This window comes from Candidatus Methylomirabilota bacterium, from assembly GCA_028870115.1.
In the GTDB taxonomy this organism is placed as follows: Bacteria; Methylomirabilota; Methylomirabilia; order Methylomirabilales; family Methylomirabilaceae; genus Methylomirabilis.
The window spans coordinates 1-57671 of record JAGWQH010000107.1 but is presented as its reverse complement, the minus strand read 5'-3'; the positions used below and the strand labels follow the sequence as shown (position 1 = coordinate 57671).

Sequence of the window (57671 nt, the reverse complement as noted above, 5' to 3'; positions counted from 1 at the left end):
GCCTCGATCGGTCCGAGAAACAGATACGATCTGACCAGCGAAGGGACATTCAAAAGACGCTCGTCTCTGGACCTCGGCGGGCGATTCATCGTATTCGCATCCGGCGGCTCGGCCCCGAGACCCAGAGCCGGGAGCAGATCGGTCCCCAGATCAACCCCGAGGATCTGGATCACCGTAAGCAGGAGCGGGAGCCGGAAGACCACCGAGGCCAGATACGGGACCAACTCGGGCAGCGTGTGGGCCAGAATGTAATTGAGAAACTTGCGGATATTCTCGTAGACCGCCCGACCCTCTTCGACCGCGTTGACGATGGTGGCGAAGTTGTCATCGAGCAGGATGATGTCGGCCGCCTCCTTGGCGACGTCGGTCCCGGTGATCCCCATAGCAATGCCGATGTCGGCCTTCTTCAAGGCCGGCGCGTCATTCACCCCGTCACCTGTGACAGCCACTACCTCGCCCATCTCCTTCAGGAGCATCACGACGCGCATCTTCTGTGTGGGGGTCATCCTGGCAAAGAGGATCTCCGGACCGGCAAGGGCGGCCTTCAGTTCCTCGTCCTGCATCCGTTCGATCCGGTTCCCCTCCAGAACCGACACCTGCTCGTTCCGGACCATCCCGATGGCTCGCGCGATCGCCAGGGCAGTGCGGCTGTTGTCCCCGGTGATCATGATCGGCTTAATCCCGGCCCGCTCGCATCTCGCCACCGCCTCGGGAACCTCCGGCCTTGGCGGATCGAACATGGCCACCAGGCCGACGAAGGTCAAATCCCGCTCCGCCTCTTCCATCAACGGCAGCCGATCGGCCTCCGGCAACTCCCGGTACGCCAAGGCCAATACGCGCAGGGCCGATCCGGCAAACACGTTCAGCCGCTCCATGATCGCTTTACGATCGACCTCTTCCAGAGGAACCGCGCGTCCATCGTGCAGGAGCGAGCGACAGATGGGCAGCACCGTCTCCGGAGCGCCTTTTACGTAGGCCACCTTGCTCGCCGACGACGCCGCGTGAATCGTAGTCATCCGCTTCCGGTCGGCATCAAACGAGAACTCCCCAATTCGAGGCAACACGTCTGGTCCCTTCGGCAACAACGCGCCCGCACACTGCAGCAAGGCGATCTCCGTTGGGTCACCGACGAACGTCGATTCTGAGCCATCCCGGTCGTGGCGGCGGCTGGCATTGTTGCACCCGACTGCGATGGCGAAAAGCAACGCCCACTGCCTCAGCAATTCAGGGGCCACCGGTTCACCTGCCTCTGTGGTCACGGAACTGCCCGAGACTCGAATCTCGCGGCCGTCGATGTAGATGCGCGTCACAGTCATCCGATTCTCCGTGAGGGTCCCGGTCTTGTCGGTACAGATCACTGTGGCGCATCCCAGTGTCTCTACCGATACCAGGTTCTTCACGAGCGCCTTCCGTTTGGCCATCCGCTGCCCGCCCACCGCCAATGCCAGTGTCACCGTCGGGAGCAGGCCTTCCGGGACGTTGGCTACCAGGACTCCTACCGCAAAGACAAAATTCTCCCAGAAGCTCCGACCGATCAGCACCCCGAACCCAAAGAAGGCGAGCCCGATGCCCGTAGAGACCGCCGCGATCAGTCGGGTGAGTTTTCGGATCTCCTCCTGCAGCGGACTCATTTCGGCCTCGATCCCGGAAGTCAGATGAGCGATCTTGCCGAACTCCGTGTTCATCCCTGTCGCAAAGATGACTACCCTCGCCGTCCCCGATAAGACAGTGGTGCCGGCAAAAACGATATTGGCGCTCTCCACGAGCGGCCCCTCTGTCGCGGCCTCAGCAGTGCGACTCTTGGGCACCGATTCGCCCGTCAGCGACGCATTGTCGACCCGGAACTGGACCGCAGCGGTCACCCGCCCATCGGCAGGCACTCGATCGCCCTCAGCCAGGATCGCGAGATCACCGGGCGCCAGATCGGATGCCGGAACCTCCGTAATCTCGCCGGTTCGAACAACCTTCACGCGCATCGGCAGGAGGCGCCTTAAGGCCTTGATCGCCCGCTCTGCCTTATACTCCTGCGCAAAGGAGAAGAGGGCATTCACTCCAATCGCCCCGATAATGGCCCAGGCGAGCAGATCCATCCCCTCCCCGGGTTTCATCCAGTCCGCCACGAACGCCAGCGCCGCCGCCGCCCACAGCAGGAGCGCCAGAAAGTGCGTACACTGCCGCCCCAGCATGGCGAGGACCGGTATTTTGTCTACGGCCTGAAGTTCGTTGAGGCCGAATTCGCTGAGACGCCTCGCTGCCTCGGCCTCGTTCAACCCCTGGTCGGTGGTTCCAAGGGCCTTCAGCGCCTCCTCGACTGACAGCCGGTGAATCTGCATGGTCGCTCATCGCCCGCCTGTGAGATCTAAGATCTCAGGCGGCGGCAGGACGGAAGAGCATCAGGTCGCACGGGCTCTTCCGCACCAGGTGGTCAACGGTTCCGATACGTAACCACTGCAGAAAGCGCTTCGGCCCCTTCGTGCCCACAAAGATGAGATCATGACGCCTGGCCGCCGCCTCAGCCGTAATGCCAGGGCCGTGGCGACGACCCCACGAGACCCGCGTCCCCGGCGCCAGACCCCTGCGGGAGAGCGCGGCGATGAATCCGTGCAGCTTGCGTTCCGCCTGTTCCAATGTCTCCTCTCCAACGCGCCGGCGATCGAACAGTCGCGTCAACGGCTGTCTCAACTGGAAAAGGACGATTTGGGCGTGCCAGTACACTCCAAGGTTGGCCAGGAGATCGGCCGCCGCCTCGAAGCCGCCGCCTTCGAACTCACCGCCGTAGACCGGGACCAGAATCTCGTGTGGCGACGCCATCCGTCCCGGATGGACCACCCGCACCAGCAGCATGGCGCAGGAAACCTCGCGCAAGAGGTGCCGCGCAACCTCCGGTCCTGTCACGGAGGCCATGGCCAAAGTAATCCCCTCGCGCGCCACGTATGCCCGCATGACCCGGACGGGATCACCGATCTCCGTCACGCTGCGCGCCTTCAGACCAAGAGTATGCGCCTGCCGAAGCAGGCGCAGCAGCGACTCCTCGGCGCGTTTCATCGCAGACGCCGATTGATCCGCCGCGACAAAGAGCAAATCGAGTTCCGCTTCGCAGGCCTTGGCCAGAGCGAGCGCATAGCGCGCGCCCGCCTCCGCGGCGAACGAGCCGTCCACCATCATCAGGATCTTCTGCATCACAGCACCGGTATAATGGTCCGCCACTCACTCGACACTGAACCCGTTCAGGCTGAGCCCGTCGAAGCCCTGTTTGCGCACCCTTCGACAAGCTCAGGGTGACCGGAATGGGTAAACGCGCCGAAGAAACAGGACGCTAGTGTACGAACTCGCCCACAACCTGCGGATAGCCGCGCTCCTCCAACGCTCTGACGACGGGGTCCGGATTGATGGTCCGAAGCCTCAAGATCACAAGACGCCTCGCCCCTTCACGAGCCGGCAGGGTCACGAGACTGGCAATCTCCACCTGCTGTCCCTCGACGATCCCGATGACCTCGGTGAGCGTTCCTGGGCTCGCCGGAATCTCGATCTCGATGCGAGACGCGGTCTGCGTAGCCCCCATCATCTCGGTCATGACACCAAGGACATCGGTCTCCGTGATCATCCCGACCAGCCTTCCCTCCTGAACGACCGGCAGCGCGCCGATCCGCTTCTGACTCATCAGGCTGGCCGCCTCCTCGATGGGGGTGAGCGGAGCGACCGTGACGACCTCCTTCGTCATGATCTCCTTGACGGTCACCGCGGACGTAAAGGCCCGAAACTCCTCCGCGGTCGGATAGTCGAAGGGAGAGGGGGCGGCCTTCTTGACATCCCGATCCGACACAATCCCCACTACACGGTCCCCCTTGACCACCGGCAGGTGGCGAATGTTGAACCGCTTCAACGTCGTCAGCGCGTGATCCAACGTGTCGGTCTGTGCGACACTGACCAGCGAGCGCCTCATTCGATCCTTAACTCGCATCGTCGACTCCTTTCCTTGGCCTCAACAAACCGGATACCTCCCCTCGGTCAACTCACTGCAAAAATCGGTCAAGCGGTTCAGTTCCCCATCGATTACCATCTGAGACTCTTGCCTGATCCGCTCATACTCCGCATCAGACGCCTGGATCAGTTGGACCGCCACCCACGGCTGATCGACCGGTTGACCGATCTGACCCACAAGCCAGACATAGACCTCGCGCACTCCATTGACCCGCTGGTAGATCTGATCGGCCATCCGGTGCGACAGAACCGTGTAGATCTTACCGATATGGCTGACCGGGTTCTTCCCGGCCGCCGCCTCGCCGCCTACCGGCCGGTTCAGCGGAATCACCCCATTGACACGATTGCCCCGTCCTACCTGCCCGGAATCGGCGTCCTCCGCAGAGGTCCCGAGCAGCGAGAGGTACATGCCGCCCAGCCCGCGACCCTCTCGATCCAGCGGATTCAAGACCAGGCCGATCTTATCCAAGCCTGGCGAGAACGGTAACGCCTGACGCAGGGCCTGCACAATCTCCGTCTTCCTGCGGAAATAGGCCGCTTCAGACGCAATCGCCTCGCACAGGAGCGGCATGGCAACCGTCAGATTCAGCTCCCGGTCCGCGCGGACCCCCATGACCTTCACATCCTCCCCTGTTTCAGGAAATACCGTCTTGAAGCCGGTAGAGTTCAGATGCCGCTCCACCCAGAGAACCATCTGTTCGGTCTCGCTCAGGGGCGCGTAGCCGACGGCCGCCGAGGTGTCATTGGCTTCTCTGACCCCCTCGCGCCTGAAGATATCGGCCAATTCGTCGGAGCCCTCCGCGAGCACAACCCGGTATCGCAGGTGCTTGTCCGGATTCAGGTGGCGCAGCGACTTGCGCAACCACTCTTTAGCCGCCTCCACCGCGATCTCCTTGATTGGGACGCGGACCCTCCCGACGCGATACGTCGCACGGTCGCCGATCACCAGCTCCATCGGTTGCAGCACGCGCCCGCCGCCGAGCCGCCGGCGCACCCGTCCCGCCACCAGGAGTCCCTTGTCGATATTGTTATGAAGGACCCGGCCGAAACGTTGTTGATATTCGGCGTTGATGGCCCGCGCGATCTCCTCCATTACAGCGTCGCAGATCGAGTCGGGATGACCCAACCCTTTCCGCTCGACAATCTCGACTCGCTGCTCGCCGATGGGCGGCTGCTGTAACCGTTGAACAAGCGCCTGCGACATCGATCTGCCCCTCAACGCTCCCACTGCACCCGGAGGAATTTGTTATCATGCGACCAGCCGTACGCGACGGTCCCCCCGCAGGCCTTGCGGAGCTCCCGTCCGATCCGCTGCGCCAGCTTCTCATCGGTTGTCGTAATCTCAAGCTGCCCGTTCTCCTCGCGGAGGCTCATGATCCGGTGAAGCGGGTTAAGCCCCCTGGCCCGTTTCTCCTCGTTGCTAATGATACGCAGGATCTCATCCTGATGCTCGGCCAGGAACTCTCCCTTCAGCGTCACCTGCCCGCTCGGGTAGCCGTCACGAATCTTTTCACACGCCGGACAATACACCTCTCTCAACGTTTCTGCTTTGAGGAGCTTTGCGTAGACCTCCTCATCCTGATACCATCGTCTCCCCGTCGAGATGGCATGGCACCCGTGACATACCACCATCTTACCGGGCGCTCCCTTGGCCAGGTAAGAATCGGTCTCGGAACCCACGCTCTTCTTGGACGAAGCAGTATCGTAGCGTCTGCGTCCAACAATGGGTGTCTTCATCGCTCTCTCCTCATTCAATCTGAATCGGGATCGCCTTTCGCTTGGCTTCCTCCGTCTTCGGGAGGGTGATAGTCAGCACACCGTTTTTGAAGGCCGCTTTGATCTTATCGGCGGCTACCGGCGCCGGGAGTTCGACCGTCCGAGTAAAGGCCCCATAGGAGCGCTCAAGCAGGTGATGGTGTTCGTCATGTTCCTCTTTGACGTGTTGCTTCTCCCCCTTCAGGCTCAGCGTGTTCCCGGAGATGGTAATATCCAGGTCTTTGGCCTCCAGTCCGGGAAGCTCAGCCTTCACAATCACGCGGTCCTTGGTTTCGGTCATGTCCAGGTGCGGAGTCCATCCCGCTCCGGACAGGTCCAGACGAGGCAGTTCGCCGAAAAACCGCTCGAACACTCGGTCCATCTCTCGCCTGAACGTGGTCAGATCGCCGAATGGTGTCCACTTTACGAGCGCCATGGTCGTCCCTCCTTCCTGTCTTACTCGCCAAGAACTCACCCGAAACTCGTGTGGCTCACCTTCTCCTCCCCGCTCCCTTCGAGAGGGAGATGGTTGGGGTGAGGGTGGTCTTTTTTGCTGCTCCTGTGTCAGCCGGCCCCACACTCCGAATCTTCCTCGGCCTGGCCAAGATCGTGCAACTCGCGATACAGTTGACACTGCACGTACCCGGCTGTCGTACACAACTCACGAAATTCCGCAATCGTCACGACCCGAAGCCTGCCATGAGGGTGCGCCACACAGTATCCCTCGATTGGGTATCGGGACGTCAGAACGGCTCGTTTCAAATAGGGGCACGCCTCGCTTCGCTCATCGGGCTCAGCCACGCAATCCAACCTCCATCGGTTCGCCAGCACGCTCATGGCCCTTCCTCCGCGGTCAGCCTGTCCTCACGATCCGTATTCAATAAGACTGGTCGCCCGGCCGACCTGAAATGCTTCAAGAAACCTCACCGCCTGTTCTGCAGCGTCCGTCACGTGAAGCGCCTCGGTATCAAGCACCAGCTCAGGATGATGCGGCGGCTCATACATCTCATCGACGCCGGGAACAGTCGAACCCTCGCGGCCCGCTTGCCCGTAGACATCGGCGGGGGCGTAGCCGCCATACCGATGCCCCGCCCGCGCGCGGCACGTCGGCAGCGACGCGCGAAGATAGATCTCAGCAAATGCAGGAATCAGCGCGCGGGCGACATCGCGAAACCATCGCCTGTGGGCGGTCGCATCGATGATCACACTTATCCCTTCGTGGTAGAGAAGCCACGCCATATAGGCCAGGGCGCGATATACGACCTCGCGTTCCTGGGCTGTGTAGCTTGGCGAAGGGGTGACCACCCGTCGGATCTCGTCAAGCTCCAACACCCGCACCCGGATTCCGCGCGCCTCGAGGCGCCGGGCGGCCTCGCGGGCCACGCTGCTCTTGCCGCTTCCTGGAAGTCCGGTGAACCACGCTACCCACGCCATCACGATCGCCTCACATCAGATACCGATTGAGATCCTTGTGATCGAACTGGTCGACCCGGAGCATCGTCCGGACGAACCGGAACAACTTGACACGCACCTCCTCCGGAAGGTCAGGGTACCAGCGCGGGCTCGCGATGACCAGAGCCCGGAAGACATAGAAGGGCGGGATTACAGAGTTCAGCTCCAGATCGCGGGTCCGCTCAAGGTATGCGCCGTAGAAGAGATCAAACAGCTCACGGAACGGCCCCTCCATGCGACCCGACCGCAAGAGCGAGAAGAAGAGGAAATTGATGCTGAGGGCTGCGATGTCGTCGGCCGGCTCCCCCCACTCCCCACGACTCCGGTCGAGCAGCGTGAAATCGGTGCCCTCTCGAAAGAGGATGTTCCAGGGATGAAAGTCCCCATGAACGATGCTCAGGCGCGTGGTCTTCTCTTTCAGGTACTGTCGCCAGGCCACACATCCGCTCTCTACGACGTATTGCTGTTTGCAAGGGAGGAGCGGATACTCATGCGGATACCCATCAAGAATCCCCATGATCCCCTCGCCATGGCCGATCAGATCGCGGATCCGACGGAAGTACAGTTGTTCATCCCGACCCTTCTCCGCGTGGATCTTCGCCAGATATTCCGACAACGCCCTGGCCCGGTCGAAATCCAGATCGGTCGCCTTCCCCTCTGTTCGAATCCGCTCCAGATCAAGCCGATACGTGGCCCCCTCAATCTTCTCCACAAGGAGGAAGTACTCGTCTGCGCCTCCGGCCGATTGCAACTGCCCTTCGCGCGTGAAGAAGCCGACGTCAACGCTCTCCACGTGGCGCGCCAGTTTCCCGTAGGCGTCATGCGCCCAGATCAAGGCGCCTGCCCTATCAGCCATGTGATCGTGGCCAAAGCCCGGACCGCTCCGCATCGTGGACAGCACGTAGGAGCGAGGGGTTCCGTTCAGGAGCAGGTCGATCTGGATCGGCCGGCCGTAGCCGAACGCCTTCAGATCGCGACCCCGCAAAACTCCGAGATCCTTCCCAGCGATGGGAGATTCATCACCCGTGAGCGGCCGAACGGCCTGCACCTGTACAACGCCGCCGAGGACCGCTTCGAGATAGTGGGCCAACGCCTCGTGCTGCACGGTCATGTCGCTTACCCCTCTTTCGCCGCCTCTCCGCCTTTCCGCGCCGGGAGCTTGACGGTCAGGACCGGGCAGGGGGCGTGACGAACCACCCGCTCGGCGACACTGCCCAGAAAGACATGAACCAGCCCGGTGCGTCCGCGGGTCCCCATGACGATGAGATCGATCTTTTCCCTCTCAGCGAACTTCGTGATCTCGGCGTGTTCCACCCCGACCTGCACGTCCAGGTGAAAGATCGGTTTCGGCTCGTTGACAGTCTCGACCAGCTTTCTTAAGCTGTCCTCGGCGCTCTTGACCAGGCCGTCGATGACCTGTCCAATGTCGTACTCAGGCGTTTGGGGGGGGAAATAGATGACGTGAAGCAGGTGGAGTTCGGCGCCGAACTTGCGAGCAAAGGTAAGCGCATACTGAAATGCGTGTTCGGCATCATGGGAGAAGTCGGTCGGAAAAAGGATCCGCGAAATCTGCATTCGTCCCTCCTGTCGGCCGCGCCGCCTTCGGGTCGGCTGCAATACGTGATCTTCCGTCCCTACAGATGCGCCATAAGCTCCTTACGCACTATCGCCCTGATGCTTATAGCGCCACATCTCCTACACACAATTTATGCCCGATATCACCAATCGGCTAGAGCATCTGAATACCAAATTGGGTCGATTGAGGGAATAAGCGAGGTTTTCGGTCAACCGCTATAGCTGACCACTGTTGAAGGCTACGTTGATGACGCACCGGTACCCCACCTCTCAGAGGTCGATACACGTATCGTATGAGAATCGCGCAACCGGTCCTGATGGTGCCCGGCGCGCCTATCCTCGATCGCCGTCCGCCGCCCCCACCAGCGCGGCCTCCGGCCTGTAGGCGCACAGGGGATCGCTCCCGTTGGGATCACCGGTCTCGGCAAACGCGCGGGCCCGCGACCCGCCGCACACCCAGCGAAATTCGCAGAGGCCGCACTTGCCGGCATACTGATCGGCGTCGCGGAGGCGCGTAAAAATCTCCGAATGACGGTATATCGACACAGCACTCTGCCGGCGTACGTTCCCGGCTGTCACCGGCAGGAACCCGGATGGAAAAACATCCCCGATATGCGAGATAAACATGATGCCGTTTCCGTCGCGGATTCCGAATCCCCGCCCGATAGGCGTCTGCCTGATCGTGGCGTCATCCAGGCCTTCCAGCCGCATACGCATGTAGGCCACGCGACGAAAGTGGGGGGCCTCCGTCGCCTTAATGGCGAACGGGGCCGTCTTAACGATATCGTAAATCCAATTATGAAGCGCCTCGGCCTCGCTGGGTCTGATCTCGCGAAGGGCACGACCGCGCCCCGTGGCGATCAGATAGAAGAGACTCCACCGCATAATCCCCAGGTCCTTGAGCAACCGGAATACGCCGGGCAGTTCCACCATGGTTTCAGGGGTCACGAGGGTGTTGATCTGCAGCGGGATCGCTGCCGCCCGAACAGCCTGGATCGCGCGCATGGTGGTCTCGAAGCAACCTGCTACCCCGCGGAACCGATCGTGGCTCTCGGCCGTTGCGCCGTCGACACTCAGCGACATACTCATGACCCCGTTGTCCGCCAGAGCCGAGATCGCCTCCGGTGTGAGCAGCGGGGTGCCGCTCGGCGCCACGGATATCGGCATCCCAATGCTTCTACCGTACCGCACCAGTTCGAAGAAATCCGGACGCTTCAGTGGGTCGCCTCCGGTCATGACCAGTTGCGGGGGCGGATCCCCGAACCGACGAAGCTCCCCAAGCAGTGTCTTTGCTTCTTCCGTGCTCAGTTCAAACGGGTCGCGCGCCGCAATAGCCTCAGCGCGACAATGCGTGCATACCAGGTCGCAGGCCCGCGTCAGTTCCCAATAGATCAGCTTAGGCGCCTCGGCAAACACTAAGTGATCAAATCCGGTAATAACAGGATGCATACCCCTCCTTCGGCAAACTACTGCCTGACCTCTTTCCCACCCGGACCCTGGTCCGAGCCTCGCTCATCCGACTCCGGATCGGTCGATTCATGATCTTCACTCGCTGGGCTCCTCCACAATAGGGGAGCAATACTCATCTAAGCATAGCATATCAATACGTTGCATACCACGGAGTCGAACCGAATCGTTCTGATTGCGGAACCGGCCCCACGACCAGGCCAATCAATTCGGGAAAAGTCAGTGTAGTGTTGCCGACCATCAGGGACATCCCGATTTCGCCCTGCGCTGGCGCCGGATTAGTGGGCCGGCGCCAGCCGCTCACGCGTTACGTAAGACGTCTAGGGCGTTACGAACTCATGCTCCGGATGTCGAACAGTGAGAACCGGACACGGGGCTTGGCGAACCACTCGCTCGGCGACACTGCCCATCGGGACGTTCCATGGGAACGCCCTGCCCGATGTGGGCGTAGGGGCGCCTCGACCGAGCGTTCCCATCACAATGAGATCAATCCCCTGGTCTTTGGCGTACTGAAGGATCTGTCGGACGGGATGGCCCACCTGCGTCACCAGTCGCACCTCGACTTCCTTCCGCTCCGCCTCCGACAATAGATTCTTCATCTGCTCATTGGCCCTCTGCTCCCACCGCTTCACCCGCTCTGGGGTTGAAAGTCCCATAGTCTCGGTCTCGACCCCGAACGCCCACGGCTGCACCGAGGCATCCGGCAACACGTGCAGGAGATGTACCGAGCCGTGGTACGTGGAGGCGAGCTCCCGAGCGTACGCGACCGCCACCTTTGAGGTCTCGCTAAAGTCCGTCGGTACCAGAATATTCTTGAGTGTAATCATTGGAACCTCCTTTCGCCACCCGCCAGCCGCGGGAAAACGGAAGTGTTTCTCGCTTTATCGCACGCCGGCCAGCTCTTGCAGGCGTCGCCAGTACTGGAGTCGCTCGGCCTGAGCGGAGAGTAGCGTCTCAGAGGGATGGCCTTCAGCGTCGAACTGTTTTGCAAACCGGCCCTCCGTCCCGGCAAACGCGACAAAGTCCACCGCCTCCCCTGTATGGGGCAGTCTGTACCAGTCGTCGCCAATCGCCGGGTTACCGGCCAGGCTGAGTCGCTCCTTGATTCGCTCTCCTTTGCGCGGATCGTACACAAAAAGGGGGAAAGCCCGAGAATCGACCGCCAGCTTCGCTTGACACGAGGACCGGTCGTCCGCCACGCCGTGCTCGGGCTCACAGGTCGTGTAGACGTTGACCACAGCCGGGCCGGGGTACTCATTGGCGGCCATGATAGCCCGGTAAAAATGATTGATATGGGCTGCCGTCGTCTGGGCCACAAACGTATCCGGGTGCATCATGGCGATGAGCGCCAGCTCTTTGCGCCGCTCCCGCTTGCCGGGCACCGCCTTACCGATCACGGCCATCTTGGCATCCTGCCCGGTATAGGTCGCCGTGGAGGCCTGTCCTCCCGTGTTCGAGTAGACCTGCGTATCCAGGATCAGCACGTTGATATCCATCCCGGAGGCCAGCATCCGCGACAGTGCCTGAAAGCCGATGTCGTACATCGCCCCGTCGCCTCCAATGACCCAGAGCTTCTTCGCCTGCCATCCCTGTTGGTCCCACTTACCGCGAATCCCCATCGCCACGGCAGGGGCGTTCTCGAACAGGGAGTTGGTCCACGGAACCAGAAACGGGTTGTAGGGATAGGTCGAGCCGTAGACCGTATTGCACCCGGTCGCCGCCACGATCCCGATAGCTTGCGCGCCGTGCACGAATCCGGTGGCCGCCAGCATCATCCGGATCGCCGTCGCCTCGCCGCACCCCATGCACGAGCCGGCGCCGCCGACGTACAGGAGCGCCTCCTCGGACAGCATCATGTCCGCCAGCGCCCGCTCGTTGATATAGGCGCGCGGGGTCTGGCCGACCTGTCGAAAGAAGTTAAAGTAATCCCGGTAGCGGGGAATCGTCTGCTCGTCCTTCTTGACCATTGTGAGGGCATGGTAGCCGAGGGAGCCGCAGACCTCGACACACTCGGCGCAACCCTTGCACTTGGTCGGATCAACAAAGATACCGAACAGCGCGCCCTCCTCGCCCTTCTTCTCGTAGACCTCGTCGTATTTCCTTGTCACGGCCCACTGCGCCCGGATCGACTCACGCGCCTGATCGTCCGCAATGAGGTTGAGTTCGGCTTCCAGGTGCGATCTCGGGATCGCCTTCCCCAGGATGGCGGTGTCGGGACACTCGGTGACACAGGCCATGCAGCCGACGCACTTGTCCCGGTTGAACCGGGGGATCTCGGGCGCAATATAACTGAAGTCGCGCAAAGCACCGGTCCCCGGCGGGATCAGACTCCGGGCCACCCCGACATCGGCCGGAAGCGCCTGTTCTCCGGTTCCGGCCGCATACGCGCCGACGATCCGCTCATTGAAGTCGCCCACGTACCGCTCAAGATCAAGCTCCAACACCCCGGTCGGTGGCAAGGCGCTCTCGTGGATCTCCTTCTCAAGCCCACGAGGCTTGGTCCCGGCGACCTGTGCGACGTGCTCCTCATCCAGTGGGTTATAGACCGGCTTGCAATCCGCCATGGCTGAACCTTTCTACCCTCCCGATTCTTGTGTAGGCAACTTTGTTCTTCCCTCTCCCTATCGCCTACAAAACCGCAACATCACGCCCGGCATTGCCATCACTGTCAAGCCCCTCCCGCACTATGACCCGACACCACGAGCGCCTCTTGTACCGTGCGCAGCAGGTTCTCCGGGGTCAACGGTTTGGCCAACAACATCGTACCCGGCGCTAAGACGCCGTGCGGCGCGAGCGTGTCGTCCGTATAGCCCGACATGTAGAGCACGCGCGTCGCCGGACGCTGCGCCGTCAGCCGCTGCGCCAGTTCCGACCCGCTCATATACGGCATCACGACATCGGTCAACAGCAGATCGATCGGCCCCTGGTACCGCTCGCTGATGAGCAAGGCGCCGCCGCCATTCATCGCCTCGAGGACGGTGTAGCCCTGCACTTGCAGCGTCTCACGCGCGATGGTGCGAACCAGCTCGTCGTCGTCCACCAGCAGTACGGTGGCGGCACCGGGCCGCAAGGGCGTAACGAACTCGCGGAGGGGCCCCGCCTCCAGGGGCGCGTCGACCTGCGGCAGATAGATCTCAAAAGTGGCGCCCTGCCCCGGCGTACTGTAGACACAGATGTAGCCGCCGCTTTGCTTGACGATCCCGTAAGCGGTTGAGAGACCGAGGCCCGTTCCTTTGCCCAACTCCTTCGTGGTAAAGAACGGCTCGAAGATGCGGGCTCGGGTGACCGCATCCATCCCGCACCCGGTATCGATCACGGCCAGCCGCACGTAGCGCCCCGATGGAATGGCGATGGGCCCGCAGACACAGGCATAGGGCTTGTCGAGTTCGACATTGCCGGTCTCGATCGTCAGCGTACCGCCCTGCGGCATGGCGTCGCGGGCATTGACGACCAGGTTCATGAGGACCTGTTCGAGCTGCGCCGGGTCGGCCCTGATGTGGCCCAGCTCAGGATCGAGTTGCCTGTGCAGGTCGATCTCCTCGCCGATCAGCCGCTTCAGCATCGTCGTATCCTCGGCGATCAGCGCATTCAGCTCGAGCACCCTGGGCTGCAGGAGCTGTTTGCGGCTGAAGGCCAGCAACTGGCGTGTCAGCGCGGCGGACTGCTCCCCCGCTTTCTTGACCTGTTCGAGGTAGCGGCCCACCGGGTCATCCGGACGGAGTTTCTCCAGGGCCAGATCGCTGAAACCGAGAATGGCGGAGAGGTTATTGTTGAAATCGTGGGCGATGCCGCCCGCCAGCACCCCGATCGCCTCCAGCTTCTGGGATTGCACGAACTGCTCCTGCAACTGTTTGAACTCGGTGATGTCGCGAAAGCTGACGACCACACCGGTGATGACGCCGGCATCGTCTCGCAGCGCCGACGCGGTGTACTCGACAGGAAAACTGGTCCCGTCTTTGCGGAAGAAGACCTCATTGTGCACATGCCGGATCTGCCCGTCATGTAAGGTGTGGTAGGTCGGGCAGTCCTCAACCGGATAGACGCTACCATCCGCACGGTGATGGTGCATGAGCGTATGGGAATGCTGCCCGAGTATCTCGTGCGCCTGCCATCCGAATATCTTCAGTGCCGCCGGATTTTCGAAGATGATACGCCCGTCGAGATCCAGTCCGTAAACCCCTTCTTCGATCGAGTCCAGGATCGATCGCCGCAGGCGTTCCGACGCGGCAAGCGCGTGCTCGGCCTGTTTGCGCTCAGTGATCTCCTGTTCAAGTGCCGCCGTCCGCTCTCGCACCCTGTGTTCCAGCAAACGGTTGAGCACTCCCAACTCTGCCTGTAAACGGCCGGCCGCCTGATTCAGATGAAAGCGGGCGATGGCGTTGTCGATGACATGCGGCAACTGGGTCAGATACCCCTCGCGTTTGACGATGTAATCGTAGGCGCCCAATCTCAGCGCAGCAACCGCCACCTCTTCATCTCTCTGGCCGGTCACGATGACGAACGGCAGCGATATCCCACGATCTTTGGTCTCGCGCAACAGATCCAGTCCGCTCATTTCCGGCATGCGCAGGTCGATCAGCACCAGATCGTAGGGAGCGGCCTCACGCGAATCCTGGGCCTCTCGCAACAGGTCCAAGGCGTTCCGACAGGAGTACGCCAGTTGCACAGTCAGGTGCGGCGCAGCCTGCCCGAAATGACGCAACAACAGCTCAACATCGGATGCGTGGTGTTCCACGTAGAGGATGCGCGGCCGACTCGGTACGAGTAAGTGTCCGATGGCCCCCTTCTTGCGATGCGCCCCTGCGATCCTGCGCAACGTCTGAGGCAAGGCGGTGAGATAATCGCCTCGCTTCGTCACATAGTCGGTCACGCCCAAGCGGATCGCCTGGACCACCAGGTCTTCATTGCCCGCTCCGGTTATCAGCACGACGGGCAGTGTATACCCCTGCCGCGTCGCCGTTTGCATGACGTCAAGGCCGTCCATATCCGGAAGATGATAGTCGAGCAGCAGCAGGTCATAGTCGTGCTGTGCCAGGCCGTCCAAGCAGGCGCGCCCCGTGCCTACGATGTCCAGGTCACACTCGGGCGCATCCAGGGCAAAGCGCCTCATGGTCAACGCCGCGTCGCTCGGATCATCCTCCGCGTAGAGTATGCGAATTCGATCTTCCATAGTCTGTTTTGTTGCTCCTTACCCCCGATTAGGGGGTGAGGGAAACTTGATAATAAGGTTCTTCCGGAATGAGCGTGGGTGAACCTGTCTACGTATAGACACGCACGGGCAAGTAGGCATCGGCAATCCCCTCCCCCTTTGGCAAAGGGGGATCGAAGGGGGTTTCTCCCTCCGTTCCCCTCACAGATGTTTCCAGATCTCTTCTCGTACTCCTTCAATATTTGTCAGTACGTCCCGATCAGAAAACCTTAACACGTTCAACCCCCGCGCCGCCAAGTCAGCATCGCGCCGCTGGTCCTTCTCGCGACCATCCGACGTATAATGTTGTCCGCCATCAAGTTCGATGACGAGCGAGGCTGAAGCGCAGTAAAAATCTACAATGTAATTGTCAATTGTCTTCTGACGCGAAAAGAGACGCCCTTTCGCTTGCTTTCGTCTGATCATGGACCACAGTGTTCGCTCGGCATCGGTCATGTTATTTCGCAGGGAGCGAGCAAAACCTTTAAGGTTCTTATTGTAGGCCAGGATCATGAGAAACCCCCGCTGCCCCCTTTTCCAAAGGGGGTGTCCCCGTGACCAGCACTGAAGTCTCGACCTCTACCTACGTTCATTCCGGAAGGACCCATAATAATACCTACATTGCCGTCACAATGTCCCTGCCAGATCGGTCACCGAGAGGATGCCGATCGGCTTCTCATGCGGTCCGTGTCTCTCGATCACCACCAGCCGGTGGATCTTCCTGTCGCGAAGCCGCGCCGCCGCCTCGGCAAGCGGGGTGGTATCAGAGACGCTGATGACGGGGGAGGTCATCAGATGCTTGGCGGTCAGGCCGCGCCAGTGCTTAAGATACGGCTCGACAAACCGCGCGTTGACGAGATCGGTACGGGAGATCACGCCGACCGCGTCCCCACCCTCGTCCACCACCACCAACGCGCTGATATCGTGCGTCTTCATCGCGTCGGCCACCGCCTGGATGGACGTCTCAGGTCCGCAGGTGATCACACCCCGGTGCATCCAGTCTCTGACCAGCTCCTCCGCCATCGCCGTCCTCTCTCTTCTCAGCCGACCAACCCTACTCCCGCGATCGTCTCCGCTGGGACCTCGAAGACCTCGGTATAGCCCCGCCTCACAGCCGCCAGGTTGTCCCGAACCACCTGTTCGCCCCGCTTGCCAAAGTACTTCCGCAGCGACCGCTCCACCGCCGAGAAGACCTGCTCCTCGTCGAGACGCTGTTCGCGCAGAAACGACGTACAGCGGAGAAAGATCCCTAACAGCACAATCCCCTGCATCCGTTGCTCCAGGTCGGCAGAGCTGGCGACCTCGCGCGCAATCTTCACAGTGTCCAAGGCCAGAACCCGAATATTTCGCTCGCGGATGATACGCTTCGCATAGTCAGGGATTCGTGTCCAGACCTCCTCCGGTGTCTTTTTGTCGGTCTGGATAAAAACCATGCCGCCTGTCGCCAGGCCGGCCAACGGGTTGCCGAGATTGAAGGCATTGACATCGTTGAGGGGCACGAAATCGACCTGTGTCAGCTCGCAATGGGTGCGGATTCGCTCCCTGGCAACCGTCAGATAGTAGGTCGTAGGCAGCCCCTTCTTCTCGGACCCGTACTTGGGGTAGGCCTGGACCTTCAGGCCGAAGAGGTCGCCGACAATCGTGGCGATCACCTTGTTGGTCGTGACCGATCCGAATCCGCCGACCGAATGGCCGCGCATTGAGAAGGTGCCGGCCGGCCGAACGTCCGGATCTTCGGTGGGCACGAGCGCCAGGTCATGCTTGATTCCCACGACAAAGTAGCGAGACCCGCCATCGTCGCGCCGCATATTGTCTATCGCGGCCGCCAGGTCGCCTGGACGGATATCCCGGCTGCCCAGCCCGGCAGAGCCGGAATAGATGATCGGCATCCGCCCTATCGACAGGAACCCCGGCGCGCCCGTCAGCGCATCGGCAAGCGCCGCCTTGATCTCAGCAGTAAGGGGATTCGATTCGGCCAGCGGATTATCCATCCGTTCAATTACCGCCATCGCTTTCAGGTGCTTCGTCGCCTCGACGATCTGCCGACCCGGAAATGGGCGGAAACAGGTCACATGAAGGGCGCCTGCTCGAACCCCGCGGTGCTGTCGCAGGTAATCGACGGTCGCCATGGCGGTCTCGACCATCCCCCCCATCCCCACAATGGCGTAGTCGGCATCCTCCATCCGGTACGCCTCCACCAGGCCATACCGGCGGCCTGTCAGGGTATAGAACCGCTCCATCACCCCCTCGACAATCGTCGGCAGACGATCATAGAAGAACCGCTGGGCGATCTTGCCTTTCATGTAACTGTCCTGATTCTGCACAACCCCGCTCATGATCGGCTGCAAAGGGTTCATGAGGTTGCGCAGGCGCGTGCCGCCATGCGGGTCCCCGATAAACTCCTTCATCAGCTCAGGCTCCGGAAGCAGGAGGTTCTCAATGGTGTGGGTGGTGAGGAAGCCGTCCTGCACAGTCATGAAGGGGGTCTCGCCCTCTTCGGCGGCGCGGCGGGCGATGAGCGACAGATCGGCCGCATCCTGGGCGTTCTTCGCAAAGAGCATGCCCCAGCCGACATCCGCTACGGCCATCACGTCGTCATGTCCAGCGTGGACATTCAGGGCCTGGGAGGTCAGCGCGCGGGCGCCGATGTGGAAGACCGCCGGGAGCCGCTTCCCTGCGATAGTGTAGAGCACCTCCTTCATCAGCACCAGCCCCTGACCGGAGGTAAAGTTCGAGACCCGCCCCCCTGCCAGCGCAAACCCTTCACACGCGGATGCGGAGCTATGCTCCGACTCGGGCTCGATGAAAAAGAGCGGCTCACCCCAGAGGTTGCGTGTCCCGTTTGCAACCTCTACCTGGTATCCGGTTCCCATATTGGTGGAGGGGGTAATCGGATAGGCGCAGGCGCCTTGCGTAATGTGCGAGTCGACCCACACGACTGCCGCCGAGCCATCCGCTGTCGCCGCAATGCCAGGAAAAGGAAACCGTTCGCCGGTCATGACGCCTCCTTTCCCCGGACCAGTATCTCGAGCAGATCGGTCTCGGTCACGATTCCAACCAGTGTCTTGCGATCCACGACCGGCAGGCAGCCGATCTTTTCTCCAACCATGACCTTCGCCGCCTCCCGCACCGTCGTCGTCGGAGAGGCCGTGATCAGCTTGCGCGACATGATCTCCACCACCTTCAATTCGTCCATAAACTCCTCGCGTTCATGGGCCGTCAACGGCGACTTGGAAGAGGGAGCCGCCTTTCGAAGATCGCGATCGGTAACGATCCCAACCAGGCGTCTGCCGTCCACCACAAACAGATGGCGGATGTTATGCTGATCCAGCATTTGTTGAGCCCTGCGTAGCGAGGCGGACGTGTCTACGGTAATCAGCGCTCGATTCATGATCTCCGAAAGCTGCGTCATCTGTTGCAGCCTACCACAGAGCCATCCCACTGGGACGTTTGCCGACCGGCACCCGCCCTACCGTTGTCTGGGACAGCAGGTTGATCACGGAGATGTCATTCGATCCGGTGTTGGCCACGAAGGCGTACCGCCCGTCCCCTGAGATGACGATATCGTGGGGACGGGTTCCTACCGGGATCGTCCCTACCACGGCGCCGGTCTGTGTTGAAATGACCGACACGTCGCCGCTCCCCATGTTGGTCACATAGATATAGTGGCCGGACGGCGTAATGTCGGCGTCGCTCGGCTCCCTCCCCACGGGGATAGTCGCTACCACCTGTTGATTCGCCATCTGGATCACGCTCAGGCTATCCGAGCCCCTATTTAGAATATATGCGAAGGCCCCACCGGGACCGAACACTACGTGATGGGGGTCGTCACCGACGGGGATTCTGCGCAGCGACACCAGGGTTGCAGCCTCTATGACGGTGACGCTGTTTGAATCAGGACTGGAGACCAACAGGTATTTACCATCAGGAGAGATCTCGACGGCATAAGGCTTCACAGCGATCGGCAGCTCCGCCGCGACGACGTTCAGCGAAAGGTTCAGCACCGCGACGGAATGGGACCGCTCGCTGGGAACATAGGCATGACTCCCATCCGGAGAGATGCTGATCTTGGTCGCCGCTTCTCCCACCGGGATCATCGCCACCTTCTTTCCGGTGGCAGGCTCAATCACCGTCACTCGGCTGTATAGACTGTTGGTGACATAGGCGTAGGTCGCGCCGGCTCCAAACACAGTCCGGCCTCCCGGGCCCGTCGCATTGGCCACCGCGGCGACGACAGTGCGCGCGGGCAAAGCCAGAATCCAGACCTCGGTTGAATGGCCACATACGATAAAGGCATAATGTCGATCCGGACTGATTGCGACATGCTCCGGGCCGGAGCTCACAGCCATGGTGCCGGTCACCTTCATTGCCCCGATATCGATCACCGAGACCGTATCCGAGCCCTCATTCGCGACATACAGCGCCTGCGTGCCGCGCACACCTGCCCCGTGCGCCAGCGCAGTCGAGCGAACGATCAGCAGCGACGCCATCGCCAAGATACCGATACTCACCGTACGACGGACTGCCGTCATGCCGCCCCTCCCCTCTCGCCCGCCGGCCTGCATTCGTACACCCTCTTTTCCATTCCTGCGGCCCGTTGCCTATTCGAGGTCAAGGCGCTCTCCACAATCTGATCAAGCTCCTCAAGATCAAAAGGCTTGAGCAGGTAATAGAAGACGCCATGCTGAAGGACTTCGCGACCCGCTTCAAGCGACCGATCACCGGACATGACCACCAGGGGCAAACGAGGTCGAATCTTTCGCAGGATCTCTACGGTCTTTACGCCCGCGGACTCGTCGATCGAGAGGTCGAGAATCACCAGCCCGACGTTCTGCTCGACAACGGTCAACAAGGCATCGTACCCTCTTTCGACAGCAACAGCCGGGTACCCCTTCGCCGCCACGCGACTGAAGATCTGCTGCCTGATCGATAACTCCGGCGTAACAATCACAATCTTCCGTTGGTCGCTCATAATGGCCTACCTGGCAACCCCTTTTGCCTTCCTCCAGGAGCAATGCCGATGCCAATAATCCCACGAGTACTGCGGTTCCGGCAGTTCGCCTAACTTTATGAAACAATGAGCACTCCTTCACAAAAATCTCCGACATCTGAAGAGGCACCCTGGCGTCTCTGCATGAGTCTGGGAGGAACTGCCCCATCGCGGAATCAGAGAAGTGGGGTAACTATCTGAAAACTCGAGAAAGGATCTGTGGGACACGCATGCCCCACGAGGAAGCCGAATGTCCCGGTGGCGGAAGACGATAAGGGAATCTGTGGTCCTGGTCCCTAGGTCTGCCTGGGCTGAAGCAGTTGCGTCAGAGCCTCCCGATCGATCACCTCTTTTTCCAACAACAGCTTGGCCAGTGCGTCCAGGTCACTGCGCCTGGTAGCCAGTGTCTGCTCGACTCGAGTGTGGGCATCGGCCAGGAGCTTTCCGATCTCCTCATCAATTGCTTGAGCAGTTCGTTCGCTATACTCCCGTACCCTTTGCGGTTTCTGAATGTTGAGGAAAATGGGGGTGCGCGGCTCTTCGAATGTCGCTAATCCCAGCCGTTCGCTCATCCCGTACTGGGTGACCATGAGGCGGGCCATATCGGTAGCCCGCTGGAGGTCATCCTGGGCCCCGGTGGAGACGTCCCCGAAGACGATCTCTTCGGCCACCCGCCCCCCCAGGAGCACGTCAAGTCGATCAAGGATCTCGGCCCTTTTGAGCAGGTACCGATCCTCCGTGGGCGACTGTTGCGTGTAGCCGAGCGCGGCCACCCCGCGAGGAATGATGGAGATCTTCGAGACACGGTCGGCGTGAGGGCGGGACTCCGCCACCAAGGCATGGCCAGCCTCGTGGTACGCGACAGTCTCCTTCTCCGCGGGATTCATCACCCGGGTCTTTTTCTCGAGACCGGCTACGATCCGGTCGATCGCCTCATCGAAATCCGCCATCTCCACCGCATCCTTGCCTTTCCGCGCGGCAAGCAGCGCCGCCTCGTTCACCAGGTTGGCCAGATCGGCGCCGACGAATCCCGGAGTCCTCGCGGCGATAGCCGAGAGGTCAACCTCCGGTGAGAGCTTGACCGGCTTGGCATGCACCTGGAGGATCTTCTCTCGACCCCTGATATCGGGGCGATCGAGGGCCACCTGTCGGTCGAAACGTCCGGGACGGAGCAAGGCCGGATCGAGGATCTCCGGACGGTTCGTTGCGGCCATGATGATCACACCTTTGTTCGTATCGAAGCCGTCCATCTCCACCAGCAGTTGGTTGAGAGTCTGCTCGCGTTCATCATGTCCGCCAATAGGATTGAGTCCACGAGCCTTCCCAAGAGCATCCAGCTCGTCGATGAAGATGATGCAAGGGGCTTTTTCCTGAGCCTGGGCGAAGAGATCCCGTACACGAGCCGCCCCGACCCCCACGAACATCTCAACGAAATCCGACCCGCTGAGGCTGAAGAATGGGACCCCTGCCTCCCCGGCTACCGCTTTGGCCAGTAGCGTCTTCCCGGTCCCTGGGGCCCCGACAATCAGCACCCCTTTGGGGATCTTCCCCCCCAGCCGGCGATACCGTTCTGGCGTCTTCAGAAATTCGACAATCTCCATCAGCTCTGCGCGCGCCTCGTCGATCCCAGCTACATCTGCAAAGGTCACGCCGGTCTCTTTCTCCATGTATACTTTAGCCTTGCTCTTGCCGATCGCCATCAGACCGCTCGCCGGTCCTCCAACCCGCTTCATGAGAAACGCCCATACACCAACGAAGACCAGGGCAGGAAGTACCCAGGAGAGCAGCGTGGTAAACCATGTGCTTTCTACCTCGCCGGCAAAACGCACCTTCAACGCCTCCAACTCCTGGATCAGGGTCGGATCGTTGACCCGAATGGTCACGAAGCGATTCTCCCCGCCGGCCAACCGTTGAATCGCCTCCACCTTCTCTTTGGAGAGGAGTCCTTCCAGCCCCTCCCGTTTCAGCCGCCCGGAGATGACATGCGTCCCGAGGGTCAGGTCTTCCACCTTGCCGGATTTCAGGAGCAGTTTGAAATCGCTGTACGATAGCGTCTCGGTGTGGCGCGCTATCAGGAAATCGTGAACGGCCAGCACAAGAAAGAAAGCGGCTACGAAGTACCAAAGCGCAAACTGCCACTGCTTCTTTTCCATCGCGCTCGTCTCTAAGACCTGCTCTATTCCGGACTACTGGCTCTGTTTAGGATGGTGTTCCTGCTGTTCCGGCCCGCCTCCCTTGGGTGTCATGCCCTGTGGCGGTGTCATCCCCTGCTGGCGCTGCATCATCATCTCCATCATCTCGTCCATCATCCGCATATGCTTCTTCATCTCCAGCATGAGCTGCTGCTGTTTCTTCATATCGTCCATCATCATACAGCCCTGCATCCCGCCCATCTGTTTATCCTTATCCTGCTTCATCATGCCCTTACCCATACCCGGCATCCCCTGCTGCTCCATGCCACCCATTTGGTGGTCCTTCATCATCGCGCACGGCTGAGGCTGTTGCGCCGGCGCAGACCCTCCCGTTGTCAACACCATGGCTGACACCAACACACCTGCACACGTCACACGATTCATGCTGGTTCCTCCTTTTTCCGAAAGGGTTTTCGCACACACTACTCCAGACAGGGAGTCTGCCCACCACGTACCGCGGTCTTTGCAATTCTACCACGAGATCGCTCTAACGTAGCCACACTCCTGCAGACGCCGAGTTATCTTACGCTCCATGACGTCAGAGCGCGGATTATTGGCGAACTGTTCGGCCGCGCCACATCTCGTAGATCACAGGGATAATGACCAAGGTCAGGATGGTCGAGGTCACCATCCCGCCGATCATCGGGGCAGCAATCCGCTTCATGACATCAGCCCCCGCCCCATGACTCCACATGATGGGCAGGAGGCCGGCCATGATGGCCATCACCGTCATCATCTTGGGGCGCACCCGCATGACCGCTCCCTCGATAATCGCCTCATACAGATCCCGACTACTGCTCATCTTCCCCTCTCGCGCGCGCCGCTCATAGACCTCATCCAGATAGACGATCATGACGACGCCGGTCTCTGCCGCCACCCCGGCCAGCGCAATGATCCCAACCCATACCGCCACACTCAGATTATAGCCCAGGAGATACAGCAGCCAAATGCCGCCCACCAGCGAGAATGGAACCGACAGCAGCACAATCAGACATTTGGCCAGCGAACCAAAGTTAAAATAGAGCAGAACGAAAATGACGAGTAATGTCAAGGGGATGACGTATTTGAGCCGCTCCTTCGCTCGCTCCATATACTCGAACTGACCGCTCCAGATGAGGTGATACCCTTGGGGGGGTTTCACCTTCTCCGCCACGACTCGCTGGGCCTCAGCGACATAGCCGCCGATATCCCGCCCGACAACATCGACATAGACGTAGCCGACCAGCTCGGCCGCCTCGCTCCGGATCAGGGTGGTGCCGCTTGACAGCCTGAGATCAACGAGTTGCGTAATCGGGATCTGGGCGCCCATCGGGGTCGACACTAATACGCGCCTCAGACCGTCCAGGCTGTCGCGGAGCCCCCTGAAATACCGGACATTGACCGGGAACCGCTCACGCCCCTCGATCGTTGTCGTGATGGTGCTGCCGCCGATGGCGGTCTCGATGACGTTTTCGACGTCGGTCACGGTGAGGCCATAACGGGCGATCTCGTCCCGCTTGATCTCGAAATCGAGGTAGTAGCCACCGGCCACACGCTCAGCAAAGACGTTCCGTGTCCCCGGCACAGGCTTGAGCGCAGTCTCGATCTCCTGCCCTATCCGCTGGATCGTCTCCAGCTTCGGGCCAAGCACCTTGATCCCGACGGGGGTCCGGATCCCGGTGCTGAGCATGTCGGTCCTGGCCTTGATCGGCATCGTCCAGGCGTTGGTCACCCCCGGAACCCGGAGCGCCTGGTCCAGTTCGTCGACCAGCTTCTTAACGGTCATCCCCCGCCGCCACCGCTCTTCAGGCTTCAGGTTGATGACCGTCTCGATCATCTCCAGAGGCGCGGGGTCGGTGGCGCTGGTGGAGCGGCCCCCTTTGGCGAAGACCGACTCAACCTCCGGAAAGTGCTTGATGATCCGATCCTGGATCTGGAGGAGCTGGGAGACCTGCGTGATCGAGGCGCCTGGTAATGCCGTCGGCATGTAGAGGAGCGTCCCCTCATACATCGGTGGCATGAACTCGCTTCCCAGCTTCATGAAGGCCGGAATAGTGAGGAGCAGCGAGAGGAGAGCGGCGGCGATCGTGGTCTTCCGCCATCTGAGTACGGCATGAACAATCGGGTTGTACACCCAAATGAGAAACCGGCTGACCGGGTTTTTGTGCTCCGGATGGATCTTCCCGCGGATAAGGAGGACCATGAGGAGGGGCACGAGGGTCACCGAGAGCAGGGATGAAAAGAACATGGCAAAAGTCTTGGTCAAGGCAAGCGGCCGGAAGAGTCGGCCCTCCTGCGCCTCTAGGGTAAAAACAGGAATGAAAGAAACGGTAATGATCAGGAGCGAGTAGAAAAGCGGCTTACCTACCTCCATGGCCGCCTCGATGAGGATTCGGTTCCGGTCCTCGCCTGGCGCGGCGTGTTCCAGGCGCTTGTGGGCATTCTCGATCATCACGATGGCCGCATCGATCATGGCGCCGATGGCGATCGCGATTCCGCCCAACGACATGATATTGGAGCCGAGGCCGATGTAGTACATCGTAACGAACGACATGAGGATAGCGATTGGCAGGGTGAGGATCGCCACGAGGGCGCTGCGGAAGTGGAAGAGGAAGAGGATACTCACCAGGCTGACGATGATGCTCTCCTCGATCAGCTTCTCCTTGAGGGTAGCGATGGACCGATAGATCAGGTCGGATCGATCGTAGGTAGGAATGATCTTGACCCCCTCGGGAAGCGATGGGGTGATCTCCTTGATCTTGTCCTTGACCCGCTGGATGACCTCCAGGCTGTTCACACCATACCGAATCACAACGATTCCGCCGGCTACGTCGCCCTGGCCGTTCAACTCCGCGGCGCCACGACGGATGTCGGGTCCAAGACCGACCCGACCGATGTCCCGGACCTGGATTGGGGTCCCGCGTTCGTCAGTCCCGACGACAATCGTCTCGATGTCCTCGACGGACTTGATGTAGCCGAGGCCACGGACCATGTACTCGCGTCCGGTAAACTCCACCACCCGACCTCCGGTATCGTTGTTCCCCTTTCGGATCGCCTCGATCACTCGTTCCAGGGGGAGCTTGAATCCGAGAAGGGTAGCAGGATCGATAGAGACCTGATACTGCTTGACGAAGCCGCCAACCCGCGCCACCTCAGCTACGCCGGGGACTGACAGGAGCCAGTGATGAACGTACCAGTCGTTCAGCGTCCGAAGTTGGGCCAGATCGTGCCGGCCGGTCTCGTCTACAAGCGCATATTCAAACCCCCAGCCCACGCCGGTCGCATCCGGACCCAGGACCGGGGTCACGCCCTTGGGCAACCTGTCCTGCACGCCCTGCATATATTCGAGCACGCGGCTCCTGGCCCAGTAGAGATTCGTACCATCCTCGAAGATGATATAGACGAAAGAGAGGCCGAAAAAGGAGAAGCCACGGACCACCTTGACGTTCGGGGCTGAGAGGAACGCGACCACAATCGGGTAGGTGATCTGATCTTCCACGAGCGTGGGGCTCCGCTCTGCCCACTCCGTTTGGACGATGACCTGGACGTCGGACAAGTCGGGGATGGCATCCAGTGGCGTGTTTCGAAGCGCCCAGATCCCCCAGGCGACAGCGAAGAAGGTGAAGAGGCCGATGATGAATCGATTGATGGCGCTCCACTCGATCAATCTAGAAATCATCGGATTACCTCCGCGCTCCGCACCCCGTACGGGCGACCCGGCGGGTCGCCCCTACTTTTTCGGAGCCATCCCCATGCCGGACATGCCCCCTACCCCACCGACGGCAGTCTTGAGCTGGCTCTCGGAGTCGATCAGGAAATTCGCGGAGGTCACCACTCGCTCGCCAGCCGAAAGACCGGTCAGGATCTCGGTGTAACCATCCGCCCGCGCACCAACCTTGACCTCTCGCGGCGCGAAGGTCCCCTGCCCCTTGTCGATAAAGACGAGCTGTTGTGTTCCACTATCCAGGATCGCCTCATCGGGCACAACGAGACGCTTGCCAAAGGGAATCTTCAGTTCCACATTGGCGTACATCTGGGGTTTCAGTTTCCAGTCTTTCGTGTTGGGAAACTCAAAGCGCACCTTCACCGTCCGCGTCTTTTCTTGTAGGACCGGGTAGATGTAACTCACCTTACCGCGAAAGAGCTCTCCGGGGTAGGCGGCGAGTGTCACGCTCGCCGCCTGGCCAAGCTTGACCACTGGAACCTCGTATTCGTAGATCTCACCCTGGACCCAGACGGTGGAAAGATCGGCCACCTTGTACAGGTTCTCACCGGGCATCACCTTCTTCCCGCGAACAGCCATCTTTTCGATCACGACCCCATTGATGGGCGAGTAAATCGTCATACTCTTGCGTGGCGTCCCTGTTCGCTCAAGATCGGCGATCTCCTCGTCGCTGATGTCCCAGTACTGCAGGCGCCGCCTTGATGCATTGAGGAGCGTATCGCCCCCAGACGCGATGTCGGGGAAGCGGCTTTTGCCGAGCGTCTGCCTCGCCCGCAACGCCTGCAGGTACTCCTCCTGAGTCGAGACCAGATCCGGACTGTAAATGGTGAGGAGCGGCTGCCCCTTCTTCACGGGCTCCCCGGTAAAGTTCACCAGCAGGCTCTCGATCCACCCCTCGATCTTGATATTAATGTCGGCCAGGCGTCGTTCGTCGAACTCCACCACCCCGACCGTCCGGATCGTCCGCTCAATCGACCGGTATTCGACTACGCCGGTCTTCAGCCCGATTAACTGCTGACGTTCCGGACTGACCATTACCGCTCCAGGGGCCATCTGCATCTCGGACGCAACCGGCGGCTTGCCCTGCACAGCAGGGGTCGATGCCGCTTCATGTCCGGCATGATCCTCATTGCGTACGGTCTGAGTGATCGGCTCCCGAGGCGCTGGTGAGCCACCCACGACCGGGGCGTTGGACCGAAGGCCGCCGCCATACCAGACCACGACGATCGCCGCGGACGCGGCGATCAAGACACTCCAGGCAATGACCCACCTCATCCGTCGCATCTGTTCTCCCACGGAGTCCTCCTCAGTATCCCGAGGCGCCGACGACCCACTCCAACTTCGCCAGGCTTGTCTGGTACTCTCCCAGCGTCCGATAGTACTCCTTCTCAAAATTGAAGAGCGTCAGTCGGCTATCCAACAGGGTGAGAAAATCCACCTTACCCACCTGATAGCCGGCAACGGCAGAATCCAGGGAGAGTCGGGCCTGCGGAATCAGGCCGGTCTCCAGCAGATCAATGAGCTTGTGTCCCTTCTCGATATCAGCCACCAATTCCTTCACCATCGAGACCACCTCGTTTTTAGCGGCCTGATGCTGTTCCCTGGCCGAATTGATCAAGGCCGAGGTCTCTGCAACCTGCCTGTCCTGTTTGGTTCTGAAGTATAGGGGGATGTTGATTGAAAACCCCGCTGAGAAGAAGTCAGATCGCCTGACGATAGCGGAGTCTTCCCGGAAGGCGTAGCCCAGGCTCATCGTAAGATCCGGGAAGTATCGCTTCCTGGCAAGCGCATTGGCCGCCTTGCTCCGCTCGATCTCCTCCTGAAGCCCCTTGAGTAGCGGCCGGTTCTCCACGGCTCTGGCCTGGAGTTCCGCAAGCTCCATCGGCAGTTCGCCCTTCGCCACCTCCTCAGTCCGACCGAGCGGCGTTTGGGGGGGGCGGTTGAGGATCGCATTCAGCCTGGCGCAAGCAGCCTGACGGCTCTGTTCCAACCGGATCTGCTCGTCCAGTAACTTCGACAGCTCTACCTGGGCCTTCAGGACATCCTGCTGAATCCCCTTGCCTACACTGTATTTCGTCTCAGCGATTTTGACGAATTCTCTCAGTAGCTCACGGTTTTTCTCTACAATCTCCAGTGAGCGGTCGATGGCGTACAGTCCGTAGAAGACCTCTTTGACCCGCCGCACAATCTCGTTTCGTTTATCCCGATACACCAGGCCAATCGCGTTGGCCTCCCGTTGGGCAACCTCGCTTCGCAGGTCGAGCTTCCCAAAGAAGGGAAGCGCCTGAGAGATGCTGAGCTTCTTCATCGTCATATCGTCCTGGGTAAAGCCGAAAGAGCGGGTGGGGAGGTTTTCAATCTCAAAGCTCAGCATCGGGTCGTCAAGCGACCCTTCCTGGGAAGGACGTTCTCGCGCTGCATCCCATTTCCTCTCTTCAGCCCTGATCTCCGGATTCGCAGCGAGGGCCTCCTGGACGAGCGGCTGAAGACGGAGCGTCTCCTCCGCCCCAGCCGCCGCTTCTCCCATCCTAACGGCTGCAATGCTGGCAATAAGGATGAGTACACCGCTTTTCAGGACCATAGTCACCTCCATCTCCTTATTGATTGTCACGTACAATCCTTCCGCCTGCCCGACAAGTTCGAATGATCCGACGTCAAGTAATGTCTAATGTTTCGAGCGTATCCCATTATGATTACGATAATGACGCGAGAGACGCCGTTGTCTCTCGTTGATGGGTGCTTCGTTACTTCACTATGACCCTCCCATGAAGGATCTTAGCGTGGGGCTGATGGACGTGATACTCATAGGTTCCAGGCTGCTCAAAGGTCACCGTTACGGCCCCTTCAATCCAGACCTCGGGATGGGGGACGCCTGGGTCCTGCACAAAGGCCAAGTGCGCCTTCTCCCCCGAGGCGTTCCTCCACATTACACGATCCCCTCGATCGACGGTAATGTGGGCCTCCCTGAGGGAACCCAGCAGCACCACAACCTCCTTGTCAGTGGCAAACGCTGGAGAGAGGGCCATCGGAAACAGAACCAACAGGCTCATCGTGACAACAGCGATGCGGCGTATCGTCATGGTGTTCACCTCCTTCCGGACGAGTCGTTACGGATTATAATTTGCAGTCGTCTACAGAGATCCCTCAGGGCATGATACGTCATGCGCCGCCCTGATGGATAAAGTCAGAGTCCAGCGAGTCGTCGATTAGAAAAAGGTAAATCGAGGGGGTTTAAAGAGAGAGAAAGCGGGGGCCTGGGGCACAACGACCAACGTTGAAAGGGCAAAGAGGAGCACATTCATCAGAATTACAACCTGAAAGACCTTGGGGAGATCAACGGTACACAGAATAGACCGGCTACCCGTCGATCCGTGTTGTTCGGCCATACCGCACGACGTTATGCACAGGCCCACGGCGAGAATCAATATCAGAACGAGCTTTATGCCGGTCTTTTGATGGGTTATCGCTCTCATGCGCGCGCTTCTCTTTCCTCGCAATCTTAAGTTTCACCCATAATTAAAAGCAAGAGTTATGCCAACACCCCGTGCAGAGCCGCATAACAACATACCCTCACCGGAAATAAGTCTATCCACGATACCGTTTTATCTATCCGCTACGTAACCTCCTGTTCTGCGCGAACACATGGGGCATCCATGCACCATCTGTTATTGCCTCTTAACAATGTAACCGTATAATTATACGGGCGTTCACAGTGAACTACCCCGCAGCAAGCTGCGGGGCATCAAACACCAGAGCAAAAAGAAATCTGCGCGGCAAGCCGCGGGGAATGAACCCTCAGTAGATTCACGGGACAGCTCTGCCCCACGCAAAGGCTTCATTCCGCACTTACTTCACCACGATCTTCCCCCTTAGCGTTAGCGCCCTAGCCCCGACATGAACATGGTAGGGGAAGGTACCGGGACGGGGAAACTCGATGGATGCTTCCGTCGTAAACAGCTTGGTCCTCTCCGGGGCTCCCAGAGCTCGATCTTCGAAGACAACGCTGACGGCGGGGTCGCCCGTGGCATTGATCCAGGTGACATGATCCCCAGCGCTGACGGTCGTTACCGTCTCATGGAGCACCCCCCTATGGATCACCACATGGGTCGCGAGGGCTTCAGGTGGATCAAGCGCGGTCATGGCGACGCCCCAGACTGCCAATGCCATTCCTAGCCATGCGATCTTTCTCATGACTTCCGCCTCCTTCCAAGACGAGGCGACATCGCAATCGCCTTCTATCAGTGAAAACGATAGCGTATTCGGAAGAGTTCAATTCGGCACGTGAAGATCAGTTAGACTTGCTCTTCTGAAGCAAAGGCCATCACCTCTTCAGCAGCAAGGTCGGAGACGAGGCAGTAGGTGAGGTCCCCTGTCTTCCACATGAGGCTGGTGTACCCTTCATGGTGGTTGATGTGAAAGGTCCGCCCAGATCGAATCTGCTTCTCCCCAGGCATCATCGCCAGCTTCTCCCCCGGCAGGATAAAGAGCGAAAGGGTGTGACCCCTCCAGCGGTAGAAGAGCTGACCGGCCCTTTCGCCTCCCATGAGACTGACCCGCCCCTCCCAGAGTTGCCTCGGCTCCTGTTGGGTGAACTGGGGGAGGCGAACGGGAAACCGCAGGCGCTCCTGGAGCCAACGCGCCAGCTCCTCCGGATTGGCCAGCTTCACCTCCATCGGATATTCACCGAGGAGACATTTCACGTGGTCCTCCACGGAATCCCTGACGAAAGGCGAGGCCTGGGTCGGGCGAGGGGCGGCATAAAAGATCGCGAGAGCAAGGAGAAGAACGAATGCGCAGGCCATCGCCAGGATCGGCGCTGGCCTGCGAGGCCACAACGGGAAACTCCATCGTTCTTCCAGCCTCACGGATTCGGCTTCGGCAAGGCCCTGAACGATCCTCTCACGGAAGCCTGAAGGGAGCTGCGGCTGGGGCAGCCGTTCCCGTAGGAGACGCTTGGTCTTTAGTTCCCGCGCAAGGAATTTCGAACAGCTCTCGCAGGCGCTCAGATGCCGCGCAATCGCCTCCTGCTCGTCCACAGTAAGGGCGTCATCAATAGAGGCCGATAAGTAAACCCGAATCTCCTGACATTCCATCGTACTTCTCCCTACGGCTTGATGTATCCACGCATCCTCGCGAATTCCCACAGACGCCGGCGGAGCAGCGCTCTGCCGTGATGCAGTCGGGATCTCACCGTTCCAACGGGGCAGTCGAGCACCCTGGCGATCTCCTCGTAGCGCATCTCTTCAAGGTCGGCCAGAATCACGGTCAACCGCTGTTGGGACGGTAGACCCTGCAACGCCTGCTCGACCTCGGTCGGGAGTGCCTTTTCGAGGGCAAGCTCGATCTGCTCAACGGAGAGTTGAGAGCCGTCAACCAGTGGCTCCGCCTCATCCCAAGGCTCGGTCGGCGGCTCCTTCGCCGTCTTCCGCACATGGTCTAGATGCGTATGTCTGAGTATCGTCAGCAACCAAGCCTTACAGTTGGTCCCTCCCTGAAACTGATGGAACGACCGAAAGGCCTTGAAGAGCGTCTCCTGGACCAGATCTTCAGCATCGGCCCGTTGTCCGGTCAGACGATAGGCGACGCGGTACAGCAACGGGAGATGCGGAAATGCCACCTCCTCGAATCCAGTGACTTTTGAAGCCAGGCGACCTCTCGGAATCACGCCTTCACCTATATAAAACGAATGGCGAGGAAAAAAGTTCATTTGGTGCCCCGCCGCAGTTGCCAGCTTCGCCAGAGGGCATAGATCGCCGGGATGACCATCAAGGTCAGGATCGTCGAGGTGACCATGCCGCCGATCATAGGGGCGGCGATCGGCTTCATGACATCGGCGCCGGTCCCATGGCTCCACATGATGGGTAACAAGCCCGCCATAATGGCTGTTACCGTCATCATCTTGGGGCGCACCCGCTGAACAGCCCCTTCGATGATCGCGTCGTGAAGATCCGACTCGTCCCGCATGGTGCCTTCCTCGGCCCGACGCTCGTAGACCTCGTCGAGATAGACGATCATCACCACCCCGGTCTCGGCGGCGACCCCGGCCAGGGCAATGATCCCGACCCAGACCGCCACGCTCAGGTGATAGCCGAGTAGATAGAGCAACCAGATCCCGCCTACCAGAGAGAAGGGGATGGAGAGAAGGACGATGAGGGTCTTGGCGACCGAGTTGAAGTTGAGGAACAGGAGAAGGAAGATGATCGCCAGGGTCAACGGAACGACAATCATCAGACGGGCCTTGGCGCGTTCGAAGTACTGGAATTGCCCTGCCCAGCTCAGATAGTAGCCCTTCGGGATCTGCACGCGCTCGGCGATCACCTTCTTGGCCTCTTGCACGTAGCCGACCAGGTCCCGACCGGTCACATCGATGAAGACATACCCTACCAAGACCCCGCCTTCGTCTCGAATGGATGAAGGGCCTGTCGTGATCCGGAGGTCGGCCAGTTGGGCGATGGGAACCTGGGCCCCTGTCGGCGTCGGGACCAGGACCCGCTTCAGCGTCTCCACATCGTCACGTAACTCCCGAGGATACCGGAGCTGGATCGGATACCGCTCCCGCCCTTCGATCGTCATTGAGATCTCTTTTCCCCCGATGGCGGTCTCGATGAGATCTTCCACATCCTCGACCCGGAGGCCGTAGCGTGCCGCCTCCTGCCGACGGACCCTGAAGTCGATGAAATAGCCGCCGGTCGTTCGCTCTGAGAGGACGCTGCGGGTTCCCGGGACCATGCCTATGGCTGCCTCGATCTCCCGTCCGATCCGGTCGATGACCTGGAGGTCAGGACCGAAGATCTTAAGCCCAAGGACACTCCTGAAGCCTGTGGCCAGCATCTCGGTCCGGGTCTGGATCGGCATCCACCAGACGTTCGGCATCCCTGGAAAGCGCATCTGGGCATCCATGGCGTCCACGAGTTCGTCGAAGGTTCTGGTCCGCTCTTCCGGCCAGACCGGCTGCAACAGCGTCTTTACCGGCTCGGGGGCCCAGCGGGAGTACCACCGATCCCGCCGGACCTTGCGCCACTCGGACTCTGGCTTCAGCTCAACCAGAGTCTCGACCATCATGATGGGGGCCGGATCGGTCGGGGACTCGACCCTGCCGATCTTGCCAAAGACCGACTGCACCTCGGGAAACTGGCGGAGGAGCTTATCCTGGATATGGAGGATCTGGCCTGCCGGGGTGACGGAGAGCCCTGGCAGGGCCGAGGGCATGTAGATGATCGTCCCTTCATGCAGCGGTGGCATGAACTCGGAGCCAAGGCGAAGGAAGGCGGGGATGGTTGCGGCCAGGACCACAAGCGCCAGAACCACAGTCGTCTTGCGGAAGCGCAGGACCGTCTGAACCACCGGATTATAGAGTCTGATGAGGAACCGACTGACGGGATTCTTCGACTCCACCGCGATCCGCCCCCGGATCAAGAGAAGCATAAGGGCCGGGGCCAGGGTGACTGAGAGGAGAGAGGCGAAGAACATCGCGAAGGTTTTGGTGTAGGCCAGGGGCTTGAAGAGGCGCCCCTCCTGGGCCTCCAGGGTGAAGACCGGGATGAAGGAGACCGTGATGACCAGCAGGGAGAAGAAAAGCGGCTTACCAACCTCCTTTGCCGCCTGGATGATGACCTGGGCGCGATCGCCTGGCCTCCCCTCATGCTCCCACCGCTCCAGTCGCTTGTGGGCATTCTCGATCATCACGATGGCAGCATCGACCATCGCGCCGATGGCGATGGCGATCCCACCAAGCGACATGATATTGGAAGTGAGGCGCATGTAGTACATCGGGATGAAGGCCAGGAGGATGGCGATCGGGAGGATCAGGATCGCGACCAGGGCGCTCCGAAAATGGAGCAGGAAGATGATGGAGACCAGGCTGACAATGATGCTTTCCTCGATCAGTTTCTCTTTGAGCGTGGCGATGGCGCGCTGAATAAGGCTGGAGCGGTCGTAGACTGAGACGATCTCAATTCCATCGGGAAGGGATGGCTTGATCTCGTCGATCTTGGCCTTGACGCCGTTGATCACGTCAAGGGCGTTCTCACCATAGCGCATGACGATGACGCCCCCAACGGCCTCGCCCTCGCCGTTATAGTCGGTGATACCCCGCCGCATGTCGGCGCCGATCTGGACCCTTGCGATATCCCGCAGGAGAATCGGCGTACCCTGGTCGCCTGCCCCCAGGGGGACGTTCTCCAGATCAGCCGCTGACTGGATGTAGCCTCTTCCACGTACCATGTACTCGGTGCCGGAGGCTTCGATGGCCCGGCCACCCACGTCGTTGTTGCTCCGGCGGATCGCTTCGATGACGGAGTTGAGTGGGATGTTATAGGCGAGCAGCGCATTCGGGTTGACATTCACTTGGTACTGCTTGACGAATCCCCCCACGCTGGCCACCTCGGCAACTCCGGGAACGCTGGCCAGCGCATACCGAAGGTGCCAGTCCTGGAGGCTGCGGAGGAAGGCCAGATCATATCTGCCGCTTCGGTCGATGACGGCATACTGGTACACCCACCCGACGCCAGTGGCATCGGGACCCAGGGTTGGAACCACCCCCGCCGGCAGCCTCCCCGCCACCCCCTGCATGTACTCGAGGACCCGGCTGCGGGCCCAGTAGATGTCGGTACCATCCTCAAAAATCACATAGACAAACGAGAGGCCGAAGAACGATTGACCTCGTACGAACTTGACCCTGGGAGCAGACACGAGCTTGGTGATGATGGGATAGGTGATCTGATCCTCGACCAAGTCAGGGCTGCGGCCGGGCCAGTCGGTGAAGATGATGACCTGGACATCGGAGAGGTCCGGGATCGCATCCAGCGGGACCCCTCGAAGGGCGTAGATCCCCCAGAAAGAGAGAAAGATGACCGCAAGGAAGACCAAGAAGCGGTTCCGTGCGCTGCAGGCGATGAGACGCTCGATCATTGCCCGCCTCCTGCCGTCACGGAAAAAGTCGCTTTAACCTCGGGCTTGCCGGGGATGGTAGCCTTCACGGTGACCTCCCAGGTGCCTCCCATCGCCAGGTTCGCCTTCGCCTCGTAGAAACCCTCTCTGGAGAGCGGGGCCTCAACCCGTACTGGACTCATCCCCGGCATCGGCATGGTGTAACTTACGGAGACCTTGGCATGTGTGATCGCCTGACCCTTCTCATCGATCAGCCGAACCTGGAGGGTGTTCGCGCCAACCCTCGTAGGGCTGGGGACCGTTGACAGGGCGATGGTAATACCGCCCACCTTTTGCTGCTGAGGTCCAGCGGGCGCCTTACCCGGCATCGGCATTCCCTCCATCCCTTGCATCCCCTCCATGCCTCCCATCCGCATCCGCTCCATGCCGGCCATCCCGGCCATGGCCCCCATCGACTCCCGCAGTTTGCTCTCAGAATCGAGGAAGAAGTTGGCGCTGGCCACCACCCGGGTGCCTGGTGTGAGACCAGAGAGAATCTCCTGCCGGTCACTGACCCTGAGGCCCAAGGTGACCTCCTTCGGTTCGAAGTGCCCTTCGCCCTTGTCCACAAAGACGATCTGCCGCGTCCCCGAATCGAGGATCGCCTCGGAGGGGACCGCCAGCCGTCGCCCAAGCGCCACCTTCAATTCGATGTCGGCAAACATCCCCGGCTTGAGCCTCACGGCACCCGTATTGGGGAGTTCCAGCCGGACCTTGGCCGTTCTGGTCTTACTGTCAAGGGACGGATAGAGGTAGATGACCCGTCCCCGGAATATCTGGCCGGGATAGTACGAGAGGCGGATCGAGGCCTGTTCTCCGACCTTGATAAGGGGAAGCTCATACTCGTAGATGTCGGCGTAGACCCAGACCGTGGAGAGATCGGCGATCTTATACAGCACCATCGAGGGCTCTACTCGCATTCCTTCAAACGCCATCTTGTCGACGACGAAGCCGTCGATGGGGGACACGATGGTCAGCGTCTTGGTCGGTTTGCCGCTCTGCTCAAGCTCAGCGATCTGCTCTGAGGTGATGTCCCACAGCAGTAGACGCCGCCGCGCCGCCTCGAGCAGCGAGTTCCCCGCGGCAGCCACCCGGCTAAAGGGGCTTCCGCCGATCTGTTGCTTCGCTTGCAGTGCGAGAAGGTATTCTTCCTGGGTTGACAGCAACTCCGGGCTGTAGATAGTGAAAAGCGGGTCGCCTTTCTTCACCAGCTTTCCGGTAAAGTCCACATAGAGGTGTTCGATCCACCCTTCGATCTTGGTATTGATCTGCTTCAGTTTTCGCTCGTCATACTCGATCCGCCCCACCGTCCGAATGGTCTTCTCCAGAGGCTGATAAGTCGCTTCGGCTATTCTGAGACCGATAAGCTGCTGCTTGACCGGGTCAACCATGATCCCCCCTGAAGGCATGGGCATTCCGGGCATCCCCTGCATCTCCTTGGCAGCCATAGGCTTTTCAGCGGGCATCATGTCCTGTCCCTGCTGAGCAGCTTGGCCACTCGGGGCATTGCCTTGACTGCAGCCGGCGCTCAGCAGGATGAGCGCGACGACTACGAGAGCGTCTCTTCTGTTCTTTATCATTAATGTGTTCCTTCCAGTCTATTGTTATGGGGCGCACGGCTTCGCCGCCCACGGTCACTTCATCACTTTTTCGCTCAATCACTCAAGATATCGCGGCCGACGGCCCGCTCGAGATCAGCCAGGCTCTGCTCGAGTGCCACGAGGGCGCGATAGTAGCCAAGGCGGACATCGCGAAGCGCCCGCTCGGCCTCCAGGAGGCCGGTAAACTCAAGGCGGCCGGTCCGGTAAGCAGCCTCTGCCGACTTCAATGACAACTCCGCCTGGGGTAACAGGCCAGTCTGATACAAGGTCACTGATTTCCGGGCTGCCGTGGCTCTGATCAGATTCTCCCGGACTTCGAGAAACGCGAGGTTTTTCGCCGCCCGGTAGCTCGCCTCAGCCCGAGCGATCTGAGCCGATGCCTCTTCGACCTCTTTGTCGTGCTTAGCGTTCGTCCAGAAGAACGGGATCGTGAGGGTGAGCAATCCCGAATAGGTATTGTGGAAGTTTCCTTGAGGGATATACCAATAGCCGAGGCCGACCGTGAAGTCTGGGTATTTCTGATTTTTGATAGCGAGTTCGTGAGACAGTTCTGCCCGCTTGAGGCCGGAGGACGCCTCTTGAAGCTCTGGACTCGAATCGATGGTCAGTTTGTAGAGGTCCTTCTGCTCAAAGGGCATGGTGGAGGGCTCCCGCTCGATCGTTCGGCCGATGGGGGCATCGGTTGGACGGTTCAGGACTGTGTTGAGCTTGGCCTCAGCGGATTGCCTCGCCTGCTCCGCGGTGATGAGTCGATTGATAAGGTCGCTCTGCTCGACCTGGGCCTTCATCACATCCTGTTGCGTGACCTTGCCAACCGCGTACCTGACCTCGGCTGTCTTAAGGATCCGCTCAAGGAGATCGAGTTGCTCTTGGGTGATCTGGATCTCGCGGTCGGCCATAAACAGATCAGCGTATCCCTTCTTTACGGCGGCAATGATCTCTCGCTCTTTGGCACGGTAGCGAGCCGCTGCCATGGCTTGCTCCTGGGTGGCCACGTCACCCCTGAGTCGAAGCTTGCCTGGGAATGGGAGTCGCTGGCGAAGGTTTACCATATGCGTGCTGGCTTGGTTCACGTTCGTGGGCTGCTTAAATGGGATCGCCCAGCTCTCGATGTCCACCTCCGGATCATCAAGGGAGCGGGCCTGGACGATCCTGGCCTGCGCGGCCTGAACCGCTTTTCGCGCCGCCAGGATCTCGGGATTCGATCTGAGTGCTTCCGCGAGCAACTTGCCGAGATCGGTGCCCGCTTCTAACGTGAGAGTCAGAGATTGCTCAGCAGCGCACGGCGCTGCGGCCAACAGCACGAGCATGACACCGATTGCGAGATGTCCCTTGTAGTGCATCGTTTCCTCCCTGAATAGTCGGAGAGATTCAGCCTAAGCTACCAGTGGTCACTCACCACAATCCGGGCACGGGCAGCGCGTGGAACCAACCTTCGCCGCCTTCCTGCAAGCGTCAGGCGCCTCTTGACGCACGAGGCCGACCTGCGAAGAGAAAAGACAGGCGTCTGGCGCCAAAGGGTCGAGCGCCCGGATCAAGTGTGGTAATGACCGAGTTCGTTTAGGGAGAGTTGAAAGATGTCAGGCGAGTGTAGGAGGGTGGAAGATGGGGCGAACCGCGGAAGCAGGGTTCAGAACGGGGTAAACGGCACGCAGCCCGAGGACAAAGCCATTCGGTTCAACGCCAGCAGCGTACGGAGGGGCTCCGCACAGCATCGGACACATTCCATCCGTCGTCTGTGCGCCCATATCGCGATCCATCATTGTGGCCATCTGAGCATTCGCCATCAAGCCGAAAGGGCAGATACACACGGCGGCAACCATGGCCACAACTACTGCCGCCACTAAAAACACCGCTTTTAGCTTGCTGAATTGTCGCATCCGGCTTGGCCTCCACACGCAGTCAGTCACTGTCAGTATATTAATACTCCCTATATCTCAGCATGTCAACACCACCTATGCGACCCTAATCCTGAGCTAGCCGGAGATTAGGGGCCAGACTTGGCCCTTGACAGGACGTGTGTTAGAGTTGGCTGGCTTCCCACCTTTGAGGAGGTGCCATGGACGAAAACAGTGTTGCAGCGGTGCTCGGTAAGCTGGATTATGAGATCTTTGTCCTGACGGCAGCCCATCAGGACCGATCCAGTGGCCAGATTGTGTGCTGGGTAGTGCCGGCAACCATCGTCCCCCAGATCCCTCGCATTCTGGTCGGGATTGGCCGGACGACCTTTACCCGCGAACTTATTGAGGTTAGCAGAAAGTTTGCACTGAACCTGCTCGGGAAGGATCAATGGCCATTGGTGGCCCACTTCGGCTTCCGGTCCGGCCGAGCCATGGATAAGTTTGCGGCAGTCCCCTCTGAGCGCGGGACGACCGGCAGCCCCATCCTGATAGGGACTGTCGGCTATCTGGAGTGTGAAGTCAGGACAGTATTTGACGCCGGGTCTCACCTCTTTTACCTGGCCGACATCGTCGAAGGAAAGCTCGTGGCCAACCAAAGCCCTCTCTGCCTCCACCACTTGCCGGAACTGTTACCCCAGGAGGATCTCGCCACCATGCGGCGGCTCCTGGAGCAGGACGCCCAGTGTAATCTTCCACTCCTCTAAAAAAGCCGCTACCAGCAACAAGCGTAGCTGCAACTTATGGCTGGTAGCGGCTTTCCGTTTCGCCTCAGACCTCCTAATGGGCGCAGGTGCCCTCCCATCCGGCGTGCTGGCCCTTTGCCTCATGGCGCCATTCGATAAGTTCGTGGAAGATCCCGTCAAAGTACGTCTTAAAGTCGGGAGCCACATCGGCGACAGAAAGGATGCCAAGCAGTTTCTGGCCGTTCTCGACAACAGGGAAGCGCCTGACTTTACGCTGGCCAAAGAGCCGCGCAGCCTCAGCCATCTCGAAATCGGGAGCGATCGTGTACGGATTGCGGATCATGATCTCCTCGATCCGAGTGGTCTTGGGGTCCCACCCCTCGGCGACACACTTGATGGTGATCTCCCGATCGGTCATGAGGCCGAGAAGTCTGCCCTCATTGGAGATCAACACGCACCCTACCCTGTGGTCACGCATCTTACGCGCGACCTCGGCGGCGGTCTCCCATGGTAGAGCCGTCACCAGATCGGTCACCATGCCGTCTCGCACCTTCATCTTATATCCCTCCTTGCAACTGTCGGATAACACAAAAACGGCGGTCTCTTCCCCTCCGACCACCCCGCCTCAGAAACAGTACAGCCCTTCAGGCAGGCGGCAGGACCTGAAGGGCTGTACACGTACCTCGACCTCTTGCGAATCCGAATATTCAGGCATTCCTACTTCCCATACTGCCCCCATGGGCTACCTCCTCTCCATGGGGGACGCTTGCACATTGCCGCCTTCACATTTAATGTAATGACCAGCCTCGTTTATGTCAAGGAAGCGGGCTGTGTAGCCTGCGAGCTTAACAACATGCTACATTGTTCGTGAACGTAGCGTCGGCATAACGAACTTCTCATGACCGCGAGACATCAGCAAAGGGCGGGTGACCGATGAAAAACGATTCTACGATACTCCAGAACGAAGTCAGACGGCTCATGGAACAGCATGGCGTGTCGTTCGAGACGGGGTTTCTCGCAGAGCGGCCCTTGCGGTGGCTGCCGGAGGATGCCGGTCACGCTGAACGGACGAACGATTTCATACAGCTAGACGCGATGGCCTATTTGCTCGAACAGACGATCAGCGAGCGGACGGTCGCTGACTCAGTCAGACGGCTGGAGGTTCCCTGCTGGTCATTCGAGGATCTACCATGGCCGGTGGCCTGTCGCCTGATGTTGATCTACGCCATGTCCACGCACGCCTACTTCCGAGAGATATGCCCCTATGGCAATGTATCGGAACTGATGCAGGATCAGAGTCCGAAGATCCTGCCTGCGCCACTCGCGGTGCCGCTCTGGCGCGCCTCAAGGCGGATCGGTATGGAACCGACGATGTCCTATGGCCTCTACGCCCTCTGGAACTACTACCGCAAAGATCCCAAAAAGCCGGTCAGCTTGGAGAATATTGAATTGATCCACTCCTTCACCGGAACACTGGATGAGCGGTGGTTCGTACGGATTCATCAAGCAGTCGAAACGGCATTTGCGCCCGCGATACCGGAACTGCTTAAAGCCTGCCTGCTCTCGCGCATCGGCGATCCCGACGGTTCGATGCCCTCTTTGCCGAATCTCGGAGAAGAGGCGATCGTCAGTGAGATGATTCAGTATTTGAATAACGCCGCGAAGGCCGCACGGAGCGCCGTTGCGGTGCTCAAGCGGATGCGGGAGCACTGCGACTATGGGACCTACTTCAACCGGGTGCGCCTGTTCTTCACCTTCCCCAACAGCGTGGTGTTCGAAGGCGTGGAGGAACTGGGGGGCAAACCTCAACAAAAGTTAGGGGAGACGGGAGGGCAAACCCCGTTCATGCACTTCCAGCTTGCCGCCGCGGGCATCGACCACGACGACGACCCCTACTTTCCGCGTATGCGAGGGTATATGTCGAAACCGTTCCGGGATCTCATCGAATTCGTCCGGCAGACCTCGAAGATTCGATTATTCGTTTTGGAGCGAAGGCGTAACGAAAGACTCGTGCAGGCGTATAACGCCCTCATTCAGGTCATCCCGCTTGACTGGCGCATCACGCATATACATCTCGTCGAGGACTTTATCGGACGGTTCGGTGAGGGACACGGTACCGGGAAGCCGCCACTGGACTGGCTAAGCGCCCTGCACAGAAAAGCTACGTCGTACCTCATCAACCTATGACTATCTGACAGCACCATGGACCAATTCGCTCGAGACTTGGAATTTCAAGCCCCATATCCTACCTTGGTGGTGCGGGGCCATCAGGCGAGCCATCAGAATCGGCACGGTCCTCTCTTTTGCGGTCCGCAGTCCGATCAACCGCTAACGAGCAGGCGGGTAATCTTTGATAGCTTCGACAAGGGCAACGAGGTCCGGAATGGCAAAAGGCTTGAAAAGCACGAGCGTGGCGCCAGCCTGCTTGGCTTCTTCGGCGAGATTAGGCGCGCTCTGCGCCGTGATCAGAATCGACGGCGGGCGGTTGCTCCCGGCATCCAGGCATCCGAGCAGGGCCAGCCCGTCAAGACGAGGCATACGATAATCGGTGATGAGGAGATCGTACCGTTCGGCCTGCAAGCTGGCCAGCGCCTCCAACCCGTCTTGCGCACAGCTTACGGCGTACCCTATCGAGCTGAAGACCTCAAAAAGTAACTCTCGGATCTCCGGGCTGTCACCTGCGATCAGGATCCGAAACAGTTGGCCGTCATCCCGACTCGGATTGACCATCGCCCCTTTCTCGCCTGCGTCGGGCGTCCTTCGACGCTGGACCCCTCAACAACTCTGTGCCAAAGACTGTAATAGAAGCCCAGGGGTGTCAATACGCATTTCGGCGTATATGGTCTATGCGCTCATCCTGACGCGCTAAAGCAAAAACTGCAGAGTAGACCCTTGAATGGCCCACGCGCTTAACATATGCACACCCCTCTTACCCCGTTGCCTCTGTATCGTGCAGCCGTTCTCGCCACAGCCGTCTACCGGAGGCCTGACGTTGCGCCCTAACTCCTTAATTTAACGGCCTATACCGTCCTTGACTCTGTCGTCCGAACAGTTGGCATCGTAATTGCGAAGTCTTTCAAGCATCAGGTCACCCGAGGCTGGGTGGCTTCAGGACGGCAACGGCGCCGGTTCCCCATGAGGGGCCGGCGTCGTTCTTCTTAAGCAGCGGAGGCAGAGGATGGACGGACGAACAAGGCTCGTCGTTATCGGCAACGGCATGGCCGGGACCAAGGTTGTTCAAGAGATCCTGTCCCGGGATCGTGAACGGTTTCACGTTGTGATGTTCGGCTCGGAGCCATACGGCAACTACGACCGCACCCTCCTCTCGGATGTACTGACCGGTTCCAAGGACGCCAAGCAGATCTTTTTGAACTCCCTCGACTGGTACCGCGATCACAACATCACGTTACATGCAGGGATGCCGGCCACCGCTATCGATCGCGACAACAAGATAGTAAGAGGAGGCGGCATAGAGGAATCATACGATACGCTGATCATCGCTACCGGCAGCCGGGCCTTGGTACCCCCGGTGAAGGCGTTGGAGAAGATCGGCGTCTTCGTCTTTCGAACCCTCGATGACTGTCAGACGATTGAAGCATATGCGAGAGGATGTCGGAGGGCTGCCGTCATGGGCGGCGGTCTGCTGGGTCTGGAGGCTGCGCGGGGTCTGCTCTCCCTCGGGCTCCAGGTCACAGTCGTCGAAATGATGCCGTGGTTGATGGCACAGCAATTGGACGCCGAGGGAGGCGCGCTGCTGCAACGGTCGATGGAGCAGATGGGCGTGCAGACGCTTCTCGGGAAGACCGTGACGCGGGCGCTCGGGGGCAAGCGGCTCACAGGCCTGGAGTTTCAGGATGGTACGACGCTCGACACCGACATGGTGGTGATGAGTTGCGGCATCCGGCCTAACGCCGAGCTTGCCGAAAGATTCGGACTCGCGGTGGATCGGGGGATCGTCGTGAATGACCGGATGCAGACCTCTGATCCGGACATCTACGCTGTCGGTGAGTGCGCTCAGCATCGGGGCAAGCTCTATGGTCTTGTGGCGCCCCTGTACGACCAGGCCAGGGTACTGGCGGAGCACCTGACCGGCGTCTTGTCCAATGGCGGCTACCAGGGTTCAAGGTCCATAACCAAACTGAAAGTAATGGGCATACAGCTTGTCTCGATGGGCGACACGATTCCATCTGACCCTCAAGACGAGGTCGTCAGCTACGTCGAGCCATCGCGGGGCGTTTATAAGAAGATGATCATACGCAACAACCGGCTCGCCGGCGCCACCCTTCTTGGCGAGACGGATACGGCGGGGGTGCTCACCCAAATGTTCCTGCTGAACGCGGAACTTCCGGATCGGCGGGCCGACCTGCTCTTCGGCACCTCCACCGGCGCCCCGATCCTCTCGGTGTTTGACCTGCCCGATCACGCTCAGATCTGTCACTGTCACGGGGTCACCAAAGGTCAGATCAAGGAGGCGATCGAGTTCGGCAAGTGCCGATCAGTCTCGCAGATCGGGGCCAGCACGAGGGCCGGCACAAGTTGCGGCGGCTGCAAGAAGCTCCTCGAGCAGTTCCTCGAGGTCTATGCCGGAGAGGTGGCGCTCGACCCCGCCGAACACTGGTATGTGCCGAGTCTCCCGATGACCAGGCCCGAGCTGGTGGCCGCCATCAAGGCCAAAGGCATCAAGAGTGTCAGCGCGCTCTTCCGTGAGCTCAACGGCGGACGAGAGGAACCGAGCCATAAAGCGGCCCTGGCGTCGCTTCTCAAGACCATCTGGGCCGGGGAGTATGAAGACGAACGCGATGCGCGGTTCATCAACGACCGGGTCCACGCCAACATCCAGAAGGACGGGACGTTCTCGGTCGTGCCGCGAATCTACGGCGGCGTCACCTCGCCGGCGGAGCTTCGACGCATCGCCGATGTGGCGGAGAGGTACCAGGTTCCGGCGATCAAGCTGACCGGTGGCCAGCGGATCGCGCTGGCGGGCGTGAGGAAGGAGCAACTTCCGCACGTCTGGAAAGATCTTGGAATGGCCAGCGGTCACGCCTACACCAAGGCGGTCCGTTCGTGTAAAACTTGCGTGGGATCGCTCTTTTGCCGATTCGGCCTCGGCGATTCCATCGCGCTGGGGATCAAGATCGAAAAGCGGTTTCATGGTATCGAGACTCCGCACAAGATGAAGCTCGCTGCGGTGGGCTGTCCGAGGAACTGCGCCGAGTCTACCGTCAAAGACCTTGGAGCCGTCGCCATCGAGGGCGGTTGGCAGGTCTACGTGGGCGGCGGCGCCGGGACCCGGGTGCGCGCCGCAGACCTCCTGTGCACAGTGAAGACTCACGAAGAGGTTCTGACATACATGGGCCGTTTCATCCAGTACTACCGCGAGCATGGCAAGTACATGGAGCGGGCGTATGGACTTGTGGAACGCGTCGGCATTGACGAGCTACGCGAGCTGCTCGTCAAGGATGTGGAAGGGATCGGTGCGCGGTTGGATGCCGAGATCGAACGGGCGGTCGAGGCCCGCACAGATCCCTGGGCCGAGGCGGATGCACCTGTGTACCCGGCCCAGTTCGGCGGACCCGTACTTGTGGAACTGAAGAGGTGAAGCATGGAGATGAAGCACGCCTCACTGGAGATCGTTGTGCCGCTTGGTCCGGTCGATGCGATCCCGCTCGGCCAGGGCTGTACCTACGTCGTAGACGGCTGCCCCATCGCCGTATTCCGTCAGCGCGATGGGCAGCTATTCGCCACGAAAAACGCGTGTCCGCATCGAGGGGGCCCGCTGGCAGACGGCATCATCGGGGGTGGGAAGGTGATCTGCCCTCTTCACGGCCGACAGTTCGATCTGAAGACGGGGGCATCGGTTGACGGGGACTACGCTGTTCAGACCTATCCGGTTCGCGTGGAAGGAGGCGAGATCATCCTCACGCTCGCCTGACAGAAGAGCGGGGGCCGTCGACTCAACGATATTGCCGGTAGCGGAAGGGAGGGGCCGATGCGATCACTTCTGTCCTGACCGCTCACGATCGTTGCGCTGCACTTTTCTGGAAATGGTTTGCTTCAGCCGTCTCGTCTCATGCTGGAATCGAACCAGCAACCTCTTAGCCCAAACGAACTCTGTGGCCAGGATTGCCAGACCAAGCGGGATAACGAGCGTGGCGGGTCCGGGGAGCACAATGAGGACGATACCGATCAGCAGCACAGTGAAGCCCACGACGATAACGACGACACGCTTCGCCTGTCTGAAAGTGCTGATCATGAAACCGTGCATCAGCCGACGCCACTCCTCATGACAACAAGTCGTCTCCGGTCAGCCGTCTCAACGCTTCCTGGTACTTGGCATAAGTTCGTTCGACGATCTCCTTAGGCAGCTCCGGTCCCGGCTCCTGCATTCCCCAAGCGATCGACTTCAGGTAGTCCCGTACAAACTGTTTATCGAAGCTCGGCTGGGATCGGCCCGGCGCATAGGTATCGCATGGCCAGAAGCGGGACGAGTCAGGGGTGAGAACCTCGTCGATCAGGATAAGATTGCCATCCAGTAACCCAAACTCGAATTTCGTGTCGGCGATAATAATTCCCCGTTCCACAGCATACGCCCGGGCCCGCTCATACAGCACCAGACTCAGCCCTCGGACACGCTCACCCAACTCCGTACCGAGCTGGGCAGACGCCTCATCAAACGTGATGTTGACATCGTGTGCCCCCTGCTCCGCCTTCGTTGAAGGGGTGAAGAGGGGCGAATCGAGGCGGCACGACTCCGGTAACCCCGCCGGAAGCGGGATACCCGAAACAGCCCCCGTCTTTTGGTACTCCGCCCAGCCCGAGCCGGAAAGGTAACCGCGAACAATGCACTCGATGGGGAGAGGCTTCGTCTTTTTGACCAGCATGCTCCGTCCCTGAAGCATCTCGCGGTAGGGGTGGCACGCTGGTGGGAAGGCATCCACCTCGGTGGTGAGCAGGTGATTGCACACCAGGTCCGCGGTCAAGCGAAACCAGAACGCGGAGAGGGCTGTAAGGACCCTCCCCTTTCCCGGAATGCCCGTTGGCAGGACTACGTCGAACGCTGAGATCCGATCTGTGGCCACCAGCAGCAGACGATCGCCGAAGTCGTAGATATCCCGGACCTTCCCCCTTGCGTAAAGGGCGAGTTCGGGACACTCTGTTTTCAGCACAACCGGTTGGGTCATATCAATCGAGATATCGTGCGTATTCATAGTTGGCTCAGGAGGCACACTCCTAATAGAAAGGTGCTTTGGTGTGGATGGCTGTCGATCACAAGCCGATATCGTTGGGACTTCCGCTTATCAGCTTCGATGTGACCCAGTGTGCAACGGTCTCGGTATAATGTCAAATAGAGTTAAGTAAGAAAAGTGTCCAATATCTATAGATTTTTCATTATAATATAACCATGACCTTTCATCAGCTTCGCGTCTTTCTGGCGGTCGCCAGGCGCCAGAGCTACTCCCGCGCGGCCGAGGAGCTTTTCCTGTCCCAGCCCGCCGTCTCGGCGCAGGTTCGGGAGCTGGAGCGGGCCCTCGATGCGACCTTCTTCGAACGGGTCGGTCGGACCATTGTCTTGACCGAGGCGGGCAAAGAACTCCTGGCCTACGCCGAAAGGATCTGCGCGCTGACCGACGAAGCCAGGCTGGCGATGCAAGAGCTCGACGGCCTGAAGCGCGGACGGATTGCCCTTGCCGCCGTCAGCACAGCGGGCGCCTATGTCCTGCCTTCATTGCTCGGGGCATTTCAGAAGCGACACCCCGGCATCGGTATCAACCTGGAGGTCACCAACCGCGCGCTGGTACGAGATCGCCTCTTGCACAATGAGGTTGACCTCGTCGTCATGGGGCGTCCTCCCGAGGAAGTTCCGCATGTCGCCGAGCCGTTTCTCTCTGACGAGATCGTCGTCGTCGCCGCCCCATCTCATCCGCTCGCAACAGCGAGGCGAATTCCGGTGGATCGCCTGGCCCAAGAGGTCTTTATCGCGCGCGAGGTCGGCTCAGGAACCCGTCTCAATGCCGATGAATTTTTTCGCCAGCAAGGAGTGAAGCTCAGGGTTGGGTTGGAGCTGGGAGATAACAGCGCTGTGAAGGAGGCGGTGGCCGCGGGGCTCGGGATTGCCCTTCTATCCCGTCATGTCCTACGTATGGAACTGGCGCTCAAGCGCCTGGTGGTGCTGGATGTTCAGGGGCTTCCCCTGCGGCGGCAGTGGTTCGTGGTCCACCGCGAAGACAAGCATCTCAGTCGGGCGGCGATCGCCTTCAAAGCGTTCCTCCTCACCTCGGCCGAGGCGGTATTGGCATCTCCAGGTCAGCCGCATCCCATCAAAGGTCGCACGCGACGCTGAATTACCGCGCGAGCGGTATTTCGCGGTCCGGGGAAGACCTTCACCCTTTCGTTTTCTCTTCATCGCTGCGGGCAGGCGTGATGCCGAGCTCACGGAGTTTCTTTCGGAGCGTGTTGCGATTGATCCCGAGCAACTCAGCCGCCCGAAGCTGGTTCCCGCCGGTCTTCTCCAGGACGCGCAGAAGAAGAGGCCGCTCCAGCGCGGCGAGGAAGTACGCATAGATCTGCCCGTCTCGTTCCTGTTGCACACGGAACAGCTCGCCCGCAATCCCTTGAGACAGCAACCGTTCGAAGGAGGAGCCGCCACCAGCGGCGCCCAGTTCCTCTGCGTGCAGGAGAGCGGCAGGCAGATGCTCCGGCAGGATGAGAGAGGTCGGAGCAAGCACGCAAGCCCTTTTTACAGCATTCTCCAGCTCGCGGACATTTCCGGGCCAGCGATACGCAAGCATCAGCTCAAGCGTCTCTGGCGGCAGGGTCTTTGGCTCCTGCCTCTGCTCTTCCGCAAACCGATGCAGGAAGTGGTTCACAAGCAAAGGGATATCTTCGATCCGCTCTCGAAGGGGCGGAAGATTGATGGTGACGACGTTCAGGCGATAGTAGAGATCTTCTCGAAAGCTCTTCTGTGCGACGGCAGCTTCGAGTTTTTGATTCGTGGCGGCGATAACCCTTACATCGGCAGAGAGCGACCGTTCGCCCCCTACCCGCTCAAACTGCCGTTCTTGGAGCACACGCAGGATTTTGGCCTGCAGGCCGATATCCATATCTCCGATCTCATCGAGGAAGATCGTCCCGCCCTCCGCGAGCTCGAACTTGCCGCGCCGAAGGGCGCTGGCTCCTGTAAAGGCGCCCCGCTCGTGACCGAACAGCTCGCTCTCGAGCAGCTCACGAGGGATGGCCGCGCAGTTGACGGCCACAAACGGACGCGCAGAGCGCCGGCTGTTGTAATGAATCGCTTTCGCCAGCAGTTCCTTCCCGGTGCCGCTCTCGCCCCTGACGAGAACGGTCAGGTCGCTGGCGGCCATCTTCCCCACCAGCTTGAAGATCTGTTGCATGGCCGGACAGAGGCCGACCACTCCTCCGAAGTCAAAGGGCCGGCCGCCGAGGGCCTCCATCTGCGCCACCCGCTCAGTCAGCTCACGGATCTCAAAGACTCGCTGCACCAGAATCGTGAGTTCGCCGAAGTCAAACGGCTTAGTAATGTAATCATAGGCCCCGCGCTTCATCGCCTGGACCGCAGCCTGGAGTGTGCCGAATGCGGTCATAATGATGACGGGAAGCCCCGGACGGGCCTCTTTAATCTTACTGAGGGTTTCCAGCCCCTCTGCGCCCGGCATCTTGATATCCATAAGGACAAGGTCGATGCCCGGGTCTGTAGCCAGCTTGAGCCCCTCGATCCCATCGGCGGCCAGTACAACCCGATACCCCTCGCGCTCAAGCGCCTTGCGGAGGGCCCAACGGATGCTTTCTTCGTCATCAACGACGAGGATCTGTCGTGTCTGAATCATGCCCTGAAGTCCTGCGCAGTCCGATGAGGTTCATCGTGAGATGAGACCGCTTCGGGTTGTTTCGCAAGGGGCAGCCATACTCGAAACCTGCTGCCCCTGCCCGGTGAGCTTGTCGCCTCCATGGCTCCGCCATGGTCTTCCACAATCCGGAGGCAGATGGCCAGCCCCAACCCGGTCCCCCTTTCTTTTGTGGTGAAGAACGGGGTGAACAGGTGGCGCTCAATCTCGGGATCGAACCCGCTCCCCTGATCGATAATCTCGGCCACGGCCACCGACCGGCCCCCGCAGCGTTTGGCAGATCGCTCATACCGCGTCCGAACGGTAAGATCTCCTCCGCCCGGCATCGCCTCGACCCCATTACGGATCAGGTTCAGAAACAGTTGCCGGATTTCAGAGGGATCAGCGAGGATTTCAGGGAGCTGCGGGTCGTACTGACGCTGAACCGTGACATTGGCAGCGCCCAACGGCGCCCGCTCTAAAAAGAAGAGATCATCGAGGATTTCGTGCAGGTTACACGAGCGAAGGACCGGACCGCGAGGTGTGGCAAAAGACAGCAGCCGCTCAACAATCGCGCCGAGCCGATCAACCTCTTTTACAATCACCAAAGTGTATTCTTTCAGAACGGGAGGAAAGTCAGGCTCGCCCTCGAGTAACTGCGCCGCCCCCCTGAGGCCGGCCAGCGGGTTGCGGATCTCATGAGCCACCCCTGCGGCTACCGTCCCGAGAGCCGCCAAGCGGTCTGATCGCTGCAGACGCTCCTCAAGTTCCCTGATCCCGGTCTGGTCCCGGAGCACCAGGACGGTGCCCCGCGCCTGACCCGTGCCATCGCTGATGAGGGAGGACACGGCGCTGATGACCACCTGCGAGCCGTCCTGCCTCGTCAGTCTGGCATCGAAATCGGCATGTGTCCGGCCGCTCTCCATGGTCTTCCGTACCAACTCCTGCAGCGAGCGATCATTCGGAAATATCTGCTCAAAGGGCCTTCCGTACAATACCTGCGCCGACACTCCGGTCAGCTCCTCTGCTGCTTGATTGATTGAGCGGATACGTCCATCCGATTCGACGATGATAATACCGTCTTGCAGGCTTCCCAGCAGATCCTCATAATAGGCCCGCATCGACTCGATAGAGATACTGAGTTCCTCGCAACGGCGCCTGAGTTCTTTCCACTCCGCCGCACTGGGTTTGGCCTGTTTTTCAGACCTCGCCGGCATACTGCAACCTCTTTGGTAATGTCGTGGTCTTGACTGGTCGAATGAGCAAAGCGGTCGAGAGGAACGCGGTGATAGGAGAGCATAGACCGAGGCCCCTGAGCGCGGCCCCGTCGAGGAGTCAGAACACCGGGGATTCTTCCGAGTCTACCTGCCGGCGATGTAAAAAGGACAATGCGGGCTGTTACCGCCCTGCGCGGTAACCTAGGATTTGCGATGAAGCTTCTGCTCGTGCGCCCGCTGGCTGTTGACGATCCAGTCCTCGATGGCCTCTTTCTTGAATCGCCAGACGTTTCCTAATTTCCAAGCCGGGAGCGTCCCTTCCCGCGCCATCCGGTAGATCGTCGACTTGTTGAGCCGGAGGAAGCGAGCGACCTCCTCCAGGGTCATGATCGTTGGCCGTCGCTCCTGCTTCTGCATTCCCCGTCCCCCCTTCATCGATTGACTCCGCAGGCTCCGTTGCCTGCCGCTGCCGTCATTGGCAGTTGTTGGTTAATGGGTCCACCCCGATCTATCTTTGACATCACAGCGCGTAACTCTAAATGGCAAATATTGGCCTTGTCAAGTATTTTCTAACAATCCGGCCATCGCTGCGCGAATTTAGCCTACAAATTCAAGACGGCCGCCCACTCGAACAGATGGGTCACAACAAACTGCATCAAGGGCGATCGCGCAGGTCTTACTCCACGACGACGTTGGTCGTAGTGCGGAGCACCCCCGAAACTGCCTGAATCTTTGAGATGATCGTGATCCCCAACGCGTTGATATCCGGCCCCTCCACAAAGGCAATGACATCGTGTGGACCGGTTACGGCATGAGAGAGCTTTACCCCGGGAATACCGGATAACTGCTTGGCCACGTCTTTGGACCGACCTGCCGAGCACTCAAGGAAGACGAACGCGGACACCGCCACTCTAACCCTCCTTGGCTTGGGACGATGGGTATCACACCCTCGCCTGAATAGGACGCGCAGCTACACATCCCTACGCCCCTATAGTTCATCTAGCACCTTCCAAGCCAGACTGCAACAAAAAAATGCCGTCCGGCACACTTTGTCGCCCCCCTACTCCACGCTATACAATAGCGCTATGACTCTTGACATGAAGGCGGTCTTCATGCGACTGTCCGGGTACGACAACTCTATCACCGCTACACGACATGAATCTGTGGGAGGCGTATCCGTGATACCGCCGGATCAATATGCTCTTCGCGCACTGATTGCACAGTTTCCACGGGAGCGGACGTGGCTCCTGCCGGCACTGCAAGCGGCGCAAGGGGCCGAGGGCTGGCTGAGTCCGGAGAGCCTCGTGGCGGTGGCTCTCCACCTCCGGGTCCCCAAGAGCGAGGTGTACGGAGTTGCCACCCAGTACCCGGAGTTTCGCCTTGTCAAGCCGGGCGCCCGCTTGATTCGCGTCTGTACCGGTACGAGCTGTCGCATTCAAGGTGGTCTGACGCTGCTCCACACCCTGCAGGATCGTCTTGGACTTAGAGCCGGCGAGACGTCGCCGGATCAAAGCGTCACCCTCGAAGAGGCCGATTGCCTCTTCAGGTGTTCGATGGCCCCTGTCGTCGAGGTAGATCATCGCTGTTATGGACGAGTCGGCACAGATCAACTCGACAGACTATTCGATCCTGCCGCTTCTCGGATATCGCTCGTCTCCGTCCCGGCCCTGTTGAAGCCAAGCAGCGATACTCCTGTAGCTGCCCTCGAACAGCTTGTCACACAATCGCTCACCCGTCAGCCTTCAGCACTCAGGCTCATTGTCGGTGTGGGGAGTTGCAGCGCATCGGTCGGGGCCGACCTCCTTATGGAAAGGCTGACAGAGGAGGTAAAGCATCAAGGGCTGTCCGCGACCGTCATGGAGGGCGGCTGCAACGGCATGTGCTATGCCGCTCCCGTTGTAGAACTGTACCGATCCGGCTGGCCGAGAATGACGCTCAAGGCTATGAATGTCGATAATGTCATTCCCTTGGTCTCGGCGCTGAAGGAGGATCGACTCCCCACAGGACTTAATGCGGTGGCCTGGCAGGAATCGTCCTGGCGCGAGATCTCCGGTCTCGCTCACGAGCCGTTCCTGAGCGGCCAGCATCGAGCTGTTCTCGACCGCTGTGGAGTGGTCGATGCGAACGATCTGGCCGACGCCTTGCGTCACGGGAGCTATGCGGGATTCGCTCGCTCCCTCCAACAGGGCGACGCGGTCGCCGTCATCAACGAGGTCAAAGCGTCCGGCCTTGCCGGACGGGGTGGCGCGTACTTCGGAGCCGCGCATAAATGGGAGGCCTGCCGCAATGCGGCAGGACCCCTCAAGTATCTCGTGATCAACGGCGAAGAGGGTGAGCCCGGTATTTTCAAGGACCGCCACCTGATGGAGGGTGATCCCCATCGGCTGTTGGAAGGTATCCTGTTGGCGGCCTTCGCCTCCGGAGTCAACCGCGGCATACTCTTCATCAACGGTGAGGCCGACCTCGCAGCGCGTCGAATGGAGAACGCGCTTCGATCGGCTGAGGCGGCCGGACTGCTCGGCGAGCAAATCCTTGGAAGCGATTTCTCCTTTCACCTGGAGCTTCGTCGTGGTGCAGGCGGCTTTATCCTCGGGGAAGAGACGGCGCTCATGGAAGCCATCGAAGGCAGGCGCGCCATGCCTCGCCCCAAGCCCCCGTTCCCGGTGGAGGCGGGGCTATGGGGGAAGCCGACGGTGATCAACAACGTGGAAACCCTCGCAGCGGTACCGCTGATCGTCAGTCGAGGCGCCGCGTGGTTTGCCGCCATCGGTGGAGGACGGGGAACTAAGCTGTTCGGCCTCTCCGGCCACCTCGCCCGACCGGGGATCGTGGAGGCGCCGATGGGCGTCACGCTCCGTCATTTGTGTGAAGCGATTGGCGGAGGAAGTGGAGATGGACGACCACTGAAGGCGGCGCTCGTCGGTGGACCATCCGGCGTTATCGTCCACCCCAGTCGGTTCGATGAGCCGCTGGTTCCAGGCGGAACGATCTCGCCTGGAAGCGGGGGTGTGGTCGCCCTCGGCGAGAGCGCTTCAATCGGCGATGTCACTCGGACGCTCCTTGCCTTCAATGCGCGGGAGTCGTGCGGCAAATGCACGCCATGTCGAGAGGGAACAGGTCGCCTGCTCGCGCTCCTTCAGCAGCCTCAGAACTCCGGCCAGCGGCAAGAGATCGAGGAACTGGCCCAGGTGGTACGGCTGGCCTCGCTGTGCGGCCTCGGTCAATCGGCGCCCCTGTCCCTCCTCTCAGCGGTTGATCAGTTTCCTCAAGAGATGCTCTCAACCCCGCCTGATATCATTGGAAAGGGATGAAGATGGGCGATACGGTCGTCAGCCTGACCATCGACGGAACCAGGGTAGCGGTCCAACCCGGCGCTACAGTCCTCGACGCCGTCAACCGACTTGGCATCCCGCTTCCACAGCTATGTAAGGACCCGGATCGGCCTGCCCTCGGCGCCTGCCGGACCTGCCTAGTCAAGGTCGAAGGGATGCGCGGCTTCCCCGCTTCCTGCCACCTGCCTGCCCGCGACGGGATGGTGGTCTCGACCAACGATCCCGTTCTCACACGGATCCGAAGCGGGGTCCTTGACCTCACGTGCGGTATGGCGACCCCCTCGTTCGATCGGCCCGGGTTTGGTCAGCTCTCCGATGCCTGCGCCAGACTCGGGCTCTTCCACCGCCACCATATGCCATGGCGACACGCGCCTGTAGACGATACCAAATCGTTCTTCGTCCTCGATCGGGACGCCTGCATCCTCTGCGGCCGCTGCACCGTCGCCTGCGATGACGTCCAGCAGATCGGCGCTATCGCCCTGTTGGGGCGCAGCAGCCGAATGAAGGTGGGGGTCTCCGGCGATGGCTCGCTCGCCTCCTCCGTCTGTACCTCATGCGGGCAGTGCGTCGCCACCTGTCCAACGGGGGCCTTCCGGCCCAAGGAAGCACCCACGTCTATCGTGCGAGAAGTCGAGACGACCTGCCCGTACTGCGGCGTCGGCTGCGGCATACGCCTTCGCGTTCGCGCCGACGGACGCCTCGCGCTGATGGCCGACGACGTCCCCACGAATCGATCGAGTCTCGGCATGCTCTGTGTCAAGGGGCGATTCGGGACAGGGTTCGTCCACGCTGCAGACCGGATCACTCGGCCCATGGTGCGGCGCAATGGGAGCTGGCGTCCGGTATCCTGGGACGAAGCGCTCGATGCGGCGGTGGAGGGCCTGGTCAGACATCGCGGACGCTTCGGAGCACTGGCCTCAGCGAAGGGAACTAACGAGGAGAGCTATATCGTCCAGAAGTTCGTTCGGACGGTGATAGGCACCAACAACATTGATCACTGCGCCCGCCTCTGTCATTCGCCCTCGGTCGTGGCGATGCTGCGCTCATTGGGCTCTGGGGCTACGTCAAACTCCTACGACGATTACGAGGGGTCTGGCTGCCTCATGGTCGTCGGATCGGATCCGTCGTCGAACCATCCGGTGATCGCCATCCGTCTTCGCCAGGCCGTGAGCCGTGGCGCCAGGCTCATCGTCGTGAACCCGAAGCGGATCGAGCTGTGCGGCCAGGCAGACCTCTGGCTGCGGCAGCGGCCGGGGACCGACGTCACCCTCTTTAACGCGATGGCGCGGGTGATCATCGATGAAGGATTGGCCAACCTTGAGTTTGTGCGGAACCGGACCGAAGGGTTCGACGCGTGGCGGAAGGCGCTGGAACCGTATACACTGCAGGTCGCCGAACAGGTTACCGGCGTCCCGCAGGAGCAGATCGTTCAGGCCGCCCGCTGGTACGCGAAGCCCGCCATCTCAGGCTCATGCCTGCTCTGGGGGATGGGGATCACCCAGCATACGAATGGGACGGCCAACGCCCATGCCCTGCTGAACCTCTCCCTTGTCGCCGGACAGATGGGATTTCCCGGTTCCGGCATCTCGCCGCTTCGAGGCCAGAACAATGTCCAGGGGTGCGGAGACGCCGGATGTCTTCCCACGCACCTTCCCGGTTACCAAACTTACACCCCTGAGGTCTTGGACAAGTACGAGGCGGCCTGGGGCGTCCGACCTTCTGACAGCGCGGGAATGGCCCTCACTGAAATGATAGAAGGATGCCTGAATGGGTCGATCCGCGCCATGTATATGGTCGGCGAGAACCCCCTGCTCACAGAACCCGATCTTCACCATGCGAAGAAGGCGCTCTCCAACCTTGATTGCCTTGTGGTCCAGGAGCTGTTCCTGCACGAGACCGCAGAACTGGCCCACGTGTTCCTACCTACAGCCGCCTTCGCCGAGAAGGAGGGAACGTTCACCAACTCGGAGCGGCGCGTCCAGCGGGTCAGAAAGGCGCTCGATCCACCTGGAGAGGCCAGGCCGGATTGGTGGATTACCTCTGAGCTGGCCAGGCGGGTTGCTGATAAACTCGGCCTGCCATGTTCGGGATTTCACTATACTCACCCGGCTGAGATCTTCGATGAGATGGCGAGGCTGGTCCCGTTTCTCGCTGGAATCTCCTATGATCGATTGGACCGCGAGGGAGGGATTCAATGGCCCTGTCCTACATCGGACCACCCGGGCACCCGCTTGCTGTATGCTGAGTCGTTCCCCATCGGAAAGGCGAAATTTGTCCCCGTGGTGCAAACGGCTGAGGCTGCCGAACTACCAGACCGCGATTACCCGTTTCTCTTGAACACCGGTCGCATCCTGTACCACTGGCACGGCGGGACGCTCACCCGCCGCGTTCAAGGGCTACTCGAACTGGCGCCACGACTCGAAGTCGCCATCAACCCGGCGGATGCTCAGCGACTCGGCCTCGAAGAGGGAACGCCGGTTCGACTCACCTCCCGTCGTGGCGAACTGACCGGGTTCGCCCAGCCAACCGACGCCGTCAGACCTGGAGAGATTTTCATCCCATTCGTGAAGCTTGCCGAATCGGGCGCCAACATCCTGACCAACTCGGCCCTCGATCCCCTCGCCAAGATCCCCGAATACAAAGTCTGCGCCGTCGCCATCGAACGGATCGGTTAGTAAGCGCCAATCAGACGGTGGCGCGGCTCGACACGCCACGCCTCAGCGACACTTGACGCCTTTCCGCTTATGCTCTACGATGTATAGCACAAAGGAGGTGGGCTCGATGGCCGGCTCGGTACTCCCGATCCGCTTAGACCCTGTACTGAAGAAACGCCTCACGGCCAAGGCCAAGGCCAAGGCTGAGGGGCGGAGTGTGTCGGAACAGGTTCGTTACTACGCCCTTCTGGCTATGATCGCAGAGGAGAACCCGGATCTACCACTCTCCATGATCCAGGACATCCTGGAGGGAGATGAACAGGCAAAGCAAGGGCTCCTGGAACCGTACCCCTGGGGAGTGCTGTGACCTGGGTGCCGGTGGTCAGCCCCTCTTCCACCGGCGGAAGAAAAAAGCCTCAAGGTCCTTGCAAGAGGCTATCGATGCCGCAGTCCGGATGATCCTCACTGATCCCCTGATCGGCACGCCGAAGGTCGGTGCGTTAAAAGGAGTGCGAGTTTTCAAGTTAATACACGAAGGGTTGGAATACCTGGTGGCCTATCGATCGGCGGTGCGAGAACGGCAGATCCGATTTCTGGCCGTTGGTCCTCATGAGAATTTCTACCGTGACCTCCAACGTAGGGCCACAGTGAGATGAGTCACACCGGACCGGGACATCACCACGATCTCCAGGCGATTGCACGCCGGTCAAGTTCACGGAACCGTTCCTGCCAGTCTCAAAACTCGCTATACAGACTCGGCTCGAATAGAAGCAGTTGCTCCAAGACGTAGCTTTTGGGATGAGTCCGGATCCGAAAATTCAAGACCCCCTTCAATGCGTTCTCCGTTGTGTAATATCTCGAGGAGCCTAGCCCTCGTTGAGTTGTTCACTGTGTGGGTGGGGGTGAGAGTTGCACCTTCGCCCAGAAGCTCAGCGGCTCTGGCCGATCGTCACGAGCCCTCGCTCTGCCAGGCCCTCGCCCTTCACGCGCTCCTCCCCCTGAGGATCCTGTACCGCGTCTTCCCCAACCACCACCGCGCATCCCTCCCCCACGCCGCTCGCCTTGCCCGACCTTCGACTCGAACTTTCCTATCTCAATACCAAGCTTCATAGTTGAAGCCGCACCTGTTCCGACTGCGTACGGATGCTCGCTTGATGCCCTCAGAGGAACTTTCAGCTCGTACACCCAAGACCCCTTCGAACTTCCTACT

The 57671-nt window shown here is 60.1% G+C and carries 51 protein-coding genes (1 of these 51 running past the window's edge); 9 read left to right on the top strand and 42 right to left on the bottom strand.

Annotated features, from left to right (window positions below):
- The 34 genes from KGL31_13505 to KGL31_13340 form a co-directional block, all read right to left on the bottom strand.
- Positions 1–2333: the 5' portion of a cation-transporting P-type ATPase gene (locus KGL31_13505; protein ID MDE2322907.1), read on the bottom strand. The gene continues 424 nt to the left of window position 1, outside the view; the window shows 2333 of its 2757 coding nt (coding positions 1–2333); it begins with the start codon at positions 2331–2333; the stop codon falls past the left edge of the window.
- Positions 2334–2367: 34 nt separating this feature from the next.
- Positions 2368–3180, bottom strand: coding sequence for a universal stress protein (locus KGL31_13500; protein ID MDE2322906.1), 813 nt, complete (start codon positions 3178–3180; stop codon positions 2368–2370).
- Positions 3181–3316: 136 nt separating this feature from the next.
- Positions 3317–3961: a CBS domain-containing protein gene (locus tag KGL31_13495; protein ID MDE2322905.1), complete on the bottom strand. Its 645-nt coding sequence runs from the start codon at positions 3959–3961 to the stop codon at positions 3317–3319.
- A 21-nt stretch (positions 3962–3982) separates the two neighbouring features.
- A complete protein-coding gene (locus KGL31_13490; GenBank protein ID MDE2322904.1) occupies positions 3983–5185 on the bottom strand; it encodes a methionine adenosyltransferase in 1203 nt (400 codons plus the stop codon).
- A gap of 11 nt (positions 5186–5196) precedes the next feature.
- The gene (locus tag KGL31_13485) at positions 5197–5718 is read right to left on the bottom strand and encodes an ATPase (GenBank protein MDE2322903.1); all 522 of its coding nucleotides are present in this window, start codon (positions 5716–5718) and stop codon (positions 5197–5199) included.
- A 10-nt stretch (positions 5719–5728) separates the two neighbouring features.
- Positions 5729–6172: an Hsp20/alpha crystallin family protein gene (locus KGL31_13480; protein MDE2322902.1), complete on the bottom strand. Its 444-nt coding sequence runs from the start codon at positions 6170–6172 to the stop codon at positions 5729–5731.
- 128 nt (positions 6173–6300) lie between these two features.
- A complete protein-coding gene (locus KGL31_13475) occupies positions 6301–6573 on the bottom strand; it encodes a hypothetical protein (protein MDE2322901.1) in 273 nt (90 codons plus the stop codon).
- A 27-nt stretch (positions 6574–6600) separates the two neighbouring features.
- Entirely contained in the window at positions 6601–7170 is a 570-nt protein-coding gene (locus KGL31_13470) for an adenylyl-sulfate kinase (protein MDE2322900.1), read from the bottom strand.
- Positions 7171–7180: 10 nt separating this feature from the next.
- Entirely contained in the window at positions 7181–8299 is a 1119-nt protein-coding gene (locus KGL31_13465) for a phosphotransferase (protein ID MDE2322899.1), read from the bottom strand.
- Between the two features lie 5 nt (positions 8300–8304).
- Positions 8305–8763 carry a universal stress protein gene (locus KGL31_13460; GenBank protein ID MDE2322898.1) on the bottom strand — a complete coding sequence of 153 codons (459 nt, stop codon included), beginning with the start codon at positions 8761–8763 and terminating at the stop codon, positions 8305–8307.
- 333 nt (positions 8764–9096) lie between these two features.
- Positions 9097–10212 carry a TIGR04053 family radical SAM/SPASM domain-containing protein gene (locus KGL31_13455; protein ID MDE2322897.1) on the bottom strand — a complete coding sequence of 372 codons (1116 nt, stop codon included), beginning with the start codon at positions 10210–10212 and terminating at the stop codon, positions 9097–9099.
- Between the two features lie 338 nt (positions 10213–10550).
- Positions 10551–11057, bottom strand: a complete 507-nt coding sequence (locus KGL31_13450; protein MDE2322896.1) for a universal stress protein — start codon at positions 11055–11057, stop codon at positions 10551–10553.
- A 54-nt stretch (positions 11058–11111) separates the two neighbouring features.
- A complete protein-coding gene (locus KGL31_13445; protein MDE2322895.1) occupies positions 11112–12794 on the bottom strand; it encodes a 4Fe-4S binding protein in 1683 nt (560 codons plus the stop codon).
- A gap of 104 nt (positions 12795–12898) precedes the next feature.
- Positions 12899–15400 carry a response regulator gene (locus tag KGL31_13440; GenBank protein ID MDE2322894.1) on the bottom strand — a complete coding sequence of 834 codons (2502 nt, stop codon included), beginning with the start codon at positions 15398–15400 and terminating at the stop codon, positions 12899–12901.
- Positions 15401–15580: 180 nt separating this feature from the next.
- Positions 15581–15928 (bottom strand): DUF559 domain-containing protein, encoded by a 348-nt coding sequence (locus tag KGL31_13435; protein ID MDE2322893.1) that lies wholly within the window; start codon positions 15926–15928, stop codon positions 15581–15583.
- 117 nt (positions 15929–16045) lie between these two features.
- Complete coding sequence (locus KGL31_13430; protein ID MDE2322892.1) at positions 16046–16441, bottom strand: CBS domain-containing protein; 396 nt, start codon at positions 16439–16441, stop codon at positions 16046–16048.
- 17 nt (positions 16442–16458) lie between these two features.
- A complete protein-coding gene (locus KGL31_13425; GenBank protein ID MDE2322891.1) occupies positions 16459–18417 on the bottom strand; it encodes a 2-oxoacid:acceptor oxidoreductase family protein in 1959 nt (652 codons plus the stop codon).
- Entirely contained in the window at positions 18414–18830 is a 417-nt protein-coding gene (locus KGL31_13420; GenBank protein MDE2322890.1) for a CBS domain-containing protein, read from the bottom strand. Before KGL31_13420 ends, KGL31_13425 begins: the two co-directional genes overlap by 4 nt.
- A gap of 10 nt (positions 18831–18840) precedes the next feature.
- Positions 18841–19950 carry a beta-propeller fold lactonase family protein gene (locus KGL31_13415; protein ID MDE2322889.1) on the bottom strand — a complete coding sequence of 370 codons (1110 nt, stop codon included), beginning with the start codon at positions 19948–19950 and terminating at the stop codon, positions 18841–18843.
- Positions 19947–20390, bottom strand: a complete 444-nt coding sequence (locus KGL31_13410; GenBank protein ID MDE2322888.1) for a response regulator — start codon at positions 20388–20390, stop codon at positions 19947–19949. Before KGL31_13410 ends, KGL31_13415 begins: the two co-directional genes overlap by 4 nt.
- A 314-nt stretch (positions 20391–20704) precedes the next feature.
- Positions 20705–22561, bottom strand: a complete 1857-nt coding sequence (ftsH, locus tag KGL31_13405) for an ATP-dependent zinc metalloprotease FtsH (GenBank protein ID MDE2322887.1) — start codon at positions 22559–22561, stop codon at positions 20705–20707.
- 33 nt (positions 22562–22594) lie between these two features.
- Positions 22595–22984: a hypothetical protein gene (locus KGL31_13400; GenBank protein ID MDE2322886.1), complete on the bottom strand. Its 390-nt coding sequence runs from the start codon at positions 22982–22984 to the stop codon at positions 22595–22597.
- 166 nt (positions 22985–23150) lie between these two features.
- The gene (locus tag KGL31_13395; protein ID MDE2322885.1) at positions 23151–26258 is read right to left on the bottom strand and encodes an efflux RND transporter permease subunit; all 3108 of its coding nucleotides are present in this window, start codon (positions 26256–26258) and stop codon (positions 23151–23153) included.
- Between the two features lie 51 nt (positions 26259–26309).
- Positions 26310–27587 (bottom strand): efflux RND transporter periplasmic adaptor subunit, encoded by a 1278-nt coding sequence (locus KGL31_13390; protein ID MDE2322884.1) that lies wholly within the window; start codon positions 27585–27587, stop codon positions 26310–26312.
- Positions 27588–27609: 22 nt separating this feature from the next.
- A complete protein-coding gene (locus KGL31_13385; protein ID MDE2322883.1) occupies positions 27610–28914 on the bottom strand; it encodes a TolC family protein in 1305 nt (434 codons plus the stop codon).
- Between the two features lie 133 nt (positions 28915–29047).
- The gene (locus KGL31_13380) at positions 29048–29383 is read right to left on the bottom strand and encodes a hypothetical protein (GenBank protein MDE2322882.1); all 336 of its coding nucleotides are present in this window, start codon (positions 29381–29383) and stop codon (positions 29048–29050) included.
- A 126-nt stretch (positions 29384–29509) separates the two neighbouring features.
- A complete protein-coding gene (locus tag KGL31_13375) occupies positions 29510–29776 on the bottom strand; it encodes a hypothetical protein (protein ID MDE2322881.1) in 267 nt (88 codons plus the stop codon).
- Between the two features lie 373 nt (positions 29777–30149).
- On the bottom strand, positions 30150–30494 hold the full coding sequence (locus KGL31_13370; GenBank protein MDE2322880.1) for a hypothetical protein: 345 nt from the start codon (positions 30492–30494) through the stop codon (positions 30150–30152).
- A gap of 101 nt (positions 30495–30595) precedes the next feature.
- Entirely contained in the window at positions 30596–31396 is an 801-nt protein-coding gene (locus KGL31_13365) for a zf-HC2 domain-containing protein (GenBank protein ID MDE2322879.1), read from the bottom strand.
- Between the two features lie 11 nt (positions 31397–31407).
- The gene (locus KGL31_13360) at positions 31408–32010 is read right to left on the bottom strand and encodes a sigma-70 family RNA polymerase sigma factor (GenBank protein MDE2322878.1); all 603 of its coding nucleotides are present in this window, start codon (positions 32008–32010) and stop codon (positions 31408–31410) included.
- Positions 32007–35213 carry an efflux RND transporter permease subunit gene (locus tag KGL31_13355; protein MDE2322877.1) on the bottom strand — a complete coding sequence of 1069 codons (3207 nt, stop codon included), beginning with the start codon at positions 35211–35213 and terminating at the stop codon, positions 32007–32009. The genes KGL31_13360 and KGL31_13355 overlap by 4 nt, the downstream gene beginning before the upstream one ends.
- Positions 35210–36811 carry an efflux RND transporter periplasmic adaptor subunit gene (locus KGL31_13350; protein ID MDE2322876.1) on the bottom strand — a complete coding sequence of 534 codons (1602 nt, stop codon included), beginning with the start codon at positions 36809–36811 and terminating at the stop codon, positions 35210–35212. The genes KGL31_13355 and KGL31_13350 overlap by 4 nt, the downstream gene beginning before the upstream one ends.
- Positions 36812–36885: 74 nt before the next feature.
- The gene (locus KGL31_13345) at positions 36886–38175 is read right to left on the bottom strand and encodes a TolC family protein (protein MDE2322875.1); all 1290 of its coding nucleotides are present in this window, start codon (positions 38173–38175) and stop codon (positions 36886–36888) included.
- A gap of 237 nt (positions 38176–38412) precedes the next feature.
- Positions 38413–38712: a hypothetical protein gene (locus KGL31_13340; protein ID MDE2322874.1), complete on the bottom strand. Its 300-nt coding sequence runs from the start codon at positions 38710–38712 to the stop codon at positions 38413–38415.
- A gap of 179 nt (positions 38713–38891) precedes the next feature.
- Here KGL31_13340 and KGL31_13335 point away from each other — a divergent pair, with 179 nt between their 5' ends.
- Positions 38892–39437, top strand: coding sequence for a flavin reductase (locus KGL31_13335; protein MDE2322873.1), 546 nt, complete (start codon positions 38892–38894; stop codon positions 39435–39437).
- 73 nt (positions 39438–39510) lie between these two features.
- On the opposite strand, the gene KGL31_13330 is transcribed toward KGL31_13335, so the two are convergent.
- Positions 39511–39972, bottom strand: coding sequence for a CBS domain-containing protein (locus KGL31_13330; GenBank protein ID MDE2322872.1), 462 nt, complete (start codon positions 39970–39972; stop codon positions 39511–39513).
- A 377-nt stretch (positions 39973–40349) separates the two neighbouring features.
- Here KGL31_13330 and KGL31_13325 point away from each other — a divergent pair, with 377 nt between their 5' ends.
- Positions 40350–41603: a hypothetical protein gene (locus tag KGL31_13325; protein ID MDE2322871.1), complete on the top strand. Its 1254-nt coding sequence runs from the start codon at positions 40350–40352 to the stop codon at positions 41601–41603.
- 141 nt (positions 41604–41744) lie between these two features.
- On the opposite strand, the gene KGL31_13320 is transcribed toward KGL31_13325, so the two are convergent.
- Complete coding sequence (locus KGL31_13320) at positions 41745–42146, bottom strand: response regulator (protein MDE2322870.1); 402 nt, start codon at positions 42144–42146, stop codon at positions 41745–41747.
- A 448-nt stretch (positions 42147–42594) separates the two neighbouring features.
- On the opposite strand from KGL31_13320, the gene nirB reads away from it, so the two are divergent.
- Entirely contained in the window at positions 42595–45015 is a 2421-nt protein-coding gene (nirB, locus tag KGL31_13315; protein MDE2322869.1) for a nitrite reductase large subunit NirB, read from the top strand.
- Between the two features lie 3 nt (positions 45016–45018).
- Entirely contained in the window at positions 45019–45348 is a 330-nt protein-coding gene (nirD, locus tag KGL31_13310; GenBank protein ID MDE2322868.1) for a nitrite reductase small subunit NirD, read from the top strand.
- Positions 45349–45411: 63 nt separating this feature from the next.
- Here nirD and KGL31_13305 read toward each other — a convergent pair whose 3' ends face one another.
- Both KGL31_13305 and KGL31_13300 read right to left on the bottom strand, forming a co-directional pair.
- The gene (locus KGL31_13305; GenBank protein MDE2322867.1) at positions 45412–45681 is read right to left on the bottom strand and encodes a PGPGW domain-containing protein; all 270 of its coding nucleotides are present in this window, start codon (positions 45679–45681) and stop codon (positions 45412–45414) included.
- A gap of 16 nt (positions 45682–45697) precedes the next feature.
- Entirely contained in the window at positions 45698–46597 is a 900-nt protein-coding gene (locus KGL31_13300; protein MDE2322866.1) for a phosphoribosylaminoimidazolesuccinocarboxamide synthase, read from the bottom strand.
- 215 nt (positions 46598–46812) lie between these two features.
- On the opposite strand from KGL31_13300, the gene KGL31_13295 reads away from it, so the two are divergent.
- Entirely contained in the window at positions 46813–47757 is a 945-nt protein-coding gene (locus tag KGL31_13295; GenBank protein MDE2322865.1) for a LysR family transcriptional regulator, read from the top strand.
- A gap of 40 nt (positions 47758–47797) precedes the next feature.
- On the opposite strand, the gene KGL31_13290 is transcribed toward KGL31_13295, so the two are convergent.
- The 4 genes from KGL31_13290 to KGL31_13275 all read right to left on the bottom strand — a co-directional run bounded on the left by KGL31_13290 (position 47798) and on the right by KGL31_13275 (position 51385).
- The gene (locus KGL31_13290; GenBank protein ID MDE2322864.1) at positions 47798–49261 is read right to left on the bottom strand and encodes a sigma-54-dependent Fis family transcriptional regulator; all 1464 of its coding nucleotides are present in this window, start codon (positions 49259–49261) and stop codon (positions 47798–47800) included.
- Positions 49258–50475 carry a PAS domain S-box protein gene (locus KGL31_13285; GenBank protein ID MDE2322863.1) on the bottom strand — a complete coding sequence of 406 codons (1218 nt, stop codon included), beginning with the start codon at positions 50473–50475 and terminating at the stop codon, positions 49258–49260. Before KGL31_13285 ends, KGL31_13290 begins: the two co-directional genes overlap by 4 nt.
- 201 nt (positions 50476–50676) lie before the next feature.
- On the bottom strand, positions 50677–50892 hold the full coding sequence (locus tag KGL31_13280) for a helix-turn-helix domain-containing protein (GenBank protein MDE2322862.1): 216 nt from the start codon (positions 50890–50892) through the stop codon (positions 50677–50679).
- A gap of 259 nt (positions 50893–51151) precedes the next feature.
- The gene (locus tag KGL31_13275) at positions 51152–51385 is read right to left on the bottom strand and encodes an Lrp/AsnC ligand binding domain-containing protein (protein MDE2322861.1); all 234 of its coding nucleotides are present in this window, start codon (positions 51383–51385) and stop codon (positions 51152–51154) included.
- Between the two features lie 187 nt (positions 51386–51572).
- Here KGL31_13275 and KGL31_13270 point away from each other — a divergent pair, with 187 nt between their 5' ends.
- The 4 genes from KGL31_13270 to KGL31_13255 all read left to right on the top strand — a co-directional run bounded on the left by KGL31_13270 (position 51573) and on the right by KGL31_13255 (position 57117).
- A complete protein-coding gene (locus tag KGL31_13270; GenBank protein MDE2322860.1) occupies positions 51573–53786 on the top strand; it encodes an NAD(P)H-dependent oxidoreductase subunit E in 2214 nt (737 codons plus the stop codon).
- A gap of 2 nt (positions 53787–53788) precedes the next feature.
- Entirely contained in the window at positions 53789–56482 is a 2694-nt protein-coding gene (fdhF, locus tag KGL31_13265; GenBank protein MDE2322859.1) for a formate dehydrogenase subunit alpha, read from the top strand.
- 106 nt (positions 56483–56588) lie between these two features.
- The gene (locus KGL31_13260; GenBank protein MDE2322858.1) at positions 56589–56828 is read left to right on the top strand and encodes a hypothetical protein; all 240 of its coding nucleotides are present in this window, start codon (positions 56589–56591) and stop codon (positions 56826–56828) included.
- A complete protein-coding gene (locus KGL31_13255; protein MDE2322857.1) occupies positions 56776–57117 on the top strand; it encodes a type II toxin-antitoxin system RelE/ParE family toxin in 342 nt (113 codons plus the stop codon). Before KGL31_13260 ends, KGL31_13255 begins: the two co-directional genes overlap by 53 nt.
- Positions 57118–57671: the final 554 nt, after the last annotated feature.

Coding starts and splice junctions, on each gene's coding strand:
- KGL31_13500 (MDE2322906.1), bottom strand. CDS start 3,180: ATGCAGAAGATCCTGATGATGGTGGACGGCTCGTTCGCCGCGGAGGCG.
- KGL31_13465 (MDE2322899.1), bottom strand. CDS start 8,299: ATGACCGTGCAGCACGAGGCGTTGGCCCACTATCTCGAAGCGGTCCTC.
- KGL31_13445 (MDE2322895.1), bottom strand. CDS start 12,794: ATGGCGGATTGCAAGCCGGTCTATAACCCACTGGATGAGGAGCACGTC.
- nirD (MDE2322868.1), top strand. CDS start 45,019: ATGGAGATGAAGCACGCCTCACTGGAGATCGTTGTGCCGCTTGGTCCG.
- KGL31_13485 (MDE2322903.1), bottom strand. CDS start 5,718: ATGAAGACACCCATTGTTGGACGCAGACGCTACGATACTGCTTCGTCC.
- KGL31_13365 (MDE2322879.1), bottom strand. CDS start 31,396: ATGGAATGTCAGGAGATTCGGGTTTACTTATCGGCCTCTATTGATGAC.
- KGL31_13320 (MDE2322870.1), bottom strand. CDS start 42,146: ATGGTCAATCCGAGTCGGGATGACGGCCAACTGTTTCGGATCCTGATC.
- KGL31_13450 (MDE2322896.1), bottom strand. CDS start 11,057: ATGATTACACTCAAGAATATTCTGGTACCGACGGACTTTAGCGAGACC.
- KGL31_13280 (MDE2322862.1), bottom strand. CDS start 50,892: ATGCAGAAGCAGGAGCGACGGCCAACGATCATGACCCTGGAGGAGGTC.
- KGL31_13325 (MDE2322871.1), top strand. CDS start 40,350: ATGAAAAACGATTCTACGATACTCCAGAACGAAGTCAGACGGCTCATG.
- KGL31_13495 (MDE2322905.1), bottom strand. CDS start 3,961: ATGCGAGTTAAGGATCGAATGAGGCGCTCGCTGGTCAGTGTCGCACAG.
- KGL31_13255 (MDE2322857.1), top strand. CDS start 56,776: ATGAACAGGCAAAGCAAGGGCTCCTGGAACCGTACCCCTGGGGAGTGC.
- fdhF (MDE2322859.1), top strand. CDS start 53,789: ATGGGCGATACGGTCGTCAGCCTGACCATCGACGGAACCAGGGTAGCG.
- KGL31_13395 (MDE2322885.1), bottom strand. CDS start 26,258: ATGATTTCTAGATTGATCGAGTGGAGCGCCATCAATCGATTCATCATC.
- KGL31_13470 (MDE2322900.1), bottom strand. CDS start 7,170: ATGGCGTGGGTAGCGTGGTTCACCGGACTTCCAGGAAGCGGCAAGAGC.
- KGL31_13330 (MDE2322872.1), bottom strand. CDS start 39,972: ATGAAGGTGCGAGACGGCATGGTGACCGATCTGGTGACGGCTCTACCA.
- KGL31_13345 (MDE2322875.1), bottom strand. CDS start 38,175: ATGCACTACAAGGGACATCTCGCAATCGGTGTCATGCTCGTGCTGTTG.
- KGL31_13340 (MDE2322874.1), bottom strand. CDS start 38,712: ATGCGACAATTCAGCAAGCTAAAAGCGGTGTTTTTAGTGGCGGCAGTA.
- ftsH (MDE2322887.1), bottom strand. CDS start 22,561: ATGGAAAAGAAGCAGTGGCAGTTTGCGCTTTGGTACTTCGTAGCCGCT.
- KGL31_13285 (MDE2322863.1), bottom strand. CDS start 50,475: ATGCCGGCGAGGTCTGAAAAACAGGCCAAACCCAGTGCGGCGGAGTGG.
- KGL31_13390 (MDE2322884.1), bottom strand. CDS start 27,587: ATGCGACGGATGAGGTGGGTCATTGCCTGGAGTGTCTTGATCGCCGCG.
- KGL31_13440 (MDE2322894.1), bottom strand. CDS start 15,400: ATGGAAGATCGAATTCGCATACTCTACGCGGAGGATGATCCGAGCGAC.
- KGL31_13370 (MDE2322880.1), bottom strand. CDS start 30,494: ATGAGAAAGATCGCATGGCTAGGAATGGCATTGGCAGTCTGGGGCGTC.
- KGL31_13360 (MDE2322878.1), bottom strand. CDS start 32,010: ATGAACTTTTTTCCTCGCCATTCGTTTTATATAGGTGAAGGCGTGATT.
- KGL31_13460 (MDE2322898.1), bottom strand. CDS start 8,763: ATGCAGATTTCGCGGATCCTTTTTCCGACCGACTTCTCCCATGATGCC.
- KGL31_13270 (MDE2322860.1), top strand. CDS start 51,573: ATGAAGGCGGTCTTCATGCGACTGTCCGGGTACGACAACTCTATCACC.
- KGL31_13425 (MDE2322891.1), bottom strand. CDS start 18,417: ATGACCGGCGAACGGTTTCCTTTTCCTGGCATTGCGGCGACAGCGGAT.
- KGL31_13375 (MDE2322881.1), bottom strand. CDS start 29,776: ATGAGAGCGATAACCCATCAAAAGACCGGCATAAAGCTCGTTCTGATA.
- KGL31_13400 (MDE2322886.1), bottom strand. CDS start 22,984: ATGAATCGTGTGACGTGTGCAGGTGTGTTGGTGTCAGCCATGGTGTTG.
- KGL31_13380 (MDE2322882.1), bottom strand. CDS start 29,383: ATGACGATACGCCGCATCGCTGTTGTCACGATGAGCCTGTTGGTTCTG.
- KGL31_13475 (MDE2322901.1), bottom strand. CDS start 6,573: ATGAGCGTGCTGGCGAACCGATGGAGGTTGGATTGCGTGGCTGAGCCC.
- KGL31_13480 (MDE2322902.1), bottom strand. CDS start 6,172: ATGGCGCTCGTAAAGTGGACACCATTCGGCGATCTGACCACGTTCAGG.
- KGL31_13410 (MDE2322888.1), bottom strand. CDS start 20,390: ATGAGCGACCAACGGAAGATTGTGATTGTTACGCCGGAGTTATCGATC.
- KGL31_13430 (MDE2322892.1), bottom strand. CDS start 16,441: ATGGCGGAGGAGCTGGTCAGAGACTGGATGCACCGGGGTGTGATCACC.
- KGL31_13355 (MDE2322877.1), bottom strand. CDS start 35,213: ATGATCGAGCGTCTCATCGCCTGCAGCGCACGGAACCGCTTCTTGGTC.
- KGL31_13420 (MDE2322890.1), bottom strand. CDS start 18,830: ATGACGCAGCTTTCGGAGATCATGAATCGAGCGCTGATTACCGTAGAC.
- KGL31_13350 (MDE2322876.1), bottom strand. CDS start 36,811: ATGATAAAGAACAGAAGAGACGCTCTCGTAGTCGTCGCGCTCATCCTG.
- nirB (MDE2322869.1), top strand. CDS start 42,595: ATGGACGGACGAACAAGGCTCGTCGTTATCGGCAACGGCATGGCCGGG.
- KGL31_13290 (MDE2322864.1), bottom strand. CDS start 49,261: ATGATTCAGACACGACAGATCCTCGTCGTTGATGACGAAGAAAGCATC.
- KGL31_13335 (MDE2322873.1), top strand. CDS start 38,892: ATGGACGAAAACAGTGTTGCAGCGGTGCTCGGTAAGCTGGATTATGAG.
- KGL31_13455 (MDE2322897.1), bottom strand. CDS start 10,212: ATGCATCCTGTTATTACCGGATTTGATCACTTAGTGTTTGCCGAGGCG.
- KGL31_13490 (MDE2322904.1), bottom strand. CDS start 5,185: ATGTCGCAGGCGCTTGTTCAACGGTTACAGCAGCCGCCCATCGGCGAG.
- KGL31_13300 (MDE2322866.1), bottom strand. CDS start 46,597: ATGACCCAACCGGTTGTGCTGAAAACAGAGTGTCCCGAACTCGCCCTT.
- KGL31_13305 (MDE2322867.1), bottom strand. CDS start 45,681: ATGCACGGTTTCATGATCAGCACTTTCAGACAGGCGAAGCGTGTCGTC.
- KGL31_13415 (MDE2322889.1), bottom strand. CDS start 19,950: ATGACGGCAGTCCGTCGTACGGTGAGTATCGGTATCTTGGCGATGGCG.
- KGL31_13260 (MDE2322858.1), top strand. CDS start 56,589: ATGGCCGGCTCGGTACTCCCGATCCGCTTAGACCCTGTACTGAAGAAA.